Origin of the sequence: Chelatococcus asaccharovorans, assembly GCF_003201475.1 — a bacterium.
Lineage (GTDB): Bacteria > Pseudomonadota > Alphaproteobacteria > Rhizobiales > Beijerinckiaceae > Chelatococcus > Chelatococcus asaccharovorans.
Window position 1 is genome coordinate 57,672 of the sequence record NZ_QJJK01000011.1, and the last position, 56,954, is coordinate 114,625.

Genomic DNA, 56,954 nt, shown 5'->3' on the forward strand with positions numbered 1-56,954 from the left:
GAAGGAGAAATCCCAGTCGGCCTCGGAGCATTCGAGCACGCTGCCGTGGTGCACGAAGCCCGCGGCATTCAGGAGCACATCGATCGGCCCGATCTCCCTGGCAAGTGCCTCGACAGCCTCGGTCGAGCGCACATCGAGTGGCCGGCAGGTCGCCCCGTCGAGGCCCGCCAGCTTGGAGGCATCGAGATCCGTCGCGATGACCGTCGCCCCTTCACGGGCAAACAATTCGGCGCACGAGCGGCCAATCCCCTGGCCCGCCGCCGTTACGAGACATCTTTTCCCCGCCAGCCGTCCTGCCATGATCAGGCCTTCCTCACCCGTTGTCCTTGGTTGATTGGAGCGTCGACAGCGCGATGCGCTGCTGCCCGTCGGCATCGAAATTGGCGGGATCGAGCCAGGCCGCGAAGGTCGCGCGGCGCGCCGGCCATTCGCTGTCCAGCATGGCGAACCACGCGGTATCGCGGTTTTTGCCCTTCACGATCATGTGCTGGCGAAAGATGCCCTCGAAAGTGAAGCCGAAACGCACGGCCGCCCGGCGCGACGCGGCGTTCAGGGCATTGCACTTCCACTCGAAGCGGCGATAGCCCAGTTCATCGAAGACATAAGCCGCCAGAAGGGCGATCGCCTCGGTCGCCATCGGTGTCCGCTGCAGGAGCGGCGAGAACAGCACGTTGCCGACTTCGATGACGCCATGCGCCGGGCGGATTTCCATCAGCGATGCCCAACCCACCGCCTGGCCGTTCGCGGCATCGACCACGATATAGAAAAGTGCCTCTGACCGGTCCTCGCGCTCGGCCAGATAGGCCGTGAAATCTGCCTCGTCGGCGAACGGCCCCTGCATGAGAAAATCCCAGAGGCGATCATGCCCGGCGAGCGCCCGCCACAGATCCGGCGCGTGGCGCGCGGCCTCAAGCGGCTCAAGGCGGCAGTAGCGCCCCGGAAGAACCGTGCGTGCGGGCACGCCACGGGCAGGTGCGACGGATGCCGATGCGGTCGTCACCGGCCCGCTCATAGCTTGCGGCGCCCCTTGGCGAGGTCCTGCCGGAAGAAGCCGTTGATCTCCGGAAACGGAACGGCGGCGTCGTAGATCTCCAGGCTGCCCTGCGACAGCTTGCGTGCGGACTGCATGAAGCTGCCCCAGGCGACGCGGCAGAGGCCGGAACCGCCGCTGATGCACCGCACGCCAAGCTCCTCCAAGGCCTTCATGGTGAAGGGCGCATGGCTCGGCACCAGGATCTGCAGGCTCTTCGGCGCAACCGCCTTGACCAGGGCGGAGATCTGCTCACGCGACAGGAGACCCTGGGCATAGAGGCAATCGGCCCCGGCTTCGGCATAGGCGACGAGGCGGCGCAAGGCGTCGTCGAAAGAGCCTTCGCCAACCTGCAGGCTGTCGGTCGCGGCCGTCAGGACGGCACCCGCCGCGACATCGTCGATCGCCGCACGCGCCGCCGCGATGCGCTCGGCCGCGAGTTCGATGGGATAGAGGCGCCTGTTGGCGTCGTTGGTGAGATCTTCAAGCGTCAAGCCGGCGACACCGGTCGCCATGCACAGGCGCACGTTTGACGCAACGCCTTCCGGCTCGTGAGCATAGCCGGCCTCGAAATCCGCGCTGACAGGCAGATGCGTCGCGTCGACGATCTCGCGGATGTGATCCAGCATCATGTCCCGCGGCACGGCCCATTCCGTGTCGGGAAACCCTTGCGAGAAAGCAATGCCCGCACTGGTCGTCGACAGGGCCTTGAAGCCGAGATGCTGGAGATAGCGCGCCGTGCCAATATCCCATGGATGCGGCATGACGAAAATGCTGCTGGCCTCATGGAGCTTGCGCAAAGCCCGCCGCCGCTGTTGAACGGTTGTGGTCACGGCCCCCTCCCACAGTGTCTGTCGCCTTGACCGATATGTCCGGGACTATCGGCGCTTCACTGAAGAGATATCGACGGCACAAGCCGCACAACATCCCTCTAACGCGACAAGCGCCCCGCCCGACGCTGCCTACCCACGGATGAAGCACAGCTCCAGGCCCGCAGCAACACCCTCAGAACAAGGGCGCCTTGCACTGGGCGCGGAACTCGTTGCGAAACCGACAGGGATGATCTTCGGCCGCCGCGGGCGCATAAGCCCGCGGCAAGCCGATCCGGTCAGTGATTGTCGCGCGGCACGCCGTAGGTCTCGGCAACCCGCTGGTATTTGACCGCGGGCTTCAGCACCATGCCCTCGGACAATTGATCGACCATGCCGCGCTGGATTTCCTGCCATGGCGTCTGGCTCGCGGGGTATTTGTAGCCTCCCGCCTTCTCAAGCGCCGCGCGCCGCTCTGCCAGTTCCGCATCGGAGATGAGGATGTTGGCGCTGCGCTTCCCGAGGTCGATGCGCACCCGGTCGCCGGTCTTGAGAAGGGCGAGGCCACCGCCGGCCGCTGCCTCCGGCGAGGCGTTGAGGATCGAGGGCGAACCCGAGGTGCCCGACTGCCGGCCATCGCCGATGCAGGGCAGAGACGTGATGCCCCTCTTCAGGAGATAGGCCGGCGCCTGCATGTTGACGACCTCGGCCGCGCCGGGATAGCCGATCGGCCCGGCACCACGCATGAACAACACCGAATGCTCGTCAATGCCGAGCGATTCGTCGTCGATGAGCTTGTGATACTGCTCCGGGCCGTCGAACACGAAGGCCTTGCCCTCGAAGGCATTGGGATCTTCGGGATTCGTCAGGTAGCGGTCGCGGAACTCATCCGAGATCACACTCGTCTTCATGATGGCGGAGTCGAACAGGTTGCCCGACAGCACGATGAAGCCGGCGTCCTGCATCAGGGCCGTCTCGAAGCTGCGGATGACGTCGCCATCCGTCGCCGCGCGGTCGCGGCAGTTGTCGCCAATGGTGCGGCCATTGACGGTCAGGGCCTTCTCGCGGATCAGCCCATGCTTCATCAGCTCGCTGACGACGGCCGGCACACCGCCGGCCCGATGATATTCCTCGCCGAGATACTGGCCGGCCGGCTGCAGATTGACCAGGAGCGGGACCTCATGGCCAACCGTCTCCCAGTCCTTCACATTGAGTTCGACGCCGATATGCCGGGCGATGGCATTGATATGGACCGGGGCATTGGTCGAACCGCCGATGGCCGAGTTGACGACGATCACGTTCTCGAACGCCTCGCGCGTCATGATATCGGAGGGCTTCAGGTCCTCCCAGACCATTTCGACGATGCGCTTGCCGGTCTCATAGGCGATCTGGCCGCGCTCACGATAGGGCGCCGGGATCGCCGCGCAGCCCGGCAGGCTCATCCCCAGCGCTTCCGCGAGCGAGTTCATGGTCGATGCCGTGCCCATGGTGTTGCAGTGGCCGACCGATGGGGCCGACGAGGCGACGAGCTCGATGAACTGCTCGTAGTCGAGCTTGCCTTCCGCCAGAAGCTCGCGCGCCTTCCACACGACCGTGCCGGAACCCGTGCGCTCGCCGTGATGCCAGCCGTTCAGCATCGGCCCGCCGGACAGCACGATGGAGGGAATATTCACCGTCGCCGCCGCCATGATGCAGGCCGGGGTCGTCTTGTCGCAGCCCGTCGTCAGCACCACGCCGTCAAGCGGATAGCCATAGAGCACTTCGACAAGGCCGAGATACGCCAGGTTGCGATCCAGCGACGCGGTCGGGCGCTTGCCCGTCTCCTGGATCGGGTGGACCGGGAATTCCATGACCACGCCGCCGGCCGCCAGAATGCCCGCGCGCGTGCGCTTGGCCAGTTCGATGTGATGGCGGTTGCAGGGCGACAGATCCGAGCCGGTCTGCGCGATGCCGATGATCGGCTTGCCCGATTGCAGCTCCTCGCGCGTCAGGCCGTAGTTGAGGTAGCGCTCGAGATAGAGCGCGGTCATTCCCGGATTGTCGGGATTGTCGAACCATTGCCGCGACCGCAGCTTCGCTTTGGCCTGTCCGGAATTGCCCATCGCCGAGACCTCCCATTGATGCAGTGCCTGCGCTCCCGGGCGCCGGGACCGCTGATTTGATTGGCTCTAAAAATCATCAGCAGAAATGGCGCCTAAAATCAATCGTATGACGATTGCGTCCTGCACAAGGCTCGAATGTCGCGGAAGCCGCCCCGCAACCACAAGTCTGGCATGCCTTATGGCGTACGGCCCGGATTGAAACGCAGCCTGTGCCGCGCTACGCCTGAGCCCAGGAGGAAAACGCATGCCCACGATCGTTCCGGCTTTTGCCCGCATTGGTGAAGAAAATGCCTTCGCTGTCCTGGCGCGCGCCACGGCGCTCGCGGCGGAAGGCCGCGACATCATCAACCTGGGGATCGGCCAACCGGATTTTCCGACACCGCCGCATATCGTCGAGGCCGCCGTCAAGGCCCTGCGCGACGGACACCACGGCTACACGCCGGCGACCGGCATCCTGCCGCTGCGCGAAGGCGTCGCCGCCGACATCCACCGCCGCCTCGGCGTGACCGTCTCGCCCGATGCGATCCTCATCGTACCCGGCGGCAAGGTCACCATGTTCGCCGCGATCCTCATGTTCGGCGAACCCGGCGCGGAGATCCTCTATCCCGATCCCGGCTTCCCGATCTATCGGTCGATGATCGAGTTCACCGGCGCCACGCCCGTGCCGGTTCCGATCCGCGAGGAAAACGGCTTTGCCTTCTCGGCAGAGGAAACGCTCGGCCTGATCACCCCGAAGACGCGGCTCCTGATCCTCAATTCACCCGCCAATCCAACGGGCGGCGTCACGCCGAAGGCCGAAATCGACAAGCTGGTGGCCGGTCTTGCCCGCCATCCCGACGTCGCCATCCTGTCCGACGAGATCTACGGCCAGATGCTCTATGACGGCGAAGAGCATGTCTCGCTTCTCACCTATCCCGAGATCCGGGACCGGCTGATCCTTCTCGACGGCTGGTCCAAGACCTATGCCATGACGGGCTGGCGCATGGGCTTTTCGGTCTGGCCGGCGCCGCTGCTCGATGCCGCCCGCAAGCTCGCGGTCAATTCCTATTCCTGCGTCAATGCCGCAGCCCAGTGGGCAGGACTTGCCGCCCTGACAGGGCCGCAGGACTGCGTCGCGGCGATGGTCGCCGAATTCGACAAGCGCCGCCGCATCGTGGTGGAGGGCTTGAACGGCCTCCCCGACATCAGCGCCGCCACGCCCAAGGGAGCCTTCTACGCCTTCCCCAACATCTCCCGCACGGGCTGGAAGGCAAAACCCCTCGCCAATGCCTTGCTGGAACAGGCCGGGGTCGCGGTTATCGGCGGGCCGGATTTCGGCATTCTCGGCGAGGGCTATATCCGCCTGTCCTACGCCAATTCGGCCGAGAACATCCGCAAGGCCCTCGACCGCATGGGCAATTTCCTCAGCGAGAACCGCCCCGGCTGAAAGCTGGGTAGAGCGATAAATCCTGGACTGTCATCCCGGAAGCCGCGCAGCGGCTGTCCGGGATCCATGAACACGTCGCATCTTCATGGGCCACTGACAGTATTCATGGATCCCTGGCGCGTTGCTGCGCAACGCCCCGGGATGACACTATCGGCGGGCAGCGCCCCACAATCGTCTGAGGCTCACACCTTCACGCTCGTCGCCGCCGTATCGAGATGGGCGACAAGCGAGGGATCAAGCGCCAGCGCCTCGCTCAGTTCCTTGAGAAAGCTTGCTTCGGCAGGCGTGTCCGGATCGATGGCGAGGCGGGCCGCCGCATAGATCTGCGTGCCGATCTCCGGCGTCGTCGCCGCCGCGGCAAGGGTCGTGATGCTGGCGGGGTTTGAGAATTCCTTATCCAGGAACTGGGAGGCCTCCATATCGAAGCCCGCCTGCTGGAGCCCGCCGACGATGCGCCCGCGCTCCTCGGGATCGATATGCCCGTCGGAAGCGGCGGCCGCAATCATGGCGCGCACCAGAACAAGTGCCGTATCCTGGGAGGCGACGCTGGCATCGAAGGCCGTGCCCGACGGCACCGGAAGGGCCGGAACCGACGCCGTGGCTTCACTTGAGGCGGGCTGCCCGCTCTGCCAGCCCTGATAGGCCTTATAGGCTAGCGCCGCGATGAGGCCGAGCCCGCCGATCTTGGCGGCGGACGTGGCGACTTTGCGCCCCGACTTGGAGCCAAGAAGAAGGCCGGCAAGGCCGCCCATCACCGCGCTGGCGGCGTTTTGGCCCGCGGGGCTCTGCAGGAAATCGCGTGCCTTGGTGACGAGGTCACCGACATTCGGGGTGCCAGAGGCGCCGGGAAGGCCCGGAATACCGGAACTGGACCCGGCGGGACCGGCCTGTGTGGGCTGACCTGCCCCTCCCAACTGGCTGAGGACAGAGCCGAGGAGACCGCCAAGGCCTGAGGTCGCATCGGGGCCAAGGTCGGCGCTTGAGGGCCCCCCGGTTGCGCTCTGGCCTGCGGCCGGGGCTTTGGCAGAACCCTGAGGGCCCTGTGATGAGGCCGAGGCTACAAGGACGTCGAGAAGCTTCTTGGCGTCGAACATGGTCGTCTCCGGTTCATTGTCCGGAGAAGGTAGGGTGCCGTGCAGCAAAGCGCCAGAGTCTCACGCGCCGTTGCCGGGCGGATAGTCGACCTCAGCCGTCCCTAATGCGGCGCGGACCCGCCAGACATCGCATCCGATCCCAAAGCCTTATCGGATCCGGAGGGCGCGGATCCGCCCGTCAATCCGCCCTTGCGCCGGGCTCGTCTTTTTTCACGCCAGCCCGCCAGATTGGCGATCGTCATCAGCGCAGCCGGCGTAACCACGAGGGTCAGCACCGTCGCAAAGCCGAGACCGAATACGATCGCCGTCGACAGATGCACCCACCACTGCGTCGACGGCGCGCCGATGGACACATCGCGGGTGACGAAGTCGAGGTTGACGCCGAAGGCGATGGCGAGCACGCCGAGCACCGCCGTCACGGCCGTCAGGACGACCGGGCGCGCCCTTTCGCGACAGGTCTCGATGATCGCCTCATAGGCAGCCGTGCCCTCCGCCCGCAGCCTGTCGTATGTGTCGATCAGCACGATGTTGTTGTTCACGATGACGCCGGCGTTGGCGATGATGCCGATGCCGGTCATCACCACGCCGAAGGCCTGCCCCATGACCATGAGCCCGATGAGCACGCCGATCGTCGAGAGCACCACCGCCGACAACACCAGGAAGACGCTCGAGAACTTATTGAACTGTGCCAGCAGGATGGCGAAGATCAGGAACATCGCCGCGGCAAAAGCCTTCATGAGAAAGGCGCCGGCCTTCTCGCGCTCCTCGTCCTCGCCTTTGAGCTTGACGGAGACTCCCTGGCCGAGGTCGGCCTTGGCGAGTTCCTGCATGACGGCCTGCTGCACGGCCGCGCTCTGCACCCCCTCGGCCACATTGGCGGTCACCGTGACGACGCGGCGTGCCGCGACGCGGTTGATGAGGCCGACCTTCTTGTCCGGCTCGCGCACCACGAAATTGCCGATGGGCACCGCGCCGGACGCCGTATTGACGCGCAGGTCGTCGAGCTGATCGAGACTGCGGCGCTCTTCCGGGAAGCGCACCAGGATGTCGACCGACTTGTCGGTGTCGTTCGGCCGGTACTCGGCCACCTTGACGCCATTGGTCACGAGCTGGACGGCCGTGCCGACGACGTTGGGACTAGCCCCGTATTTGGCAGCTTCCGCCTTGTCGACCTCGAGCCTCCAGTCGATACCCGGCAATGGCAGGCCGTCATCGACATCGCGCGTATCGGAGCGCGCCCGCAGGATCTCGGCGGCCTTCCGCGCGGCGGGGAACAGCCGGTCCGGATCGAGCGCGGTGATCTGCAGGGTGATCGGCTTGCCCGTCGGCGGGCCGGCCCGCGGCTGCGTGACCTCGATGATCACGCCCGGAATATCCTTGGTGCGCTCGCGCAGCTCTTCCATGATCAGATGGGCCGGGCGGCGCTGCCGCCAGTCCACGAACTCAAACTGCACCGTGCCGACGGTATCCTCTGTCACTTCGTCGGAGCCGCGCTGCCCTTCGCCCGAGCGCGCGTAGACCGTGCCGAGTTCCGGCAGGCCGAGAAGCCGTGATTCGACCTCCCGCACCAGCTTGTCCTTCTCGGCGATCGAGAGATTGCCCCGCGCGCGCACCTGGACGAGGCCATAATCCGGCTCGACGGACGGGAAGAACTCCACGCCATTGCCGAAGCGCGCATAGGTCGAGATGACACCGACCAGCAGGACGACGGCAAGGCCGAGGGTTACGAGTGGATGGCGAAGCGACAGGCGAACCACCCGCATATAGAGCCCGCGTTCAGCCACGCGCTCGTCATGCACCGCACTCGCCCGCCCGAGCATGGCGCCGAGGGTCGGGGTGAAGAACAGGGCGACGACGAGCGATGCCGACAGGGTCGCGATCAGCGTCAGCGGCATGTATTTCATGAACTCGCCGACGATGCCCGGCCAGAACAGGAGCGGCGAGAACGCCGCCACGCGGGTTGCCGTGGCGGCAATCACCGGTCCTGCCATGCGCTTGGAGGCAAGCGAATAGGCCTCGCGCGCCGGCATGCCGCTTGCCATGCGGCGCTCGGCGAATTCCGAGACGATGATCGCATCGTCGACCAGCATGCCGACCGCCAGGATCAGCGAGAACAGGACGACGATATTGACCGTCAGCCCCGCAAGCTGGAGGCCCAAGATGCCGGCGAGGAAGGACGCCGGGATAGCGATGCCGATGAACAGCGACGCGCGGCCGCCGAGGAAGAGCAGCATGATGATGATGACGAGCAGAACCGCGGTGATGACGCTGTTCTGCAATTCATGCAGCATCGAGCGGATGTCCTTGGACTTGTCCTGCGTGAAGGTCACCTGCACGGTGGTCGGCCAGGTGGCGCGCAGATCCTCGACGACCTTCTTCACCGTATCCACGGTCTCGATGAGGTTGGCCCCCGTACGCTTCACCACCTCGATGGCAATCGCCGATTTGCCATTCACCCGCGTGATCGAGACCGCGTCCTTGAACGTCGGGCGGACTTCCGCCACGTCGCCAAGCGTCACGACGGCCGATCCGGAGGCCGCGATCGGGAATTTCAGCACGTCTCCCGGTTTCTCGATCAAGGCCGGAACCTTCACCGCAAAGCGGCCGGACGCGCCCTCGAGCGCACCTGCGGCCACGAGGCTGTTGCCGGCGGAGAACGAGGCAATGAGATCATTGAGCGAAATGCCGTAGCTCTTCATCAACATCGGCTCGGCGATAATCTCGACCGCTTCGTCGCGCGCGCCGCGCAGGTCGGCCGTCAGGACGCCAGGCACCTGCTCGATGGCGCTCTTGGCATCCCGCGCCAGGCGCAGCAGCGTCCGCTCCGGCACGTCGCCGCCGAGCGCCACCACAAGAACCGGGAAGAGGCTGAGATTGACCTCCTGCACCATGGGCTCGTCGGCATCCCGCGGCAGATCGCGCTTCGCCTGGTCCACCTTCGCCCGCACGTCCGCGAGCGCCACGTCCGAGTTGAAGCCCGCTTCGAACTCCACGAGCACATAGCCGCCACCCTCATAGGCGGCTGCGCGCATCTCCTTGACGTTTGAGACCGATTTGAGCTGGGTTTCCAGCGGCCGCAGGATCAGGCGCTCGGAATCCTCCGGACTGATGCCGCGCTGCGTGACATTGACGTAGATGATCGGAACGCGGACATCAGGCTCGGATTCCTTCGGGATGCTGACATAGGCGGACCACCCCGCCAGCAACAGGAACACGAGGATGGAGAGCGTCAGGCGCGCGTGCGATATCGCGTAGTCAACCGGATTGGCCATGGTTTCCTGGAGGATGCTCAGCCCCGCGCAGGGGCCGCGCCTGTCTCCACCTTCTTAATCAGAAACGGGCGATCCGGATGAGAAAGACCCGGACCATCAGCTCATGCCCGGCCACCCAGGGGACCGGAAACCATCGCTACATCTTGGCGAGCGTGCCCGCCGGCACAGCCTCGACGACCTCGCCTTCCTTGACGAAGTCCTGACCCTGAACGATGACTGCCGCGCCATCCGGCACGCCCTTGAGCCAGACTTGCTCACGGCCGTCCTGGACGATGATCACGTCCGAGAAGGCGACGACCCCGTCCTTGCCGACCGTGCGGACCCCGAGGCGCCCCTCATTCGAGAAGGTCAGCGCCGAACGCGGCACGCGCGTGGCCGGCACCGGGGCGAGATCGAGCATCACCTCGCTCGTCACCCCGTCGGGGATCACACCTTTCGGATTGGCAATTTCCACATCGACACGATAGGTGCGCGTCTGCGGGCTCGCAGTGGTGGAGACGAAGCGCACCTTGCCGTCGACCTCACCGCCGGATACCAGGCGCACCATAGCCCGGTCACCCACGCGAATGCCCGCCAGCTGGCGCTCCGCCACTTCGACGACGGCCAGCATGGGATCCATGGACACCACATCGGCGACCGCCGCGCCCACCTGCAACGCCTGCCCCTTCTCGATCGGGACCGCATTCACGATCCCGTCGATCGGCGCCCGCACCTTGCTCTTGTCGCGCTCCGCCTCGGCTTGCGCCAGGCCCGCCTCGGCGGCGCGCAGTTCAGCTTCCAGCGAGGGCTTCTGCAGTGAGGCCATATTGCCCTGCTCGATGAGCGTGAGGCGCGCCTTCAGCTCGGCGCGGCGCTGCTCAAGCTTGGCGCTGGCCTGGGCGACGATGGCCTCGCGCGCCTCATCGGAGAGCACCGCTATGACATCGCCGGTCTTGACGACCGAGCCTCGCCGGACCTTGAGGTCGATAACCGTCCCATTGGCGCGCGCCGCCACCGTCACACGGCGATCCGCCTCGGTGCGTCCGGAGAGGACGATGCGGCGGGCGTGATCCTCCTTCCGCGTCTCCACGACCGAGACGCGGAAACGCGGCGTGGCCTTTGCATCGGCCGCTTCCGTCTTCTCCGCCTCGGGATGCTCACGCCCGACGACCCCGGATCCAATCCAGGCACCGGCGCCAAGAATCACGACCACGGCTATGATGTGACTTGCTTTCATCGATGTGTCTCGGTGGCCATAACAGTGTCCAGCGGCGAATAATGCGGCACCACGCCACGCAAGGTGTCGCCCCGCAGAACGCCGCGAATGACATTGAGGAGGGTCTCGATCTCGCTTCCCGCGTCGAAATCGGGAAACAGGGCACGGCGCACGAACAGGCCGCTGCTCATGGTCATGATGAGCTGGGCGGTAGCTACAGCGTCAACGCCGGAGGCCACCTCGCCACGCGCCTGGCCGGCGGCGATCAGGCGCTCGATGCCATGCACGAGGTCGTTCTCGAGCGTCATATTGGCCTCGGCAATCGCCGGATTGACGGTCGCTTCAGCCCAGATCTGCAAGCAAAGCACGGCTTTGGCGCGCGGCGCTTCCTCGAAATGCTTGTGCGCCAGCGCCTGCAAGACGAGATCGAGCCGCTCCGCCTGCGCGAAGCTCTCGAAATCCTCGCGCAGCATCATGCGGTCGCGCTCGACCAGCCCCGCGACGATGGCATCTTTCGACGGAAAATAGCGATAGAGGTTGCCGGGACTCATGCCTGCCTCACGCGCCACATCCTGCACGGTGGTGCGGTGAAACCCGGCCTGGGTAAAGGATCGCTCGGCCGCATCAAGGATGCGCCCGTGCCTGTCGCCGGAATCAGCTTGCATGTCGGACAAAGGCGCACCGATGAGAATGAACGTTTATTTTCACGAGATGCGCCACGTCCTGCCCGATGTCAAGGGCAGGCGCTTGCAATGCCAGGTCCTTGCAATGCCAAGTCGTTGCAATGCCAGGCCCTTACAATGCCAGGTCGTTGCAATGCCAGAATCAAACCCGGCGTGGGTTGAATGAGGCGAGACAATCCAGGCGACTGAATTTGCTCATTGAGTATTGAGCGGAGCAAGCCCGCAATGGACGAACTTGCTCTCCGCGCCGCGAAACGCCGAAAGGCGGCGGATGTGACGGGAAAGCCGCGCCGTACCCTGCTTCTGGCTTCGCCATCTGAAGGGTCAACGGCTGGCGCGCGATGAGCCCGTACGATCGAGGATGGCCTGCCACTCCGCCTCAGGTCCGAATTCATGGGCAGACTGGACCGCGAGCGTATGCGCAAGCCGCGTACGCGCGCGGTTCACGCGGCTCTTGATGGTGCCGAGCGCGCAACCGCAGATCTCGGCCGCCTCCTCGTAGGACAGGCCAGCGCCACCAACGAGAATGAGCGCCTCGCGCTGATCGTCGGGCAGTTTATCGAGTGCCTGGCGGAAATCCCGCAGGTTCATATGCCCTTCCTGCGGTGGCGGCGACGCCTGGGTGGCGGCGATGCGCCCTTCCACATCCTCGACCTCGCGGCTGCGCTTCCGGTACTCCGAGTAGAAGACATTGCGAAGGATCGTATAGAGCCACGCCACCATATTCGTGCCTTCGGTGAAGGACGACAGGTTGGCCCACGCCCGGATCAACGTTTCCTGAACAAGATCGTCGGCCCGCTCCGGATTTCCGCAAAGGGATATCGCGAAAGCACGCAGATTGGGGATTGCCTTCAGCAGGTCCTGCTTGACGTTCGCACTCGCCTCCATCACCCCTGCCCTTCCCTGCGATCGAGCTTGTCCAACAGCTCTAGAAAGCGATCCGGCACAGGCTGCTCAAGCGTTGTCTGGTAGAGAGCACTCAGCCGTTCGGCAAAATGGGCGTACGCCCCCTGCGGCACAGGTGAAATCGGACCCCTCATTCTGTCGGGCAGGATAGACGAGTGTTGCAAACGCACGCCGCATTCAATCCCGGGCGCAATATCATCGTGTTGTGGACCACCGTTGAGATGATCCCCGGGATGCAACTCCTGCGCATCTTCATCTGCAGAGCGACGCGCCCCCATATTGCTTGACTCCACTAACGGCCCACCACCAGGCATCATGACAAAGTGGCTGACCCCAAGCCCGGTGCGAGACCCAGGCCAAAGCATCTTCGCTTTTCAGGAACGCGAAGCTTAACCGATGGTTCCACCGCCAAGCCAGCTCCATGGGCGAGAACAGTACACGTTTCTCATCACCGGTGGATTAGAGGGGCACTCGACTTTTCAACCTTTCTCGCATCTGCCGCCAGGCCAAAACCGTGAGCACTCCCCCTCCGGGACCAGTGTGGCGAGGCCATGCGGCGAGGCCGCCTCATCGAGACGCACCCATCATCACCAGCCAAGACAGCGGCGATGAATCGATGCCCGGGAACAGAAACCGGCATCGCAATAGCGCGCGGAGACTTATCAGGGGCACAGCCGGTGCGCGTGATACGAAAAGGCAGGAAATTATTTACTATAACTTGCGGCCTTGAATTGCTGGGGAACTTCATTTGCAGGGATGCGTTTCTCACACAAGGCCCGTTCGACGCGATAAGCGTCTAAAGCATTTTCGAGCAAAGTGGACACCGGTTCGCGTGAAGACGATGCTTGGAAACAAAGACTTCAATCATATCCGGAGAACCGGAATTCACCGGATATGCTCTAGTGGAGCAAATTTGACATTTGAGTCCCGCCTGACATGAGGCACCAGATCAAATGTCAAATTCAAAAGCTCCACTAGAACCAATAACTTGCTAGCGGTTCTCTTGACTCCGACATTGGCTCCAAGGCCCGTATCATGCGGATGCAAATGTCGGAGCAGAACCACTAGCCCTCTGATACGTGCGCCTCCCAGCAGACGCGTTGCATACGTGCCGCGAGGAGAAGGGCGAGACAGACACAAGCTTCATATAGAATAAAGGGACATGCCATGATTAGCTGGGCAATAACGTTTCTCGTTATCGCACTCATCGCTGCGGTACTCGGTTTCGGAGGCATCGCCGGAACAGCAATCTCGATCGCGCAGATCATTTTCTACGTAGCAATCGTCCTGTTTATTATTTCGGCGATTGTCAGCATCGTACGCGGGCGGCAATCGCCCCTGTAGAGCAATTCCGTCTGCTGCGGACCTGCTCATCTTCCAAATCGACGAACACATTCACCGGCTTGGATGGATCAGCGGATGCCATCCAAGCCGGATGTGCTCGTCTTTTCTATGCGGAGCGAGCCCGCAGAAGACCGACTTGCTCCAGGGGTTGCCTGCCGGGCAGAGCCTGTGTCCCAGGGCTCGCCCGGTGGCAGTCACATTTTCGCTCTCACCTGTCAAAACGATTCCGTGGCGGATGCAGCCAGCCTGCCGCCTCAGGCCTGCCGACCGCTGATACGGAAGCCCATTGCCGGCCGCGCCCCAACAGGGCCGCCCTCTCTGTCATCGGCGTCCAGCGGAATGGCGATGGCCCTTTCCGTCATATCGTCGGAAGAAACCTCCCGTGCGGACAACTGCCGGATATAGGCTCGTGTGAGACGGCTGCGCAGGTGCGACAGCTGAACGGCACTTTCCGCAGGCCGGATGGAAACAGCAAGCCGCAAGCTATCCCCTTCGACGACCGCGCCAACCCGCACCTTCATGGGCGACGACGCCGAATGAGCATCCGCCCGCACCATGTCGAGATAAGCCGGCAGCATGGCCGCAAGATAAAGGCCGATGCCGATCGCCCGATCGAGATCGATCCGTGTGCTCACCGGCGGCACTTCCACGACCACATGGGCAGGCGCGAGGTCCGCCGTGCGCCGCAGACCATCGACGATGTCGTGGAGAAGTTCCGCCACCGGGGCGTCGCCCATCTCGCCGTAGCTGTAGCCCACGCGATAGGCCACCGCCATTGCATTCACGTGGTCCTCGATAAAGCGGATGTCGTCGCGCTCCTGGACCGGCAGGCTTTGCTTGTGCAGGCTCAACAGAGACACAATGACCTGGAAATTGTTCTTCACCCGGTGGTGCAGTTCCCGGAGCAGCCGTTCCTTGTCTTCGATCGCTGAACTCAGCTCGGTCGCATGGTGGGCGATATTGTCGGCCATGTGGTTGAAGGCATAGCCGAGTTCGCCGAGTTCCCGCGGCGCCTGGCTGAGGCGCAGGGCGCGGACGGAATAGCGCCCGCTGCCGTAGACCCTCGTCACGCGCTGGAGATAGACGATCCACTGGATGACGAGACGATCCACAGCCAGCAGCGCACCAACCGCTGCGGCACCCAGCATCAGAACAGGCGGCAACAGCGTAACCCAGAGAATGTTCTGCTCGGAGGCGAAGAAGACGTCTTCAGGATAACCCACCAGCAGCACAAGGCCCGTGCGTGCCAAGGGAATTTTGAAATAGCGGAAGCTGTCGCCGGAGATGGATGTGCCCTTGTCGGCGGCACTCCCTAACGGCATGGCCGGCAGCCAGCGCTGGGGCAAGCTGTCCGCCCGCCACTCCGCCAGGATCGTTCCGTCCGGGCCAAACAGGGCCGCTCCGTGAGCAATGTCCATAAAGTGGGTGGCCAAATCGGTCGTGATACGCGCCTTGGTCAGGAGCACGAGAAACAGTTCGTCCGTGCTCCTGCTGCCTGGAAACGCTGCCAGCAGATAGCCATCGCTCGCCACGCTCAGGCCGCTCGCCTCAAGGCTATGCCCGGCCTCGGCATCGGTCAGCAATTCCAGAACGAGTGGCGCACCCGTCGCCAGGCCAGCGTGGATTCGCGCAAGGCGTTCCGGCGACGCAAGCCGCTCAAAGTCTGCCGCTGACGCACCGAGCGCGCAGGATACACGCCCCGCGTCGATAACCGCCCCGCCAACGTAGCTCGCCTGCGCGCCGACGATCGCGCTCAACTCGCGATCACAGGTTGCTGCGGACTGACCGCCCCCCCGATTGGCATCGAGACCGACGCTCGCGAGAACCATGTCCCGCAGCGATTCGTTGACCTGAAGTGCCATCGCGGACGCCGCCCGTTCCGCGTTGGCCACCTTGGCCTCGCGTAAAGCGTTTACATTGGTGAAGATCCAGACGAAGGCGAGGATGACCGCTGGCAGGAGGACAAACCCAAGGGTAATGACGATCCTGCTGCGGAGGCTGTGGCCGAATGTCATGGTATGCCTCGGCGCCTCACAAAGCCGGATGGACAAAGCCCATGGCCCTGTCCGGCTCGGAGTTCGCGGGCCGGCCTTCCGGCCGGGACTGATGGGTGAAGCGGCGGCGGCGCATACGAGCCTGCGTCCCTTATTGTCTGCTGGCTCCCAGCGTCGTCGATGGCGTCGGCCGGACCGGCGCCAAACTCATGCGAATTTCATACCATGACCGCGCAAGCGCGAAGATCCCGAAAGCAATGATCAAGTATGGATATCGACGATGGCTATTACTTCGACTTCGTCTTCTGGTCCAAGTCCTCAAGGAGCTTCAAAAAACGCTCTGGCGTCGCCTCGTTCAATATATCATCATACATCGACCGCAATTGAAGCCCAATCTGGTCTTGCGCAGGGGTCGTCTTGCTATCAGCGCCACGGTCAACCGGTTTGGGGATGCTAGCTGAATGCTCCAGTGCGCTCTTGTCAGTAGGCACAGTCCGCGCACCTCGCGGACGTTCCTCCCGGTTCATCAGCACCTCCACTGCATGTCAACAGCCAACTCTATCACCAAACCGGGGCATTTCCCTTGGTGACGATTTAAACGCAAGGCCACCGCAAAGGTTCCAGATCATCGGAACTTCTCAATGAAAGCAGCGTTCTGAAAACGGACTGCGCGCCATACTTCCCCTCGCGCCCGAATAGGTATTGCCATTAAAGTGACGTTACGTCTCGTGACTCATGATAAGTCTGAACGCAAGGAAAAAGGGTTCGTTCATGTCCCTCTCACAGGCGATTGCACCGCATCTGCCGTATCTGCGCCGTTTCGCACGCGCCTTGGCTGGCACCCAAAGTGGTGGAGACGCCTATGCCGTTGCCACGCTGGAAGCCATCCTGGCCGATCCAGCGGAAGTCGAGGATACACCGGATCTCCGTGTCGCCCTCTTTCGTATTCTGCTGCGCGTCTGGAACTCAGTCCCCCTCAACGAGGCGCCCAATCCCGATAGCGCGATCGGAACGGAAGCCAACGTGCAGCGCAGGCTGGAAGCTTTGCCGCCCCGTCCGCGGCTCGCCTTCCTCCTGCAGGCGGTGGAAGGCCTTTCCCTTCCACGGATCAGCGAAACGCTCAGCTGTAGCCAGGATGAAGTGGCCGACCTTCTGGCAGAGGCCAACAAAGACATATCGGATCAACTGGCGACCGATATCCTGATCATCGAAGACGAGCCGATCATCGCGATGGATCTTGAGGCTCTCGTGGAAGGCTTGGGCCATCGCGTCACGAATATTGCGCGTACGCATCGAGAAGCCGTTATCGCCGTCGGTACCCAGAAGCCGGGCCTCGTCCTTGCCGACATCCAGCTTGCCGACGGCAGTTCCGGAATCGATGCCGTGAACGACATATTGTCGGAGATCGAGATTCCGGTGATTTTCATCACCGCCTACCCTGAACGGCTGCTCACCGGCCTGCGGCCCGAGCCGACCTTTCTCGTGACCAAGCCCTTCAATGCGGATGCGGTAAAGGCCATCATCAGCCAGGCGCTCTTCTTCGACCGCCGTTCCCATCGCGCCGACAGCGCGGCGGTCAACGGATAGGGAGAAAAGGCAACTGTCTCAGCCCCCCCGGCCGGATACCCACCCCGTCAAAGGGGTGGGGCCATCCGCAGTTGATCGCCAGCAGCGCCCCAAGCGTTGGGTGGAGGCCATGTCCCGGTCCGGACTTCAACGTCAGGGCGAGTGGTGATGGCTTCAGTGGTCGTGGCGTCTGGAGCAAGTCCGTCTGTTGCGGACTTGCTCCAGGCAACAATTGACGTGCACATTCAAAAACTTAAATGGTATGCGACGATTCCACGTAAGCCGGATTTGCTCTAAGGTGATGGCGCAGCGGCGAGAATGACCAACCAACTCCCGCGCGATCCCGTCTTCAGGGCGACTTGAATCAGGGCGACTTGGATCACGGCGACTTGGACTTGCTCGTGAAATTCTTGTCGAGAAGCCGCCCCCCGACAAAACCAGCCAGCCCGGCCACCAGGGTCAACTGGAAGGGTGTCAGCGATTTGACGATATCCTGGGTCCCAAGGAGGGCAAGCTCCTCTGGCGTCAGCCCACTCCGTTGCTGGCCCTGGCCCAAAGCTCCGCCAGCAAGGCCACCACGCGCAGCGGCGTCCATCCCTACACCGCCTCCTGCTCCACCACCTCCCGTTGCACCACCCCGGGCGGACGGCCGGCGGTTGACGACGATCCGGACAAGGAGCACGGCAATGGCTGCAGCCAGAAACACGCCGGTCATGATGGCTGTTGCCTGCACGAAGCCGTAGCGCAGGCTTAACCACTGCGTCGCCGAGATCGCACCAAAGACAAGCGCGACGAGAAACAGGACCCCCGCCCCCGCCAGCATCACAATGTCGATGAGGGTGCGGCGAGCTGCCGCCTGCACGGGCGCGATTGCCCCGGCGGCGAACTGCCTGAGAAGCCCGATCATCCCTTGCGGCTCAGAAGACCCAGCACGAGACCGATGCCACCCGCAATCAGCACGGCCGTCAGGGGATTGCGCTCGATGTTCGACTCAAGCTCCGAAGCAGCGTTGCGGACACCATGTTGCGCATCCGATGCCAGCTGGCGCCCCGTACGGGCGACATCGTCGGCAACCGAATTGACCCGCCCAGCCACCGCCTCCGCGGCACGTCCGACCGACGTCCTCAACTGGGCAGCGGCGTTGTCGGCCTCGCGCTGTACCAGTTGCCCAATGCTGTCGGACAGCCGCGTGATGTCCTCACGAAGCTTGGCGATTTCGGCGCCGTAGTCCTCTTCTGTCGGCTTAGTGGCCATAAGCTACTCCTCGGTCAAGCACGCATATTGTTATTCGCGGGACGCACGAGATCAACGCCGAAGCGCAAACGTAGTGAAAATCGCCGGCCTTTGCCCTGCTCCCGTGCAGCGGGCGCCATTCTCCTGGCACCTGCTCCTGCTCTTCGGCGCCGCCGCCCCGGCGCGTTTCACGATCGGGGCAGCAGGATCAATCGTGAGCTCAGTGTCTCTCGCTCACAATGCACCAGGGTGAATAATGATGGAGCATTAATGGGTCTTCTTCAGCCACTCGTCGATCTGCCGCTCGGCCTCGTCTTTCGCAACGCCGTAACGCTCCTGCAACTTGCCGGCAAGCTCAGTCCGTTTGCCTTGCACGACATCAAGATCGTCGTTGGTCAATTTACCCCACTGCTGCTGCAAATTGCCCTTAAACTGCTTCCAGTTTCCTTCAACACGATCCCAGTTCATATCACGCTCCTTTATAGTAAAGTTTCATGAAAGGAACGAGCTCAGCCTCCGGAAGTTCCAGGGTTATGCCCGCAGCCCAACGGAAATGAACGCGTGCTCGGGACCCTGAATCTTTGCCACGTGAAAAACGCGACACCGATCAATCCCCACGACCGAATTGATCGTCGTCCGCCGGCAACCGTCCTGAAAGCGCGCGCGGCAGGCTCGTCCCCCACCGTCGCGGCGGCATCGGCCGCCGCTGCCTATCCGGACACCACCTTCTTGGACGCGGCCTTACCGGAGGCTGGTTTGGCCGCCGCCTTCTTGGTAGCCGCCGTCTTGCTCGCTGGCGACTTGGCTGCGGCCTTCTTCGCCGCGGGCTTTTTGGCGGCAACCTTCCGGCCGCTCTTCTTGCCGCCGCCAGCCTCCCGGCGCGCTTTCAGCAAGGCGAGCGCCTCGTCCAGCGTGACCACGTCGCTCTCCGTGCCCTTCGGCAAGGTCGCATTGGTCTCGCCATCCGTGACGTAAGGCCCGTAGCGGCCGGCCTTCACAACCACGGGCTTGCCGCTCTCCGGATCGTCCCCGAGCGGGCGGCCAGGATCGGCCGCGCCGCGTCGGCCGCCGCCCTGCTCCTTGGCGACGATGAGGTCGATGGCCCGGTTCGCGCCGATCTCCAGCACGTCGTCATCCCGCCCGATATTGGCGTAGGTTTTCTCGTGCTGCACATAGGGGCCGAAGCGCCCGATATTGGCGAGGATCGGCTTGCCCGTCTCCGGATGCGTCGCGACCTGGCGCGGCAGGGACAGGAGCTTCAGCGCCATCTCGAGGCTCACGGCATCCGGCGCCGTTCCCTTCGGCAGGGTCTGGCGCTTCGGCTTCTCGCCCTCTCCCAGCTGCACATAAGGGCCGTAACGACCATCGCGAAGGGTGACCTCCATGTCCGTCGCCGGATCGCGACCGAGCACCTTCGGCCCGCCGCCGGCCTCGCCCACGCCCTCGGCATCGCCGTTGCCGCCTGCTGCGAGCTGGCGCGTATAGCGGCATTCCGGGTAATTCGAGCAGCCGACGAAGGAACCGAACTTGCCAAGCTTGAGCGACAGCCGGCCGGTTCCGCAGGAGGGGCACAGCCGCGGATCGCCGCCATCGGCGCGGGCGGGAAAGATATGCGGCCCGAGCTCCTCGTTGAGAGCATCGAGCACCTGCGTCATGCGCAGGCTCTTGGTTTCGTCGACGGCCACAATGAAATCGCGCCAGAAGTCGCGGAGCACGGCCTTCCAGTCGATCTCGTGGTTGGAGACCTGGTCGAGCTTCTCTTCCAGATCCGCCGTAAAATCATATTCCACGTAGCGGCGGAAGAAGCTCTCGAGAAAGGCCGTGACGATGCGGCCCTTGTCATCGGGGACCAGGCGCTTCTTGTCGAGGCTGACATATTCACGCTCACGCAACACCGCGAGCACGGCCGCATAGGTCGAGGGACGGCCGATGCCGAGCTCTTCCATACGCTTGACGAGGCTCGCCTCGGTGAAGCGCGGCGGTGGCTCGGTGAAATGCTGTGTCGAGCGGATCTCGCGTTTCTCCAGGCTCTCGCCGGCCTTCATGGCCGGGAGACGTCCACCGTCCTCGTCAGCCTCGTCGTCCTTGCCTTCCTGATAGAGCTTCAGGAAGCCGTCGAAGACGACGACCTGCCCGGTCGCGCGCAGATCCAGCACGCGGGCACCGACCTTGGCCGCGATATCGACGGTCGTACGCTCGAAGGTCGCCGATTCCATCTGGCTCGCCACAGTGCGCGTCCAGATGAGATCATAGAGGCGCGCCTGGTCGGCATCGAGATAGCGGTGCACGTCGGCCGGCAGCCGCGACAGATCGGTCGGGCGCACGGCCTCATGCGCCTCCTGGGCATTCTTGGCCTTGACGCTGTATTTGCGCGGCTGCGCCGGCACATAACGCTCGCCGAATTCCTGGCCGATGACGCTGCGCGTCGATGCGATCGCCTCCGGTGCCATGTCGACGCCGTCCGTTCGCATATAGGTGATGAGACCAACCGTCTCGCCGCCGATCGCAACGCCCTCATACAGCTTCTGCGCGATCTGCATCGTGCGCGCCGGGGCAAGGCCCAGCTTGCGCGAGGCCTCCTGCTGCAGCGTCGAGGTGGTGAAGGGCGGCTGCGGATGGCGCCGGGCGGGCTTCGCCTCCACATTGACGACCTGGAACGCGGCCGCTTCGAGATCGCGCTTGAAGGCCGCCGCCTCCTCGCCCTTGCCGATATCGAGCCGGCTTATTTTCTGACCGTCCGCGCCGACGAGCCGGGCCTCGAAGGTTGCCCCCTGGGTGGTTGCGAGCAGGGCGATGAGCGACCAATACTCGCGCGGCACGAAGGTCTCGATCTCGCGTTCACGGTCACAGACCAGCCTGAGCGCCACCGACTGCACGCGTCCCGCGGAGCGGGCGCCCGGCAGTTTGCGCCACAGCACGGGCGACAGGGTGAAGCCGACGAGATAGTCGAGCGCCCGCCGCGCGAGATAGGCGTCGACCAGCGCCTGGTCGATCTGCCGGGGATGCGCCATCGCGTCGAGGACGGCGTCCTTGGTGATCGCGTTGAAGGTCACACGCTCGACCGGAATGCCACGCAGCGCCTTTTTTTCGCTGAGCGCCTCCACCACATGCCAGGAAATCGCTTCCCCTTCGCGGTCGGGGTCGGTGGCGAGGATCAGCTTATCGGCCCCCTTCACCGCCCGGACGATGTCCGACATGCGCTTGGCGCCGCGATCCTCGAGTTCCCAGACCATGGCAAAATCGGCATCGGGATCGACCGAACCGTCCTTGGCCGGCAGATCGCGGATATGCCCAAAGGATGCCAGAACCTCGTAGCCGCTACCCAGATACTTATTGATTGTCTTGGCTTTGGCCGGAGATTCGACGACAACGACCTTCATGAATAAACGTCCTTGGCAACGACAGAGGATGAAACACGCCCCGGCAGGGACTGGATAGTGACGGGTCCTAAGTGGGTGAAACCATGCGCCAAGTCAAATTCGACTGGCGCGTATTCCGAAACGAGCCGCCCTGACAATGTGTGGATGGGCGCGCCTTCCTTCCTTTTGCACGACCTGATCACGATACCCCCCCGCGAAGCGGGACCCGCCGTCGCACGGCGTGGCCGTGCGGTCCATAGGTCCTGCGACGATTTGACGGCCATTCCCCTCTACAGCCTGTCACCATGCTAACGGCGTGGCATTGACGTAACCCAATGGAATGAATTACTCGGACAGGCTCCTAGCGTCCGAACAACACCGACAGGCACAGCAGCGCGATGGCAACCGCGGCGATCCATGCGACCATATTGGCTGCGCGTGTCGGCTGCTTGCCCTCCTCCTCGGCCGTGTCCTTGCCGATCAGCGCTCCGACAAGGGCGCTGATCGCGCCGAACCACCCGATGCCCACCACCAAAGCTCCGGCAAGCGAGACCGTGCTACCGCCGCCAAGCAACCCCTTCGCGACACCGAACAACAGCGCGACGATCGTCCCCATGGCGGCGCCGGCGACCGCCGTGAGCACCACGAGACCAACGCGTTTCAGGATCTCAGTCACTGTCGCTTCCCCCGCTTGAGGTGAGAATTCTGGGCGAACGGTAGCTCGATTGCAACGCATGGCGGCGACCGTTCATGCAGCGTGACATCGAAGACCATGCCGTGCTTCTTCTTCGTTACCTTGGGACCAGCAGCATACTTTTTTCCAAGCCCATCGCGCCCCACGACGAAGCGTGATCAATGGCCGCGCATTGCCATCAAGTCCGGAAATCGTCCGATCCGACTGACAATAGCGGGGATTCCGCGCTCGACATGACGATGTTATCAAAGAAGCATTACACCCGTGATCGACGAACAGACTTAAAGCCTTCGATCAGCGCCTCGCGATGGAAAAACTGCTCAACGGCTCCCATGGAGCAGTAAGTCGCATAGAATTCGACACGAACACCGCATCGCTCGACCGAGCAGGGCAAACGTGAGCTACATTTTGCAACATATTCCTCGATCTCATCCATCGTCGAAAGAAAACCTGTGATCTCAATGGCGCGATCTAGTATTGTCACCCGGAAAAGGGGCCGCCGCTGACGCATCGGTCCACACTCGTCATAGCTGGCGATCTCGAATGTCGGCAAGATGCGCGTTCGCACTTTGAGTGCCAGATTCGCCGCGGAAATGTGCGAACGGATGAAAGCCAATAGATCGAACGACATGCCAGCGGACCCGAGTCACATCTTCAACGTCTTCGGACACGCCAGGGCGGCGCGAACGGATCAATCTTCCCGCGCTCGATCTGGCCGAGGAGAAACGACAGATAGCCGGGATCCGCGGGGTAGGGACAATCCCGCCATAGATCGATGATCGCAGACCTTTGACCGGCATCGAAGGCCATCAAGCGCTTCCTTGCATCTCGCCAGCCCCGCGCGCGTTCATCGCGTTGCCGCTGCTCATACGTCGCAAGCAGATTGGTGCGTCGAAGAAGCCTCTGACCTTTGGCCGATGAATCGATGGCGGCTCTGGCTTGGATCTCGAGCAGGATAGACTGCCATTTTCGTGATCGTTCCTGGAATTGCTGCCGCTTCTGTCGCATGTCCTCGTGCGAGCTGGCATCCATTTCTCGCTTGAAGCGCATCATAGGCTCATATTGATGAGCAGACTGGCACAGGACATGTGCTGACGAGGACAAAAAGGAAAACACGTCTTGTGACCAGCGGCACGGGACTCGTCTCAGGAATCCAGTTTCATCAGTCGAGCCAAACACGAACGATTGTCATCACTCCGCGCACTTCGGAAGCTTGCAGCGTTCTTCGATTTGGATTTGCAGGCCAGGGATCGCGAACCACCAGTTCCTTCAAACCGATGAAGCCGTTACTATCCTTGGTGTAGGTAGCCGCGGTCAGAACGGTTGCGTGCCCGATTGCCGCGCCGGCCACTCCGATGATCAGCGGGTTGCCTGCATCCAGTTCGGCCACGACGCGCTTGGCTCCATCGTTGGAGAACATATTGAGGGCGGCATTGGACGGAATCTTGTCGGCCTGTTGTGGCAGAACGCTCGTGCTGACCGACATCGCCGCATCCGGCAGGCGTTCTGCGCCGGCTCGAAACTTGAAACCGTACTGGTCGATCCATTCGCCGTTGATAGCCTGGATGATCTGGGGCGTGGTCGCGCCGCGACAGGTATTGGATCCGAAAATCTTCTCGACGGCCCATTCCTGAGCCGTCTCGCGGCCCTTCATCGAGAAGACGGCCTGGATGCAGGCTGCCCAGCACCATTCCTCGCAGCGTTGGCGTACCGGATCGAACTTGCTGAGCTCCAATCCGGACGTGCAGGTCTGAATGCCGCCCGACGCACTGCATCGCGTCGCGGCGTGGCCCACAGAGGTGCTGGCGCATAAAGCCGCGATGCCGGTCATGAGTGAACGACGATTCATAAGGTTCATCGCACTATGCCTTTCCTGTTAAATCTTAAGCCACTGCGCTCGATCTCGGGTTGTCTGTGAAAGCTGATCAACCTTGGTGGCCGGACAATTTCCCGTCACTGAAAAATATCTTTGGGATCGATGGCCTTTCCATCGTGCCTGATCTCAATATGCAGCGATGGCCGATTGGTAACGCGTGGCGCGCCAAGCGATCCCAGGTTCTGGCCCGGCTCAAGACATTGCCCCACTCGAACATTGATTCCATCAAGATGCGCATAGACGGTGGACCATCCGCCACCATGATCAATCGTGACGACGCCAGCGGATGGTCCCGCTGTTTGCAGCTCCGCAACGATCCCGGGAGCTACGGCCTTTACCACCCTGTTCGGCGATAATGACAGATCCCACCCGTTATGTTGGCGCGACACTTTGAGGATCGGATCATAGAAGATTCCAAAGCCGCGGAGGAGATGGCCGGCAGGCCTCGGCATGATCGGTCGTCGATCGGAGGCCATTTGCAGAAAGTGACACGCCGAGCCTAACGACATTGACAGATCCGAGAGCAACATGACGCTGGCGATCACCATTGATGCTGTTATTCTCATGATCTGTCTCCATTTGCCGCAACCACGGTCGGCCTGACCTTGTCGCAGCATGTGCCGGTGGCCGGACGTCCGATGGCAACGCATCTCGCCGGGCGCCTTGCGTCCATCTACTCCCTGATCACGCTCGGGATCCTGCGCTTGCCGTCGTGATAGATGCCGGTCTTCATGCAGAAATCCCAGTAGCGTGCACAGCGCGCCGCCTGCACCGCGGGCTTCTCTTCGACGATGAAGCCACGATGATCGCACGCGTTGCGAAGCTGAGTGCAGGTCCTTCCCTTCGCCGATTCCGAGCGCGTCGGGACCACCTCCACGAAGAGGGGTCGGGCCGTGGCGGCGTCCGTGAATGCCGCCCCACCACCAGCACGCTAGAGCATTTTCGCGTTTCTCCGAATCGCGAAAATGATCCATGTCTTTGATTTAGCGCATTTTCTTCACGCGAACCGGTGTCCACTTCGCTCGAAAATGCGCTAGACGCCGCTCCCTCGAGCCGCGGCATGATGCGGGCGCCTCTCATTTCGCACCCATTCCCGCACTGATGAAGAACAACACCAGGGCACCCGCGGTGATCCAGCCGGCAAAGCTACGGCCTCCGGATCGCCACGTGGCGATGATCGCGCCGACCACGGCGCCTATCGTGCCGCCGAAGTTCAGAGCGTAGCGCGCGGCGAATTGTCCCGCGTGGCTTGCGGTGGCGTCATTGACGACGTCCGCATTCATGAGGGCGATCATGCCTGCAAGCAACGCCCAGGCGACGACACCGACAAGCGCCGAGGCGGCCACGACGCCGGCGTGCCCCATTTCCGCCGCGGCGGGCCGATCAGTCCGATTTGCATTCTCTCTGATCATGTCCTGCTCCTGACAACTCCGGTTCCGATGTCCCGAAGCCTAGCGAATGCATGGTCACAATATCAGCAAAGCTTTCCGAATCGGTCCGAAGCCGCCTCGCGCCAAAGCCTTGCACGCGGCTCGCGCGCCAGATTCACGCGGATTCGGAACCCTTTGGTTTTGCCGTACCGGCATCCGTCCTAGGGCACGACACGTGATGCCCCCTTGGAATCAGGAGAGCTTTGATGTGGTGTGATCTCGCTGGCGAAGCCATGGTACTGCGAGTGCGCCGCGATCTTGCAAGCGGCGGCGCGTCCGCCCGCCGCGCGAGGGAGGCCTTGTCTACCGGTATGGTGAAGAATGTCGCTAGGCCGACCATCGTGGCGATCGAGAGATAGCCTGTCTTCAATGTCCCGCGTTACATGTCATCGCGCGTTGCGTGGAATACCGGCTGTGCCGTCACCCGGTGTGATGATCGAAATGGCGTTCGGCCTTCCGCCGAGGACCAGCCGCTTTCCTCATTTTTAACGATGGCCGCCAACCTGGTCGAGCCATGCCCACGCCAGACATCGTTTGTGGGTCGCCACGAGCGGCAGTGTGATGTGTGAGCCGCGGGCGCGTGGGAACACGCAGACGATCCTCGCCGGCAGGCTCCGGAACGCACCCTGATGGGTTCCTTTGCGCGATCCCCGGCTGCTAGAATGGCCATGGCCGGCGCGGCAGGCCGGCGACGCGCGGGCGGAGCAGAGTGCAGAACAACCTGCAGAAGGACCGAGCGGCTGAACTGCTGCGGTCCGGGCGGTTTGACGAGGCAAGGGCTGCTGCGGACGCATTGCTCGCGGCAGGCCAGGCGTCGCCTGCTGCGGCGCGAAGCATCGTCTCGTCGCGGCTCGCGCTGGCTGGCGCTTGCCTCAACCTCGCGCGCTTTGAAGACGCACGTCACTACGCACAAGGCGCGTTCGTGCTCACCGATACTCACTTTGCCGACACCGACGCCACGAAGTTTGCGGCTCTCGAAATCCTTCAGGACGCCTGCATCGCGATGGGTCGCCTCACGGAGGCGCACGACGCTGGCGAGCGTGCTCTTGCAATCGCAATCGCCGCGCACGGGCAGGACAGCGTTGCAGCAGCACGGGCAACGCAGCGCCTCGGCGCCGTACTCGCACGCGTCGGCGACGTCAGCGCGGCTCGCGTCGCGTTTATTCGCGCGAAGGATGCGCTGATGCGCGCCACGACAGCCGACCGCGCCGATGTCGACGATACGCTCGCGACCACGCTCGCCAATCTCGCCAGCACCTACCAGCGGCCGGACGAGATCGAGCTCGCACAAGCGATCCATGATCAGGCGCTGCGGCTGCGCCGACGGTTATCCGGTGATGAGCACGTCGAGATCGCTCAACTCCATTCCAATCTTGGCCTGCTGCTGTCCGAAGCCGGCCAGGACGATGCGGCGTTGCGCTCGTGCGAACGGAGTCTTGCGTTGCGCCGGCGTCTGCTGCCGCAGGGGCATCCCGACGTCGCGCGCAGCCTGATGGAAGTCGGCTGGATGCGGACACGGCTTGGCAACACCGACGGCGCTACGGACGCCCTGCTCGAGGCGCTGCTTCTGCTCTCCGCGCTCGACATGCCAACCGTCGAGGCCAGGGCTCACTTTCTGCTTGGCTCGCTGCTCGCCGAAAGTAATGCACCGGCCGCGGCGATCCTCTTCGAAAAGCTGTGCGTGAACGGCCTGCAGCGCCTTCGACACGCGAGCGCCTCCCACGAGCATGCGTTCCTCGGGGCCCGGCAGGATATCTATCGTCATCTTGCCGAAAGCCTGATTCGCAGCGGCCGCCTGCCGGAGGCACTGCAAGTCATTTCGATGCTGAAAGAATTCGAGCTCGACGACGTGACGAACGGCGTGCTGAGGCCGGTCACGCTCGTGCGACTTACGCCGTTCGAGCAGGCTCAGGCGGATATGGAAGCCGCCGTGCGGCGCGAGATGCGCGACACGCTGAAGCACACCACGCACCTGACGCCGGCAGAGAGCGAAGGAGTAACGGCCGGAGGAGCCGCGGTGCTGAAAAGCTGGTTCGCGCGCTTGCGCGCGGATTTTGCCGAAACGGACAGCGCAACCGCGGCTGCCACTACACAAGTCACGTCGCGACGCGCTTCGGTCCCACAAGACGATCTGGCCGCCGGTAGCATTCAACTCCAGTATCTGCTGGCGCAGGACGGCGTCGAGATCATCGTCTCAACGGCCGGCGGTCAGCGGCACTATCATAACGCGTTCGTACCGGGCGAAGTGCACCGCCTTGTCCTCGCGCTGCGCGCCTCGATCGCCCAACGCTCCGCATCCTGGCGAGGTCACGCGGTTGCCCTGCATGAGCTGCTCATCGGTCCCATCGAGGCCGAACTCGACGATAACAAGACGGATCGGCTGACGATTTCACTCGATGGCGTTCTGCGCTACCTGCCACTCGGCGTTCTTCACGACGGTCGGCGGCACCTTCTGGAGCGTTTCGCACTCACTGTCAGCGCCGGCGGCCACGGTCCCGGGCGCATTACCGAGCCCGCGCCGATCCGACGCGCAGCGGGCTTCGGCGTCACGCGCGCGCTCGCCAATCATCGTGCACTGCGAGGCGTGCGCGACGAACTGTTCGCGATCGTCGGCACGGCGGACAATGCTCACGGCGTGGTCGACGGCGGCATCTTCCTGGACACGGCATTCACCGCCGACGCGCTCCGCAGCGCGCTGAAACGGCGCGACGGCATCGTCCACATTGCGAGCCACTTCGTATTTCGTCCTGCGCGGGAGAATGAGTCCTATCTGCTGCTCGGCGATGGCACGAAACTGACACTTGCCCAGCTGGCGGAATTGCGGTTCGACGGCGTCGATCTGCTGACGCTCTCCGCATGCGAGACGGCGGTAGGCGGCGGCCACCGGCAGAGCGGCAGCGAGTTCGAAGGGCTCGGCGCGCTCGCGCTGAACCGCGGCGCCGCCCATGTCATCGCAACCCTCTGGCCAATTCGCGACTTCACCAGCGCGGCGCTGATGCGCGAGTTTTATCGGCTTCGCTTTCGCGAAGACTTCGCTGTGGCCGACGCGCTGCGTCAGGCGCAGCTTCAGTTGCTCACCGGCCGCTCGGCCCGCGGAGCTGCCGGGGCCCCGAGGGGTCTCCTGGACCCAGACGATGACGATGCCTCGACCAACCGACCCGCCCGCGAGGCGCATCCGTACTACTGGGCGCCCTATGTGCTGATGAGATGATTAGACCCGCGCCGGACCCATTCGGTTCGGTTCGGGCATATTTGGCCCGGCAGGACCAATGTCATACTATCCTGCAGCCAGCGAATTCTGGGGCCGAGGACGAGCAATGGTGGACGAGCGCGGTGGCAAAAAAACGCTTCAGCCGAAGTTCACGAAGGGATATTCGCATATTCCGCAACTGCGCGAAAAATTGCGCTGGCTCTACGGCTATCACCCGATCGTCAAGACTCAGTATCAACTCGCCAAGGAGCTCAATATCTCGGCCGGCACACTGTCCACTTGGCTGACCGGCGTGAACTACAAGGACGCAGTGAGCGTCGCGCCGCAAAACCCCGATTGCATTCCGACCAAGCACTATCGCGCATTCATCGATATCTGGGGCCTGCCGGCTGCCATCCTGGAGATGGAGGACATCAACGAATTCAAGACTGCGCTTGCCACGTTCGAATCCGGACGTGGCCCGTGGGAGAAGTTCGTCCGCACTCTGCCGGATGATGAAGTACTCGAGATCGTAGTGAATGGCGAGAAGGGCTTGATCGACCCGGACGACAAGCCCGACGAGGGCGTGCTTCAGTTGCTTGCGGGTGACGAGATCATGCTGCGAATCCCGAACCCCGGTCTCGAACATGGCGTCCTGCTCATGCAGGACCGGTTCGGCTGGAGCAGCCTTCGACCGAACCCGCGCTGGACGGCGACCGAGGTCGACGCCGAGCTTGTCTTCCCGCGTCAGGTCGAGGGATCGCCCGCGCGCTTCGCCGAGCTCGACGCAGTTGGCGGAATGCATCGGGCGCTCGCGGTCTTCACCCGCGAGGCGCTGCCGGGATCAGCGATGGACGTGCTGCGTGCGCAGCCGATCGAGGCCAGCGGCCTGAACCACCTCGCCGGCTTCCTCCAGGGCCGCGTCGCCGCCGGACCGGACCAGTGCCACGTCGTCAGCCGACGCTTTCTGGTCTCGACGGCGCGGCGGCGAAAGTCGCGCAGCAGCGTAGTCATGCGCACCAGTAGCTAGGGTCAGGACCCATTCATATGATGGAAATGGCGCCTGAAACGGCAAGGAGATGCCGAAAAGAGATTCCTGGAGAGACGCGAAGGTCGATGGGGTTCCATCGGCCGAGTGGCTCGACGCTGCAGGTCGCAGCCGTTTCGGCGTCCTTCGGATGTGGTCCATTTGGCCGGCAACGGCGTCGCGCAGCGCTCGAAAGCCGAATGGCTTCCTTCGCCTCCGCTTCTTCAATCCGGCCAAATGGCCTCACACCATTTCAACCAGATGAATGGGTCCTGACCCTAGATTAAGGGCCGCCGTCGGAAGGCCGCCGACGCTGGACGCGGGTGCGCCGCGTAAACTAGACTGAAGCTGCATTTGGGGCGGGGCCTGCGGATGAGCCTGAGTGTCGAAAGCGTCCTGAGGGACATCCTCGTCAGGCACGGGACGACTTTGCTCGGCGAGCAACGGCGTTTCGAAGCCTGCATCCGCGACACGCACCTGTCGCCAAGAGAGATGAACGGCGTCGTCGCGGCCCTGAAATCGGGCATACCGGCGCATTTTCAGCAATTCCAGAGCTCGGGCCTGACCGAGATCGCAATCGCAAACTATGCGAAGCGATTGGCTGAGGAGACCGGCCTGAATGAAGAACTGGCCCGCACCACTCTAGAAGCCTGGGCCCGCGCGCTCAGGGTCGATCTGCCGGCCAAAGGATCGCCGCAAGCGGACGCCGGGCCGCCCAAGCGGAGTGCAGACGGCACACCCGAAGACGCTCCAAAAACGCCAGAGGCGGCAAAAGAAGACGCGACACCCCCTTCAGCTGCGGTTGTCGTGCCGGCTTCGAGCAGTTCGCACCGAGCCGACTGGCGTGTCTGGTTATTCGTCATCATAGGATTTGTGCTGGTTGCCGGTCAGGGGTACCGGTTCGTTGCGATCTCTATAGCTACCTACATCACGGGCTCGTTCTGCATCATCGCCGCCGCGCTGGTGCTACGCCAAGCAGCCTGGGTCAAATGGCCAGCCGTCGCATTGTGCTCAGTGACGATTTTGCTCGCGATCTCTGGCCTCGCAATTCTTGGCGTGCCGGCTGCGCCACTCATCATCGCCGGATGTCTTGCTGTCGCGGGGGCGATAGGATTGCTGCTGTGGCGAACAGAAGGCCTTCCGCCGGATAATCCCGTCGACCGCGTTAGCGTTGTGGTGCTGCTGGCTGCGCTGTGGCGCATATTCAGTCTCGCCGTGGCGCTTGGCGGGATCGTCTTTGCGTTGACCCTGGGCAATCCGTTCCATCAGCGACTCCTCTGGCTCTGGCTGAACCTTCCGGTCAGCCTCGCACTGGTGTGGCTGGCGTGGTCAGTGCTTTCGGGCCGGCGGATGAACCTGCCTCGCCTTTTCGTGACGCTATTGCTCGCTGCAAGCGTGCTGCTCAGCGTCGCCGACCTCATCGCGCTCGCGGCCGACGATCCGAACGTCAGTCTGCCCTACCATCTTCGCATCATTCCGATGGTCGGTATTCTTGCCGACCTCGTCGTTGCCGCACTCGTCATATTCCAACGCAAGCGGGAGGATGCGCGGCCTAACGAAACAGCCCTTGCGTAGTTGCCGATGAACCAGTCAGCAGCAACAGTCCTCAAGGACATCGTCGGCAGGCACGGCGTCACCTTGCTCGAGGATCACCGCCGCTGCGAAGCATGCCTGCGCGACACGCAGCTGCCCCGGCGTGATATCATCGGCCTGACGGCGGCGCTGAAATCGGGCCTGCCGGCCCGCATCCTCCAGCATCGGGCGTCAGGACTGACCGCGGTTGCGATATCGAACTATGCCCAGCGACTGGCGGAAGACACCGGCCTCGACCTGGACCTGGCCCGGGGTGCACTGCAGGCTTGGGCGCAGGGGCTTGACGTCAAGGTTTCGGGTCCAGTTGGCGTCAGCGAGCGCCATGAAGAACCGAATCCGGATCCACCACCGGCGCCCGCTCCGGCCCGCTCGCCTGCGAGGAGCGGATGGCTTGCATATTTGCTCGTCGTCCAAGCCGCGGTGCTGCTCGTCGTTCAGGGATATCCGGACCCCTTCGTTACGATCGCAACCTATGTCGCCGGTTCCTTGAGCATCCTAGTGGCCGCCATGCTGTTGCGAGGAGTCCAGTGGGTCAGGTGGCCGGCAGCAGCTTTGAGTGTCGTCGTTCTGTTGACGGCCGTCGGCGAGTGGCAGACTCTGGCGACCATCCTTGAACGCTCGGGCGAACAACAGCTGGCGCTTGTCGAGTCGCAGCCGCCGATTATTGCGACCGGAATTTTCGGTATCGCGGGCTTTGTCGGAGCACTGCTATGGCGTCCCGGCGCGCGACGACGTACCGGCCGGTTGGGCCGCACCCATTGGATCGCCGTTGCGGTCATGCTGGCGGCGCTCTGGTGCTTCCTCAAGCTCGGTGTTGAGCTGGGCGGCGCTGTGTCGGCGGTCAGGACCGGCTTCATCTTTCATGAAAAGTTCATCTGGCTTTGGGCCGAGTGTGCGGTCAGCCTCGTCCTGGCCTGGCTGGCTTGGTCGGTGCTGACGGGCCGGCGGGCGGACCTGCCCCATGTTCTTGCAGCGGGCCTGCTCGTCGCCGGCGCGATCCTCGGGGCCGTCTACATGGTCGTCGCGCTCGGCTTCGGCGGACACGACTATTGGCCGTGGGATCCCAACCTGGCGAACATCGTTGGCCTGGTGGCCAGTCTCGGCGTCGCGGGCATCGTCCTGCACGACTGGACGCACGTGCGAAGGACGACACCCACCGCGGAGAAACCGATTGCGTAGGCGGACGAAAGAAGGCTTCCAACGGTGCCGCGCTGGCAAACGATGACCTGCCCCTCTTTGGAGCCCAGTGCACAAACGTTGTTATGCTTTCATCCCGAAGCGGAAGGAAAGATAGCTTCCGATCGACTGACCGCCCTTGACGACCACGATCAGGGCGAAAATCCAGGCCGGCACCTCGAAGCCGAAGACCTTGAACGTGCCGAAAACATAGGCGCCGTAGCAGATCACCGGAATGACGATCGCGGCGACGATCGCCTCACTGAGGCTGGGTACGGATGCCTTCGAGACGGCCGTCTCGTCCTGCTGCATCGCTTTCTTGTCGTCCTTCTTCTCGTATTTCTCCACACGCTGCGGCTGCAACGCGAAGGCCCACGCCGCGACCGAGGTGAGCGCGAGTTGCTCGCTCAGACCGCTGGAGTCCGAAAGCTCAGCGGCAAAATTGGCGATCCCCTTGTCGCCAATCGCTGGCATCGCGCTGAGACGTTTCGGGATTCCTGCCCTCAGCGCCGCCATCACACCTGCGATCTCCTTCGGCGCAAGCGGGGTGTCACGCAAACAACTCTCGCACCGGCGGTGATCGTCGAGCAGCACCTGACCGTGCCGCTCGACGATGCCACGCAGAACCTCGTTGACCGAATCGCTCACTGCAGCAGCCCTCCTGGTCAGCCGGTCGTCACGACGCATTCGATGCCGACGAAGTCAATGATCGTACCTTTCGCAAGCGGAGCGACCTGGCCATACCCGACCTCGACCTTACGGCCTTCCGGCGACGTCACGTGCCATGCCTTCTCACCGAGGTTCTTTAACCCCAGCCCAGTCGCGTCGCCGACCACCTCGGCGATCGGCGCCCGGCCCCGGCCGGCGCCGGCGGCACCGAGCATGCGCGGCTCGATCTTCACGCCCGGCGCGGCCACGCACTCGACCGGGCCGATCTTCAGCACGAACGCGCCAGCCGCACGCGGCGCGACCTTCTCCGGCATGACTTCCCTGCGCGGCGGCGCCACGTTGGCAAGCGGCGCCGCACGCTCAGCCCTTGCGGCCGGCGGTACCGGCGACACGACAGGAGCAATACCCGCCACCGAGAATGCCTTCGTTGCAAAATTCTGGCTGCGGGTCGGCGACATTCGCCGGGCCTTCAGGATCGCCGCAATGAGGAAAGCGATCGAGATGAAGGCGACAACCAGACCCAGCAGCTGCTGCGAGCCTGCTGCTGCGTTCCATGCGCCGTGCAGCATGCTCGCCGTCACGTAGCCCACGACGAGATAGAGCGGCGCCGCCTTCGGCCGCAGCACAGCAAGTCCGATGAAATAGCCCAGATACCCGGACCACGCCATGTGACCGCCAATCTGCGAAATCGCCCGGATCACCAGGACCTCAAGACCGTACAACAAACCCGCAAGCTGCCGAACCGAGTCCGGGTGGTCCTTCAGCGCCGTCATGGTGTTGGTGATCGCCTGCGGATAGTACTGATAGATCGTCTCAAGAAGAGCAAAGGCAGCGCCAGACGCCACACCGAGCGCAATGCCGTCGAGAGGCTCGGTCAGGCTGATTGCCCGAAGGTGCGGAGGGCCGGACCTGCAGACGAGACCGAGGATCGCCAAGGCAAGAAGCGGCAGCGCCTTGTAGAGTTCTTCCAGCGCGCCGGCGCCAACGAAGTGCCCGACGAACCGGGAACCAATGCTGGCGTCATTGATCAGTGCCATCACCCAAGGCGGCCTGAATGTACCCGCCATGGCGCCGAATACATTCGTCATCAGGAAGGCCAGGCAGGAGATCGCAAACACGCCGATCATGCTCGGCCAGAGCTCACGACGACCGCAGAGATAATAGATCACCGCACATTGAACGAAGGTGATGTAGAAAGCGACGATCGTCGCGAACGTCTGGTCAGTCCCGGTCAGGAGCAGCATGGTCACCGTCGCCGCGGTTGCGAGGGCGATGACCAGGTAGATTTTGTCGAACGCGATGCTGTTCGATGCGATCGGCAGCAGCGTGCTCTTCAGCGTCCCCATCTTGTTCGCACGAGACGGTTTGATGTGGTCGGCCACAGCAGGCTCCATTTGATTCAGTGTTTCACCTGCCGAGACTAGGGCGGCCGCTATTCAACCGGTACCAAACCCTTCCAAACTGAAATGAAGCACAGGAGCGCGCGACTGGAAATAGGCCTGTGCCCGACCAGGATGTGCTGTGCCGGTAGCGCGGCCAGACACGTGCTCTTCGGCTTCGCCAGGCGCGGCCTGCCGATCCCCGCTAGCCGCTCCGTTCGGATTCGTTCCGATCTGTTTGCTCCCCTTGCGCATTACGCAGCGCTAGAGAGAGCCACGTTCATCAGCAGGAAAGGGCATTCCCAATGGTTATCCCCGGACTCATCCTCGTCGCAGCGACCTATGGCTTTGGCAAGATTAGCGAACGGCTCTTCGGTCGCCGAATGGTCCCGCTCGACGACGTCACGCTCTTTGGCGCCGCGGCCGGCATCGTCGGCTGCGCCCTTCTGTTCGGCAAGCTCTGAGGCAAGTTAAGGTATTGCCTGTCGCAATGCAGACGACCCGGTCCGGCCGGCTTCGACATCGAAGCGACGGCCGGATCGGCGCTTGTGATATCTTCGCGAACGGCGGCCCATCACGGCAGCGGCGGCAAGTCCTCAGGCGCCGCCTGGACGGCGTCCCCCGCGCCCTGCCTGCCCTGGATTTTTTCGACCAGCGAGGCAAGCACCTGCGGCCACTTCGCAGGCTTCAGGTTGTTCCAGGCGGATGGAAAGTACGCCCATGTCACCAACGGGATCAGTATCGCGAGCAACACCAACGAAAGCCCTGCGCGAGCAAGCAGCCTGCGTTTGCGGCGTCGGTTCTCCCTTGGCGAAGCATCCCAGGCCAACGCCAATGAAATGTCGTCGCCGCTGCCTTCATGCGAGGTCTCGGTGAGCCACTGCGCCAGCTTGTCGGCAACGTGATCGAGACCCCGGCCCTCCAGGAGACCCTTCAGGTCGAGCCCCACTTTCAGGAATGCCGCGTCGTCGGCGAAGGAGTTCGCATAGCCGTCGCTCGACAGCATCACCAGTGCGTCGCCTCCTCTTCGCCCGCGCATGACAAACTCCATCCGGAAGCGATCGACCGCGTCGGCCTGGCACATCGATTCGGTGAGATGACTCGGCAGGTCCGTGCGGCCACGCGCCCGCCGCTTCACCGCACCGTCCGGTGCCACGCTGAGGATGTCGCCGTCGCCGACCTGCAGAAAGACATCGAAGCGGCCACCGATGCCTGCGACAACCAATGTACTGCCGTACAGCAACTCCACGCCCTCGCCTTCGAGGTCGTGGCGATCAGCGGGCGGATCGGCCTTGACGTCGGCTTCGACCTTGGCGCGCCACGCCTTGACGATGCGTGCGGGCAGGCCCTGCGCCGAGCGCCGGAGGTCGGCTTCGGCAAGCGTCGCCGCCTGCTCCATCCAGGCCGCCACGACTTCGATGCCGGCCGCCACGGCAAAGCGCGAGCCCCGGTCGCTTCGTGCGTGGCGATCGTCGCCGTGGCCATCCGCCACCGCCAGCACGACGCCACGCGCTTCCGTCAAGAGCTGAGCACCGACCGCATCCTGGTTCGGCGCGCCGCTTTGCTCATGCGACGCGCCACGCACGCTTTGCGTCGCAATCTGCCAGTTCGCAGCAGCCTTGACGGCCGGCATGATCAGACGACCTCTGCTTTGGCGCTGCCGAAGTCGATCTGCATGCCACGCTGCAGCTCGACGATCTGGTTCGGCGCCACCTCGCGCTCGCGGCCGTCGGCTAGCTTGATCTTCAGCGGCGAAGGCGTGCCGTTTCGCAGTCCGATCAGCTCCGGCCGCTCCGGGTGGCGCACGCAATCGCCGACGGCTGTCGCGAAGTCGAACCGACGGCGCGGATTGACGTGATGCGGATAGAGCGAGACGCGCTCATCGGCCACCACGAGATCATCGCCGACCTGCAGGCAGACCGGCCGGGGCATCGGCCGGCGGCAGGCGGGCGCCCAGCACGTTCCGGCCTCGTCCGCATCGGCGTCGAAGAAGTTCTCCGTCCCGCAATACGGGCACAGGGCGATCGCATCGCGCAGTCGCACCAGTGCCGTGCGCCACTCGGTTTCCAGCACGCGCCCGTGGCGCGGGTCGGCGATCCCGCTCGTGAACGCGCGCACGAACATCTCACGCATGAACGAAGGGTAGATCGGCCAGTAAAAGATCGCCTCGCGATGATAACCGTCCACTGGGCGGTTCGAAGCGTCTTGCGGATCGAAGATGAACACCGGCTCGGTGCCGTAAAGACGTCTCTCGGCGGCCGCATCCATGATCGGGCAAGCATACTCCCGCGCGCCGAGCAGCGGATGGCAGCGAAACAGCGCATAGAAGAGAAGCACCGAAAGGGACCACAAGTCGGTCGCGATGGTCGGCCGCGCCTGCCCCCGCATGATTTCCGGAGCCATGAATTGTGGCGTGCCGAGCGCCACGTCGATCGGCGCATCGTTGACGTCCGCGTTGTCGTTGTCGCAAATCCTCACCTCGCCGGTCGAAGGATCCAGAGCGACATTGCCGAAGTTGATATCCATGTAGCACCAGCCGCCGGAGTGCAGCGCACGATACTCCTGGACCGTCTCCAGCGCGGCGGTGACGACGACGCGCCAGGACGGCGTGACGGCGCCGATGATCACCCCGTCGAAATCGCGAAAGCGCGAATCGCGGAACGGCATAATGTAACCGAAGGTATTGGGATGGTCGGCGCTGGTGACGAGGTCGATCGGCCAGAGAAAGCGTGGACTGGGCGGATCGCGACGCGACAGGCGGCGCAAGCGCTCGCGCAGCCGCCCGTCTTGGCGGACGAACTCGGAGCGGTACCATTTCAGGGCATAGCGCTGGTGGCCCATCGAAACGGCGTAGACGTCGCCCTGCCCGCCGCCCGCGATATGCTGCTCGACGACGATGTCGACGCCCGACGTTTCAGCCGTTAGACGCTGACCGCTTCTGAGCAGGGCGAATTGCCCCTCCGAGCGTTCGCGCAGCATGTCACGACACCTTGCCCTTCGCATCGTCCCAGGTGATCCATTGGTCCAGCGGCGGCGGGGTCGCTGGTCCGCTCGGGCGCGACGAGCGCGCAATCGCAGTGACCGACGCCCAGCGGATCATCTCCGGCAGCTTGTAGGCGTCGGAGGCATGCAGCGGCGGGAATTCGGGGTTGCCGACGAACTTCTCCAGGCAGTGCATGTCGACCTCGTTGCCGACGCCGATGGCGAGGCGGGTTGCGATCTTGCCGAGCGGGTTGCTCATCAGCTTCTCGAGGCCGGCCTCGAAATCGTCGGTCGCATAGCCGTCGGTGACGAGAATGATCACCGGCGGAAAGAACCGGCCGCGGGTCGCCAGTTTCTCGAACTCGTCGGCAAGGCGCGAGAAGGCTTCGCCCATTGCGGTCTCTCCGTCGGCGCGGACGTAGTCGGCCCACTGAAAATCGGTGAGCGGCACCGGCTCCGGCGCCTCCGCCGACAGCGCTCCGTTCGGCAGCACCCACTGTACGTCGGTGCTGAACCGCAGGGCGCGGACGACCACCCGCGCACTGGCGTTCTTTGCCGCGGCCCGCCGCATCTCGGGAATGGCGTCGGCGACGGCGAAATTCAGGCTCTGGACCTTTTCGCCGGTCATCGACGTCGAGCCGTCGAGCAGCAATAGGAAATGGATTTCCCTGTTGGCGATCGCTCCGCCGGGAAGCTCAGGATTTTTCACGGCCTCTCTCCGTTGCAGACCCGCGCGGCGCAGTGAACGGGCGTGATGCAGTCATTCACATCCTATAGAACCGGCGCGACTGGGGTAGTAAAGCTTTCCAAACGGATCTGAACCCCGCGAGAGGATGGGCGGTCGGCGCCCTACTTCGGGGGCTTCGAACCGGTGATCGTCGTCGAAAGCCGGAAGAGCGCCCGCACGGTCGAGACGCCCCGCCCTGATGGGCGGCGGGGATCGTAGGGCGGTTTTCCAGACGGCGGGGCCACTGGGCCGGGTGGCGGCTGCTTCGTGCCGCAGGCAGCGCAACGGCTCACGCCGTCGGGAAGATGTTGCTGGCAGCTCGTGCAAATCATGCGCGCCGAAACCCCCGCGGCTGGACTGCGAAATGTCGCTCGGCAGAGACGCGCAATTATAGGCTCAAGACCCTGAGCCTGAAAAGAATGGAGTGCAAGGCCCGCCCAGCGGCCATCGCGCAAGACGCGATTCCGATCGCTTCGGAAGCGTTTGCTTTCTCCATTTTGCCCCATGGGCGAAAACCTGCGAACGTCGATCCTGGCGGCGGGAGGTATCGGGAAATGCGGTTCATGTTGCGAAAGGGCCTCGTCATTCTGAGACCCGGCGACGGCGACGAGGCCGAATGGTCCGACTGGATTGCCGCGCATGCCGGCCAGGTGTTCAAGCTGCGCGGCGCGGATCGCGGTGCGGCTCTGCACGCCATGGGCAACGAAGCAGAGGCGTGCCGCGAGCCTTTGAACATCACCTCACGCTCGCCCGGCGAGCTGCGCCTGATCTCGAACTTCGCTCACACGCCGTTCGTTCTCGACGGGATGACCTACGCCGGGATCGAAGGCTTCTGGCAGGGTCTGAAATTCCCGGACGAAGCCGACCGCCAGCGGCTCGCCGGGCTTTACGGAAGCGCGGCGAGGGATGCCGGTTACTACGCGCCGCGCAGCGAGGAGCTCCATTACGGCGGAAAGAGGGTGCTGATCGGAACGTGGGACCATTGGCAGCTGATGAAGCGAGCCTGCATCGCTAAGTTCGCGCAGCATGACGGGGCGCGCGCAGCGCTGCACGCGACCGGCAAGAGACCGCTCGTGCATCACGTGAAGCCGGATAGCCGTACGATTCCCGGCGTGATCATGGCTCAGATCTGGATGGCAATCCGGGCCCGCCTCTGATCGGGTCGGGGTTGTCTCGCGGCCAGGGATGAAAACGCCGGCGCGTCATGGTGCGCCGACGCCCGAAGCACCGCCGGGAGACTTTACTGGTCAACAGTGTTCGGAGGAACGATTCCGAGACGCTTGGCGCCTTCCAGGTGCAGGCCTTGCCCGCTGGAGAAGGTAATGCACGGGCGGCTTGCGTGGCCGCGCAATTCCCTTGGGCCAATAGTTTCTGGCCATCCGATATTCCTCCGTCAGCCGGTCGGTGCGCGGCGCAATCACGCTGATGGTCGGATAGACCGAAAGCCTCAGACGTTCGGCCATCCGCCGCGCATATTCGTCGGTCGACGGCGAGCCGTAGGCGAACACCGCAACGCCGGCCAGTTGATTGAGCTGTGGACACGAGGTGACGAACCGGGCAAAGGCCTGCGTGAGCGGAGAGGTCTGGTCGCCAAACTGAGCTACTCCCCGATACCCAGGAGATCAGCAGACGTCACATCGTAGCTTCCGTCACTGTCCGGATTTCGGGGAGTAGCTCACACACCCCCTCAGCCAGCTTGAACTCGGACCAGTAGGCCGCCCTTAGCTCACCGGGACGAGGGAACAGTAGCGCCAAGAGCTTCAACGCAGCTGTCGTCGTGGCCTGCCCCTCGAAGCCGTCGACTGCCCGCAGGAGCGCCCCGAATGCCCTTGGCTCGGTCAAGGCGGTCCAGGATCTCCTCTGCGGTGCGGCCAGGGCACCCCGCAAGGCGAAGGTTGGATCCGTATCGGCACGCGCGGTGGCAACAGCATAGAGGAACACGCCGCCGATGGTGGATCGCAGCCTGCGTGCGGTTTCATACCGCCCGCGCATTGCGACGCGCCGTAAGGTTTCAAGGATCTCGAGAGTCGTGATCACATGAATCGGGCGACAGTACCGTGCAGCGTCCGAGATAATTTCGGCTTTTGGTCAGGAACTCGGCAACAGCCGAGTTCCGGTGATCCCGACCGGAAAGGCGCCTCGATACATCGGGATGGCAACGGAACTCGGCAACAGCCGAGTTCCGCGTTGAACAAGTTGAAGTCGGGCAAGCCCGACTTCAATGACAAGCCCGGCCATGACAGCTGAAAGGGCTGAATGTCGATTGATCCTAGATTATAAACATCCTGGTGGTCGTCTGTTCCCGACATTTGCCCGCGGAGCCGATACAAATGGGATGTACATGTTGGCAACGAACCACGCGCTCGCCACGACCCTGACATGAGACACGCACCCCGAGGGAACCACGGCCCATGGCAGACAGCAAGCAGCCCGCGCCGATCGTCCGGCAACAGTCGCCGCTGAATGTCGAATATCCCTTCTCGAGACTGTCGGACTGGCTGATCCCCAACGATCAGTTTTACATCCGCAACCATTTCCCGACGCCGCGCTTGACGGTGCCGGACTGGCGCCTGACGGTCACAGGGGCCGTCGACAAGCCGCTCTCGCTCGATCTCGATGCGCTCAAGGCCATGCCGAAGACGGAGCTTGCCGCCGTGATGGAATGCGCAGGCAACGGTCGCGTCTTCTATGAACCCGCCAGGGAAGGCCTGCAGTGGCAGGATGGCGCCGTCGGCAATGCCCTTTGGTCAGGCGTCCTGCTGCGGGACGTGCTGGCCGAGGCCGGCATCCGGACGAACGCGGTCGAGGTGGTGCTGGTTGGCGCCGACCGCGGCGTGGTCGATGCCGGCAAGAAAACCGCATCGCCGGGTGAGATTGCCTTCGCGCGCAGCCTGCCCCTGGATAAGGCCTTGTCGGACAGCGCGCTTCTTGCCTACGCCATGAACGACGAGCCCCTCATGCCCGAGCACGGCTTTCCGCTGCGGGCGGCGGTCGGCGGCTGGTATGGGATGGCCTGGATCAAGTGGCTCGTCGAGATCCGTGTCGTCGCGCAGCCCTTCACCGGCTACTGGCAGACGCGGGATTATATCCAGTGGGACCGCACGCTCGGCGAGCCGATGGTCGCACCGCTGACGACCATGAACGTCAAGTCACAGATCGCCCAGCCCGTGAATGGCGCCATCGTGGAAGCCGGCCGGCCCTTCCGAATCCATGGGGCGGCCTGGTCGGGAGAGGCCGGCCTCGGTACCGTCGAAATTGCCACCGGCGACGATGCGCCCTGGCAGCCCGCGACCCTCGTCGGCCCGGCCGCACCGCACGGCTGGCGCCTGTGGGAATTCATCTGGACGCCGCCCGCCCCGGGCCGCTATCGCCTCAAGTCCCGTGCCACGGATGCCCTGGGCAACCGCCAGCCGGAAACGCCCCAGCCGGATCGCGAGAGCTACGCCGCCAACTGGGTCATTCCGGTGACGGTGGACGCCACGGCCGGCCCCGAAGAGCCGGCCGACAACTTCGTGATCTGAAGCAAGTCCGCCTGTTGCGGATTGCCTCCGCTCAAAGATGGACGCCGGACGGCACGCCTACATCGACGGAGCCATCCCGCCCTTGGGCGGCGCAACCAACGAAAACACCACGCCCTGCGGGTCGAGCGCCTGGATGATCCAGGCACCACCCGGCACTTCCATCGGCCCGTTGATGACCCGGCCGCCACCGGCATTCACTTTGGCGACGGCGGCATCGATGTCTGGGACATTGAAATAGAAGGTCCAGAAGGGCGCAGGGACAGCCGGCGGCTTGTCCATCATTCCGCCGACAGCCTGGCTGTCATAGGCGAACAGCTGGTAGATGCCCATGGCGCCCATATCCAGGCTCTCGTCCTTTCGCCAGCCGAATTGGCCAGAGTAGAATGCGAGCGCCGCCTTGTGATCGGTCGTCATGAGCTCATGCCAGCCGACATGGCCATTGGCGCCCGGCGCGGCGTCGGGCTGCTCCTCCCCCTGTCCCTTGAACAGGGTGAACACCGCCCCCTGGGGGTCCGCAACGACGGCAAAGCGCCCGACATTCGGGATATCCTCCGCCGCGCGGTAGATCTTGCCGCCGGCTTTGACGACAGCATCCGCCGCGGCATCAACGTTGTCGGCGCAGATGTAACCCATCCAGCCGGGTTTAGCGCCGGCATCGCAGGCCTCCTGCGGCAAGGTCATGAGACCGCCGATGGGCCGCTCACCCGCGTTGAGGATGGTGTAGGCGAAATCGACCATGCCGGAATCCTGCATCGTCCACCCGACGACATTCTTGTAGAATGTCTCCGCAGCCGCCCTGTCGCTGGTCGCCAACTCATACCAGACGAACTTGCCCGTTGAACCCGCCATCGTTTGTCCTCCAATCTCAGTAGCATCTCATCTCAGAAGCGTCTTTTGGAACCGTCTGGGTCACGCCTTGCGTCGGTAGTGCACCGTCATAACCGGCTTCCACGTGCCATCCTCCGCGAGAAAGCGGGACGACAGTGTGCGGTTATTATCGTCCTCGATTGTGATGATATCCTGATAGCGGGTCGTTTTGGACTGATCCTCGAAGGACGGCCCGACGGTATCGAGGGTCAGAACCTTGCCCGCCGGATCCAGCGTTCCCTCGTAGATCCACATATGGGTCATCATCGACCCGATCCACGAGCCGATAAAACACTGTCTGGCCGGATCGAAGCCCAGGGTCAGAATCGTCGTCGCCGGCCCGCCGCCGGGCTGCTCGCCCTCCCCTTCCGAAACGAGCCAGACGCCATGGAGCATGCGCGTCGTCTCGGACCAGGGCTCTACGGGAACCTCCGAGCCCTCTCCACAGCCCGGCATGGACACGGTCCATTGGCCGACAAGTTGTTCCAGCCAGCGATGCTCTTTCTGCGGTTCAACTTTCATATCTTTGCTTATCCTTATGAATGACAACAGGTGACTTGCGGCGCAGCGTCGTATTCGTCGTGGCGGCGCACGAAATCCAAGGTGGATTTCTCGTTGCGTCCCTTCGGCGCGCGATCCAGCACCATCAGAGCACCGAGGAGATCTTCGCCTCCCCGCGCGTAACCGGAATAGGTATGGAAGATTTCGCCGGCCTCGTTCCTGGCGAAGGCACTCAGACCGGGCAGTTCATCGAGACCCTCGCTCGCCGGCAAAGCAGAATAATTATAGAATATATGACCGCTGGCGATCTCGCTTGGCCGAAACGATACGTGATAGTCAAAGTTGAAATCATTGTCGTGGGAGGACACCCAGGGCAGATGCCAGCCCATGCGCCGCTTGTAGGCTTCCAGTTTCTCGAGCGGCGCGCGCGACACCATCGTCAGCGTCACATCATGATGCTCGAGATGCGGCAAGGCCCCACCGAGATGATCCGCCAGGAAAGAGCAGCCGGGGCAGCCGGCCTCCCAATCCGGCCCGAACATGAAATGGTAGATCACGAGCTGGCTGCGACCATCGAAGAGATCAGCCAAAGTCTTTTTCCCGTGAGGCGTATCGAAGACATAGGTCTTGTCCACCTTCACCCATGGCAATGCCAGCCTTTCGGCATTGACGGCATCGCGTAGCCGCGTCAGTTCCTTTTCCCTGTCCAACAGAGCTTTGCGGGCTGTTATCCACTCGTCGCGAGAGATGACGGGATTGCCTTGCATGGCGATCCTCCCTTGCATCGGTTATCGGCTTATGGCTTGACAATTACGTTGATATCAACATTATTGCGTCATGTCAAAGCCGGTCGAGATCCCTTTTGAAACAACGATTCTGGTACGGGATACCTGCCTGTGCCTGCATGTCCAGCGCGCGGCTCGCGCATTGGCACGGCGTTTCGATGAGGCACTCCGGCCGCTCGGTCTGACCAACGGGCAGTTCTCGCTGCTGATGTCGCTGAACCGGCCGCACCCACCGGCAATCGGTTCCGTGGCTTCGCTTCTGGCCATGGACCGCACAACGCTGACAGCGGCCCTGAAACCGCTCGAACGGCGCGAACTCCTGACGATCGCCCCCGATCCGAAGGACAAGCGCAGCCGACTTCTCTCGCTGACCGCGGACGGCAAGGCCTTGCTCGCCCAAGCCGTCCCGATCTGGAAACGGGAACATGCCATCGTCGACACGCTGCTTGGTCCAGACGGGTCCGAACGTCTTCGCAACGACCTGCGCCAGATCGCCTGAACGGCGTCGCCGTCCATCGGAGCCTGGTTGATCTTGCATGCAGCAGGCTGGGGCCAGCAAGACACCGTTTAACTGTCATTCCAAGACAGACACAGCCAACCACAACCCGAGATGGAAATTTCGAAAGGAAACGCCATGGTTAAAGCTATATTCGTCAATGTCGCCGTGAAAAATCTTGACGCGTCGATTGCGTTCTTCAAATCACTCGGCTTCACGTTCAACGCCCAGTTCACCGATGAGACCGCCTCCTGCATGGTCATGAGTGATACGATCTATGCCATGCTGTTGACGGAGGCGAAGTTCAAGGAATTCACGCCGCGTAACATTTGCGACACATCGAAGGATGCCGAGGTCTTGATCGCACTCTCCCTCGAAAGCCGCGAGGCTGTCGATGACCTGGTGCGCAAAGCTGTCGCTTCAGGCGGGAAAACCTACGGCGCGCCGAAAGACTACGGATTCATGTATCAGCATGCTTTCCATGATCTCGATGGTCATGCCTGGGAGATCTTCCATATGGACCCGAGCTTCGTTCAGCCCACCTGAAGTTCCGTCTTCCCCGACGCGCTCCCCGAGAAACGCCGGGCGTAGGCATCCTCAATTCGACCAGGGTTCGGTACAGCTCGGCATGGCGATGAGCACGGTCACGATCGGCATGGCGACCTTGATCTCGCTGGCCTTTGCCTTGCTCTCGCACCGCCTGAGCCCGCGCCCTCGGCTCAGCGCAGCCGCGCATCGAAGTGATCCCGCATCCAGTCGCCGATGAGGCTCACCGACAACGTCGTCAGGACGATGACAGCGCCGGGGACGGCGGCCATCCACCAGGCGAGCACGATATAGTTGCGGCTTTCGTTGACGAGCAGGCCCAGCGACGTCAGCGGCGGCTGCACGCCGAGGCCGAGGAAGCTGAGGCCCGTCTCCAGCAGGATGACCTCGGGGAAGTTGAGGGTCATCTGCACGATCAGCGCGCCGACGATATTGGGCAGGATATGCCTGACATAGATCCGCGGCGAGCCGGCCCCGAGCGCGCGCAGCGCCCCGGCATAGCCCGTCGTCTCGGCGTCGAGCACGAGCCCGCGGGCAAGCCGCGCGTAACGCTCCCAGCCGGCAAAGCCGACGATAAGAACGAGCAGCCAGAAGCTCTTGCCGAAGAAGGCGACGACCGTGATGGCAAAGATGATGAAGGGGAGCGAGGCCTGGATGTCGACAAGCATCATGATGGCCTCTTCCCACCACCCGCGCAGCCGCGCCGCCAGCATGCCGAGCACGACACCGATCAGCATGCCCAGCACTGTCCCGAACAACGCGATGACGATCGAAAAGCGGATGCCATAAAGCACCCGGCTGAAGACATCGCGGCCGAGATGGTCGCTGCCGAACAGGAAGGGGTTGTCGTAGCCGAGGATCGCCGGGGGCTTCAGGCGCAAGAGCGGCTGCTGCTCCGCATAGCCGAAGGGCGCGATGGCCGGCGCCGCGATCGAGGCGGCGAGGATCACGGCGATCCAGAGGAAGGCGATGGCGATCGCCACCGGCGGCGGCTTGCCCCAGCGCCGACCGATCCGGACGCGACGGCCGATATCGAGCACGCTCATTCAGTGCCGCCTGCGTATTTTCGGGTTGAGGAAGCCATAGGCGAGGTCCACCGACAGATTGGCGAGCGTCATCGTTGTGGCGAAGAGCATGACCAGCGCCTGCACGACGGCGAGGTCACGCAGGCCTACGACATCGACCAGCAGCCGTCCGACGCCCGGCCAGCCGAAGACCTGCTCGACGATGATCGAGCCGCCGACGAGCCCGCCGAGCGAAAAGCCGATGATGGTGACGATGGGGATCGCCGCATTGGGCAGGACATGGTTCAGGATGGCCTGCCCGCGTGTCTCGCCCGCGGCGATCGCCGCCCGCACATAGGGCTGCTCGAGCACCTCGAGCACGGCCGAGCGCGTGAAGCGGGCGATCACGGCAGCGCCTGAGAAGCCCAATGTGATGACCGGCATGACGAGATGGGCAGGCGTCGCGCTGCCGGAACTCGGCAGCCAGCGCAGCCCGACCGCCAGAAGGAAGATGAGCGTGACCCCGAGGACGAAATTCGGCAGGCTGTAGCCGAGCGAGCAGAACAGCATCATGCCCTGGTCGAGCGGCCGGCCGCGATTGAGCGCCGCGATGACGCCGCCGGGAATGCCGATCGCCAGCACCAGCGCAAAGGCCGTCCCGGTCAGCGTCAGCGTGGCCGGCAGGCGCTCCAGCACGACCGTCAGCGCCTCCCGCCCATTGGCCAGCGACTGGCCGAAATCGCCACGCATCAGGTTGGTGATATAGACGACATATTGCGTCCACAGGGTCTGATCGAGCCCCCAGCGGGCGCGAAAGAGCGCGATCACCTCCTCCGTCGCGTTGTCCGGCAGGAGCTCGCGGGCGGGGTCGCCGGTCAGGCGCATGAAAACGAAGGCGAAGGTCATCACCGCCCAGAGGGTGATGATCGCGCGCAGGATCTTGACGGTGGCGAAGCCGAACATGGGATGTCAGTCGCGGAATGTGACCGCGACCGGCTGGTGATCGGACGCATCGGCGTCGCGCAGCACCTCGGCCGAGGCGACCTTGGCCCGGAGGCCGGGCGTGACCATGATGTAGTCGATGCGCTTGCCGGTCTTGCCATCCCAGTCGCGATAGATGGTATCGCCTTCGGTCTCGGCGTGGCCGGCGGCGACCCAGGCGTCGCAGAAGCAGCCGGGCGGATTGAGGCGGCCGTACATGTGACTGGTCGGGCCGACGAGCAGCTCGTAGACGGGGCTGTCCGGCGTCAGGTTGAGGTCACCCATCAGGATCGCCTCGGCGGGCACCGGCGGCGGCGGCTCTTCCAGCCACGAGGTATCGGGGTGCCCGCCGGCCGAGACGGGGCCGTCGCTTTGCGCGCGGCGATGCACGTCGAGGGTCAATTGGGCATGGAGAAGCCGCTCCTCATCGCACAGATGCGAGAAATGGCTGGAATAGACGCGGATCAGGCCAAGCGGCGTCTCGATCGTCGCTTCCGTCACGCCGCGCTGGATGGCATGGGCCGTCAGCGGCGTCAGCTTCGGAAAGAGGAACGTGCGCGTTGTGATGATCGGCCAGCGCGACAGGATGGCGTTGCCGAACTGGCGGCGGACATGGCGCCCGTCGAGGCGCTTGTCGATGTCGACCGTCGCCCCATACACGGCGTGGTATCCGCCCAGCCGCTCCGCGATGCGCTCGACTTGGTGGATATTGCCGGAGCGCTCCCAATAGGCCTCGACCTCCTGCAGGCCGACGATGTCGGCGCCGACGAGCACGTCGGCGACACGATCGATGTCATAGCGGCCATCGCGGCCCTTGCCATATTGGATGTTGTAGGTGACGACGCGCATCGGGGATGCCCTCTCGTGATGATCTCGACTGTGGCTCAGGCGTGAGCCTGCCGCCGCGGCGGGGCCGACGGCACGGTTGTGGTTGCGGTCATGGTTGACGGGGCAGCATCTTCGGCTGCCACAGCCGCGAAATGACAGGCGACGTGATGCCCCGCGCCGACGGCAGTGATGCGCGGCAGCTCCACGCGGCAGACATCCTGCGCGAGGGCGCAGCGAGGATGAAAGGGACATCCCGCGGGTATCGCGGCCGGGCTCGGCGGCTCGCCCGCAAGCCGTACGCGCTGGCGCGCGGTGCCAACCGCGATGCGCGGCACCGCCGAGACCAGCGCGCGGGTGTAGGGATGGGCGGGCGCCGCGAAGACCGTCGCAATCGGCCCCTCCTCCACGACCCGCCCGAGATACATGACGGCGATCCGGTCGGCGATATGGCGCACGACCCGGAGATCGTGGGAAATGAACACCGAGGCAAAGCCGCGCTGGCGCTGCAGGCTGCGGATGAGGGCGATGATCTGCGCCTGGACGGAGACGTCGAGTGCCGAGACCGGCTCATCGAAGACGACGAAGTCCGGCTCCGTCGCCAGCGCCCGGGCCATGACGACCCGCTGGCGCTGGCCGCCGGACAGCTGGTGGGGAAAGCGCGCGGCCAGCGCGGCGCCGAGGCCGACATCGGCGAGCAGTTGTTCAATGGGCGGCGCGACGGTCCCGGTCTCATTGCGATGAATGCGGAACGGCTCCAGCACCTGCTCGCCAATGGTCATGCGCGGATCGAGCGCCGCCAGCGTATTCTGAAAGACGAGCTGCATATGCGCCCTGAGGTGCCGTAGCCTGCCTTCGCTCAAGCCGGCGAGATCCTGTCCGGCGAACAGCACCTGTCCACGCGTCGGGCGTTCCAGGCCGAGCAACAGGCGGCCGAGCGTACTCTTGCCGCAGCCGCTCTCGCCCACGATCGCCAGCGTCTCCCCACGCCTGATCGCAAGGTCGACATGGCCAACGGCGGCGATGGTGCGGCGGGCGCCGATCCATCCACCGACGCTGAAGGACCGCCCGACGCCGTGCGCCGCGACGAGCACCTCGGCCGATGTTCGATCAGCCGACCTTTGATCAACCGGCATATCCAGATCAACCGACATGGCGGCGCTCCGCTGACGATGTGCCGGCTGCGGGCAAGGGATATCCCGACGTCTGCGGTTGGGTTTTGTCCCCGCCGAACCCGTGCGGCAGGCGCGGCTCGCTGCGATGGCAGGCCGCGCGGTGACTGCCGCTGACGACGACCGACGGCGGACGTTGCGCGCAAAGCGCGATCGCATCCCGGCAACGCGGCTGGAACGGGCAACCGGTGCCGGCGGCAAGCCGATCCCCGGGCGAACCGGAGATGGGCCGTGGCGGCGCCGGTTGTGCAAGGTCAGGCATCGAGGCGAGCAGCGCCTGGGTATAGGGATGCCACGGCGCGCCGAGCACGTCGGCCGCCTCCCCCGTCTCCATGACGGTGCCGCCGTACAGCACGGCGACGCGCTGCGCCATTTCCGCGACGACACCGAGGTCATGCGTGATGAGCAGCACGCCGAGACCCGTATCCGCTTGAAGATCTTCCAGAAGGTCGAGAATCTGCGCCTGCGTCGTCACGTCGAGCGCGGTCGTCGGTTCGTCGGCGATCAGGAATTGCGGCCCGGCGGCAAGCGCCCCGGCGATCATCACCCGTTGGGCCATGCCTCCGGACAATTCGTGGGGAAAGGCCCCGAGAATGCGCGCGGGATCACCAAGGCCGACGCGTGCCAGCATATCGACAGCCGCCGCCCGCGCCGCGCGCTGGCTCGTGGCGCCGTAGCGGCGGAACTGGCCGGTGAGATAGCGCCCCACCGTCCAGCGCGGATCAAGCGAGGCCTGCGGGTCCTGAAAAATGGCCGCGATCTGCCGGCCGCGGATGGACGCGTGGGGCCCGGCGAGGCCGGTGACATCGGTGCCGTTGAGGCGCACGCGGCCGCCGCGCCACATGATACCGCGCGGCAGAAGGCCGAGGATGGCAAGCGCCGTCAGGCTCTTGCCGGAGCCGCTCTCCCCGACGAGGGCGACGATCTCGCCGCTTGACACGGCGAGGTCGACGTCATTGACAAGGATGTCTCCGGCCGCCGAAGCGAGGGTGAGCCCCTCGACCTCGATACGCGCCGTCGGACGCCCGGCCATGCCCAGCGTCACCCGGGGAAGGTGAGATTGTAGGGCCGCAGATCCATGAACTCGAAGCTCACCGGCTTCCAGTTGATGCCACGGCGGACGCCATAGATCTCGACCGGTCGATACAGCACCGCACCGGGCGCCTCGTCCTCCCAGATGTCGAGGAGGCGCTGGAAGGCACCGCGGCGGTCGTCGCCGTCGGGCATGCTTGCGACCTGGGCGGCGAGGTCATTGAAGGCCTGCGGCGCTTTCCAGCCATGCACGGTCTGGACCGAGCCCTTCGGACCCCAGTCACTCGGAAGCGGCGTCGCCGCGTCGGGCATCTGGAAGCCATTCGACCAGTTGCGGATCTGCAGCCCCGGCGCCAGCACCTGGCTCCACTGGTCGACGATCTCCATACGCGCGTTGATGCCGACAGCCTTCCACATTTCCAGCATCATCTGGATGGCGGCAACCGAATTCACGTAGTAATCGTTCAACGTGCGGAAGGTGATCGGCTCGCCCTTGTAGCCCGCCGCCTTCACCAGCTCACGCGCCGCGGCCGGATCATGCTTGAACCCCGGGCGCTTCGGATCGTAGACCACGCCATATTGCGGGATCTGGAAGCCGTTGGTGATGCCGGCAAGCCCGCCCCACAGCGTCTTGTTGATCAGGTCGCGGTCGATGCTGAGGTTGAGCGCCTGGCGCATGCGCTTGTCGGAGAGCACCGGTGCATCAGACTGGTACACGACGAGATGCACGTTCTCGATCTGCGACGAACGCGCTTCCACGTGGGACTGCGAGGTGAGCATCGGCAGGTTGTCGGGCGTCAGCGCGCAGGCAATGTCATAATCGCCGCTGATGAGGCCCGCGGCGCGGGTCGCGACTTCCGGCACGACCTGGAAAGTCACGCGTGAGGCCGTCGGCCTCCCGAGATAGTAATCGTCGAACGCCTCCAGGACGACGCGGTCGCCGGGGATGAACTCGACAAGTTTGTAGGGGCCCGTCCCGATCGGCTTCAGGCCGAAGGCCTCCGGTCCCTGCTCGCGATAGAGCTTCTCCGGCACGACCCAGGCGATCCACGACGCCAGGCGCTTCTCCAGGCTGAAGTCATCGGCCTTGGTCTTGAAGCGCACGGTTTTGTCGTCGAGCGCTTCCACGCTCTCGAAATTCGCGGAGAACAGCGGGCCGCGCGGCACCATCGGCTTCGTGCCCCAGGCGCGATCGGCCGAGAAGGTGAAGGCCACGTCCTTGGCCGTGACGGTCTCGCCGTTGTGGAACTTGATGCCGTCGGCGATGGTCACGGTTACCGTGCGCGCATCATCCCGCTTCCAGGACTTGGCGATCGCCGGCACCAGCGCCGTCGCCGTGCCGGAGCCGTCGGCGAAGAAATCCCGGCGGATCAGCGTATCGAAGAGCGCGTTGGTGACGCGATTGCCGACATTGCCGATGGCATTGACCGGCTCGAGCGTGACCGGCAGCCCCTGCACCGCGATGCGCAGCTCCGGGCGCTTGGCCTGCGCCGAGACCCCCGTGGCCGCGAGCGTCGCAGCGGCAGCACTTCCCGCCATGAATGAACGACGTGACAGATCCAGCATATCCATATCCTTCGGATCGATATATATTGGCTATCTTATATACTTGCCGCGCATCAGTTTTATGACGAGAGCAGATTTCAGAAATAAATCAGCAGAAAATCATAATCTATCTAATATTTCAAAGTATATATACGCGCCTTTCATTTGTATTTTTCTATGAACTCCTCAGCCGACATCGCCCTGAAATCGGGCAGCGCCTGATGAAGTCTGTCGTGCGGCCAATCCCACCAGGCGAGGTCCATGAGCGCCTGCGCCACCTCATCCCGGAACCGCTGACGGATGGTCTTCGCCGGCACACCGACGGCAATCGCAAAGTCGGGAACATCGCGCGTGACGACGGCATTGGAACCAACGACGGCACCGGTACCGATCGTCACACCCGGCATGACGACCGCACCATGGCCGATCCAGGTATCATGACCGATCGTGATGCGGCTCCCCGCGCGCCAATCGAAGAAATCCGCGTCGTCGCTCTCGCCATCGAAGTACCAGCCGGACCGGTAGGAAAAGTGATGTAATGAGGCGCGATGCATCGGATGCATGCTGGCGTAGATGCGTACATAAGCGGCAATATTGGAGAACTTTCCAATATCCGCATAGGCAATCTGCGTACCTTCGACGGCATAGGAATAGTCGCCGATACGCGACCGCGCGACATGGCAGCGCGCGCCGATATCGACATAGCGGCCCAATTCGCTGTCCTTGACATCGGCGGTCGGATGGATCAGCGCCGTCTCGGATAATCTGGTCATGCGGCCCTCTGGAACTGTGCGACTTCAAACAGCCGGTCGGCAACGGCCTCGCGTACTTCCGCGTCGTGAAAGATGCCCACGACCGCCGTGCCGCGCGCCTTGGCCTCGCGGATCAGCGCGATCACAATCTGCCTGTTGGCGGCATCGAGCGAGGCCGTCGGCTCGTCGAGCAGAAGAACGGGATAGTCGACGACGAAGCTGCGGGCGATATTGACCCGCTGCTGCTCGCCCCCGGAAAAGGTGGCTGGCGCCAGCGACCAAAGCCGCCGCGGGATATTCAGTCGGCTAAGAAGGTCGCCGGCGCGCGCGTCCGCTTCTTCGCCGGGCAGTCCCCATATCCTCGCCGGCTCGGCGACGATATCGCGTGTCGGGACCCGCGGTATGACGCGCAGAAACTGGCTGACGTAGCCGACCGTGCGACGGCGGACCTCCACCACGCGCCAAGGCTCGGCGCTGGCGAGATCGATGGCTGCGCCGTCATGCATCACCAGAATCTCACCGCTGTCGGGCTTGTAGTTGGCATAGAGCGAGCGCAGGAGCGTCGACTTGCCGGCACCGGATGGCCCGTGCAGGCACACGCATTCGCCCGCGTGCACGCGAAGATCAAGGCCGGCGAATACCGGGATCCGCACGCCACCCTGGGTGTGCAGGGTGAAACTTTTACTCAGACTGCGAACATCTATTCTGGCGACCATCATATCAATCCTTGCGACGTTCACGCCTGCAGCACCGAAGACACCAGAAGCTGCGTATAAGGGTGATGGGGATCGTCGAGCACCTGGTCGGTCAATCCCGCCTCCACCACGTCGCCGCGCCACATCACCATGAGGCGGTCGGCCAAGAGCCGGACCACCGCAAGGTCATGCGTCACCACCACGGCGGCAATGCCGAGATCGCGCACCAGTCCGCGCAGGAGATCGAGCAGGCGCGCCTGCACCGAGACATCAAGGCCGCCGGTCGGCTCATCCATGAAGACGAGGCGCGGCCGCGTCACCAGATTGCGGGCGATCTGCAGGCGCTGCTGCATGCCGCCGGAAAACACACGCGGCTTGTCGTCGATGCGGTCGATATCGATCTCCACGCGAGCGAGCCAATCCTCGGCCTCCCGCCGGATATCGCCATAGTGGCGCGCGCCGATCGCCATGGGCCGCTCGCCGATGTTGCCGCCGGCGCTCACGGCCATGCGCAGCCCGTCGCGCGGGTTCTGGTGAACGAAGCCCCAATCCGTACGCATCAGCATGCGGCGCTCCGGCTCGGACAAGGTGAGAATATCGACGAGCGGTGCGTCCTCCGACCCACGCCGCAGATCATAGGCGATCGAGCCGGCGTCCGGGGCCAGCCTGCCGGAGAGGCAATTGAGCAGGGTCGACTTGCCCGAGCCGGATTCCCCGACGATCCCGATGACCTCGCCCGGATAGAGCGTGAAATCGATATTCCGGCAGGCGACCGTGCGGCCGAAAGACTTGTTGAGGCCTTCCACCTTGAGGAGGGGCTTGCGGACAGCAGCCGATGCGCGCGTCATTCGTTCGGGCCTTGTGGCTGATACCGTGGTCATCATCTCGCCTCCGGCTCGAGCGCATCATCCATATCGGGCTGCTCGCCCACATGGCCCGCGGCGCGGCGCTGGCCGCAATAGTCGGTATCGGAACAGACGAACATCCGTTTGCCCCTGTCGTCGAGCACCACTTCGTCGAGGTAGCTGTCGGTTGCGCCGCACAGCGCGCAGGCGCCGTCCCAGCGCTGGACCGTGAACGGGTGATCGTCGAAATCGAGGCTCTTCACGGTGGTATAGGGCGGGATCGCGTAGATGCGCTTCTCGCGGCCGGCGCCGAAGAGCTGGATCGCGGGATTGTCCTGCATCTTGGGATTGTCGAATTTCGGGATGGGCGACGGCGCGGTGAGATAGCGTCCATTGACGATGACAGGATAATCGTAGGTCGTCGCGATATGGCCGAACTGCGCGATGTCCTCGTAGAGCTTCACCTGCATCAGCCCGTATTCGCCATAGGCGTGCATCTTGCGCGTCTCGGTCTCGCGTGGCTCAAGCCGGCGCAAGGGTTCGGGTTGCGGCACCTGATAGACGAGGATCTGCCCCTCGACCAGATTGGCCTCCGGGACGCGATGGCGCGTCTGGATGATGGTGGCGTCCGTCGTCTTCTCGGTCGTCGCCACGTCGGCAACGCGTTCGAAAAAGCGGCGGATCGACACGGCATTGGTGGTGTCGTCGGCGCCCTGGTCGATGACCTTGAGCACGTCGCGGGGGCCGATGACGCTGGCCGTGACCTGGATGCCGCCCGTGCCCCAGCCATAGGCCAGCGGCATCTCGCGGCCACCGAACGGCACCTGGTAGCCCGGGATGGCGAGCGCTTTCAGGAGCGTCCGGCGGATCATCCGTTTCGTCTGCTCATCGAGATAGGCGAAATTATAGTCGCCGGTCATTCCGCGGCCTCCTGCGGTTCCACCCGTGCCTGCTCGGCGCGCATCTTGCGCACGAGTTCGAGCTCTGCCTGGAAGTCGACATAGTGAGGCAGCTTGAAATGGGTGACGAAGCCGACGGCTTCGACATTATCGGTATGCGAGAGGACGAATTCATCATCCTGCGCGGGGTAAAGCGCATCCTCGCCCAGTTCCTTGCAGCGCAGCGCCCGGTCCACGAGAGACATGGCCATGGCCTTGCGCTCGCAGTGGCCGAAACTCAGCCCATAGCCGCGCGTGAACTGCGGTGGCTTCTCCGCCGAGCCCTTGAACTGGTTGATCATCTGGCACTCGGTGACCGTGATATCGCCGATGTCGATGGGAAAGCCGAGCTCTTCCGGCACGATCTCGACCGAGACCTCACCCATGCGCAATTCACCGACGAAGGGATGACTGCCGCCGTAGCCGCGCGTCGTCGAATAGGCGAGCCCCAGGACAAAGCCTTCGTCGCCGCGCGCGAGGTTCTGCAACCGTTGATCGCGCCCCGCCGGAAAGGACATGGGATCGCGGGTGACGTCGAAGACGGGCTCGCCTTCCCGGTCCGCCACCTCCTCCTCGATCAGGCCCTCGTGGGAGAGAATATCGAGCACCGGCAGCATGGTCTCCGGCAGCGGTGAAGCGGCCTGCTCGGCCTCCGGAACCGTCTCGCCTTCCGCCGCCAGGGCGAAATCGAGCAGCCGATGCGTGTAGTCGTAGGTAGGCCCGAGAACCTGCCCGCCGGGCATATCCTTATAGGCGGCCGAGACGCGCCGGCGCACGGCCATCTCAGCCGTTTCAATGGGGCGGGACACCGCGATGCGCGGCAGGGTGGTGCGATAGGCGCGCAGCAGGAAGATGGCCTCGATGCTGTCCCCCTGCGCCTGTTTCAAGGCGAGCGCCGCAAGCTCCGGATCGTAGACGGAACCTTCGTTCATGACGCGATCGACGGCGAGGCGGAACTGTTCGGTGATCTGCGCGAGACCGAGCTCCGGCACCGCCGGATCGCCACGGCGCTCCTCCGCCACCAGCTTGTGAGAATTCAGGATGGCACGCTCGCCACCCTTTACCGCGACATACATGGCTACTCCTTCACCGTGATGCCCCGAGGAAGGCCCATCACCGCATCGCCGCATGCAAAAAGAACATCCACCCCGAGCGGATAAAGCCCCTGATTGAGCGCCCAATCCGCCCAGAACCAGTCCGGAAGCCCCGCGACCGCGACCGTCCGGCGGCGGAGAATGCCAGGCCCGGACCACTGGCGCTGCGGCCCTTCGGTCAGCGAGGGCACCGTCACGACGAGGGTCGTCGACCGATCGGGATAGCGCTCGTCGCCCATGGCAAACGCGTCAAGGCGCGGCATCGCCGCCGCGTCGCCGATCAGTCCGAAACGCGCATCCGCAGCCGCGGCGACCAGGGGCGCACCGCAATGAAAGCGCAGGTAGGTCGACACAGCCTCGCTCGAAAGCGCGGCATCGCTCCAGATAGGGGTGTCGAGATCGCAGAGCGTGAGAACGACCGAGGCCATTGCCGGATCGAGCCCCTCGGGCGCCCCCGGTCGGTGCGCGAGCCGCTCGATCGCGCCGGGATAGGCGACGGCGTTCAGCACGCTGCGGAAGACGGACTGGCTGTCGAAGACAGGATCGGCGAAGCCCGGCCCAAGTCCGGCCGAATCGAATGCGAGCGTCATTTCGGATTG

56 protein-coding genes (2 of these 56 cut by a window edge) are annotated in these 56,954 nt (G+C 63.8%); 12 read left to right on the plus strand and 44 right to left on the minus strand.

Annotated elements, in window-relative coordinates:
- The 4 genes from C7450_RS23950 to C7450_RS23965 all read right to left on the minus strand — a co-directional run.
- On the minus strand, window positions 1–300 hold the 5' portion of the coding sequence (locus tag C7450_RS23950; protein ID WP_110376990.1) for an SDR family oxidoreductase. The gene continues 447 nt to the left of window position 1, outside the view; only the first 300 of its 747 coding nucleotides appear in the window; the start codon lies at window positions 298–300; the stop codon falls past the left edge of the window.
- A 13-nt stretch (window positions 301–313) separates the two neighbouring features.
- Window positions 314–1,000: a GNAT family N-acetyltransferase gene (locus C7450_RS23955; protein WP_245450084.1), complete on the minus strand. Its 687-nt coding sequence runs from the start codon at window positions 998–1,000 to the stop codon at window positions 314–316.
- 8 nt (window positions 1,001–1,008) lie between these two features.
- Window positions 1,009–1,863 carry an isocitrate lyase/PEP mutase family protein gene (locus tag C7450_RS23960; RefSeq protein ID WP_110376992.1) on the minus strand — a complete coding sequence of 285 codons (855 nt, stop codon included), beginning with the start codon at window positions 1,861–1,863 and terminating at the stop codon, window positions 1,009–1,011.
- 275 nt (window positions 1,864–2,138) lie between these two features.
- Entirely contained in the window at window positions 2,139–3,941 is a 1,803-nt protein-coding gene (locus C7450_RS23965; RefSeq protein WP_110376993.1) for an IlvD/Edd family dehydratase, read from the minus strand.
- Window positions 3,942–4,185: 244 nt separating this feature from the next.
- Between C7450_RS23965 and C7450_RS23970 the strand changes: the two genes are divergently transcribed.
- Entirely contained in the window at window positions 4,186–5,367 is a 1,182-nt protein-coding gene (locus C7450_RS23970; RefSeq protein WP_110376994.1) for a pyridoxal phosphate-dependent aminotransferase, read from the plus strand.
- A 182-nt stretch (window positions 5,368–5,549) separates the two neighbouring features.
- On the opposite strand, the gene C7450_RS23975 is transcribed toward C7450_RS23970, so the two are convergent.
- The 6 genes from C7450_RS23975 to C7450_RS34725 form a co-directional block, all read right to left on the minus strand.
- Window positions 5,550–6,461: a tellurite resistance TerB family protein gene (locus tag C7450_RS23975; protein ID WP_110376995.1), complete on the minus strand. Its 912-nt coding sequence runs from the start codon at window positions 6,459–6,461 to the stop codon at window positions 5,550–5,552.
- Between the two features lie 101 nt (window positions 6,462–6,562).
- Window positions 6,563–9,733: an efflux RND transporter permease subunit gene (locus C7450_RS23980; protein ID WP_110376996.1), complete on the minus strand. Its 3,171-nt coding sequence runs from the start codon at window positions 9,731–9,733 to the stop codon at window positions 6,563–6,565.
- 136 nt (window positions 9,734–9,869) lie between these two features.
- Complete coding sequence (locus tag C7450_RS23985; protein ID WP_110376997.1) at window positions 9,870–10,949, minus strand: efflux RND transporter periplasmic adaptor subunit; 1,080 nt, start codon at window positions 10,947–10,949, stop codon at window positions 9,870–9,872.
- Entirely contained in the window at window positions 10,946–11,593 is a 648-nt protein-coding gene (locus C7450_RS23990; protein WP_110377204.1) for a TetR/AcrR family transcriptional regulator, read from the minus strand. The genes C7450_RS23985 and C7450_RS23990 overlap by 4 nt, the downstream gene beginning before the upstream one ends.
- Window positions 11,594–11,935: 342 nt before the next feature.
- Window positions 11,936–12,499, minus strand: coding sequence for a sigma-70 family RNA polymerase sigma factor (locus tag C7450_RS23995; RefSeq protein WP_110376998.1), 564 nt, complete (start codon window positions 12,497–12,499; stop codon window positions 11,936–11,938).
- Window positions 12,499–12,795 carry a NepR family anti-sigma factor gene (locus tag C7450_RS34725; RefSeq protein WP_146227481.1) on the minus strand — a complete coding sequence of 99 codons (297 nt, stop codon included), beginning with the start codon at window positions 12,793–12,795 and terminating at the stop codon, window positions 12,499–12,501. Before C7450_RS34725 ends, C7450_RS23995 begins: the two co-directional genes overlap by 1 nt.
- 889 nt (window positions 12,796–13,684) lie before the next feature.
- Here C7450_RS34725 and C7450_RS24005 point away from each other — a divergent pair.
- Entirely contained in the window at window positions 13,685–13,861 is a 177-nt protein-coding gene (locus C7450_RS24005; RefSeq protein WP_110377000.1) for a DUF1328 domain-containing protein, read from the plus strand.
- Between the two features lie 254 nt (window positions 13,862–14,115).
- On the opposite strand, the gene C7450_RS24010 is transcribed toward C7450_RS24005, so the two are convergent.
- A complete protein-coding gene (locus C7450_RS24010; RefSeq protein WP_110377001.1) occupies window positions 14,116–15,876 on the minus strand; it encodes a histidine kinase dimerization/phosphoacceptor domain -containing protein in 1,761 nt (586 codons plus the stop codon).
- Between the two features lie 266 nt (window positions 15,877–16,142).
- Entirely contained in the window at window positions 16,143–16,382 is a 240-nt protein-coding gene (locus tag C7450_RS34925) for a NepR family anti-sigma factor (RefSeq protein ID WP_110377002.1), read from the minus strand.
- Between the two features lie 244 nt (window positions 16,383–16,626).
- Here C7450_RS34925 and C7450_RS24020 point away from each other — a divergent pair, with 244 nt between their 5' ends.
- A complete protein-coding gene (locus C7450_RS24020; protein ID WP_110377003.1) occupies window positions 16,627–17,442 on the plus strand; it encodes a response regulator in 816 nt (271 codons plus the stop codon).
- 358 nt (window positions 17,443–17,800) lie between these two features.
- On the opposite strand, the gene C7450_RS24025 is transcribed toward C7450_RS24020, so the two are convergent.
- From C7450_RS24025 to C7450_RS24070, 10 genes are all read right to left on the minus strand, one after another.
- Window positions 17,801–18,328 carry a hypothetical protein gene (locus tag C7450_RS24025; protein ID WP_110377004.1) on the minus strand — a complete coding sequence of 176 codons (528 nt, stop codon included), beginning with the start codon at window positions 18,326–18,328 and terminating at the stop codon, window positions 17,801–17,803.
- Complete coding sequence (locus C7450_RS24030) at window positions 18,325–18,675, minus strand: hypothetical protein (protein WP_110377005.1); 351 nt, start codon at window positions 18,673–18,675, stop codon at window positions 18,325–18,327. Before C7450_RS24030 ends, C7450_RS24025 begins: the two co-directional genes overlap by 4 nt.
- 246 nt (window positions 18,676–18,921) lie before the next feature.
- On the minus strand, window positions 18,922–19,122 hold the full coding sequence (locus C7450_RS24035; RefSeq protein WP_110377006.1) for a CsbD family protein: 201 nt from the start codon (window positions 19,120–19,122) through the stop codon (window positions 18,922–18,924).
- A 242-nt stretch (window positions 19,123–19,364) separates the two neighbouring features.
- Window positions 19,365–22,034, minus strand: a complete 2,670-nt coding sequence (topA, locus tag C7450_RS24040; protein WP_110377007.1) for a type I DNA topoisomerase — start codon at window positions 22,032–22,034, stop codon at window positions 19,365–19,367.
- A 340-nt stretch (window positions 22,035–22,374) separates the two neighbouring features.
- Window positions 22,375–22,689 (minus strand): hypothetical protein, encoded by a 315-nt coding sequence (locus C7450_RS24045; protein ID WP_110377008.1) that lies wholly within the window; start codon window positions 22,687–22,689, stop codon window positions 22,375–22,377.
- A 274-nt stretch (window positions 22,690–22,963) separates the two neighbouring features.
- Entirely contained in the window at window positions 22,964–23,338 is a 375-nt protein-coding gene (locus tag C7450_RS24050) for a hypothetical protein (protein WP_110377009.1), read from the minus strand.
- Between the two features lie 23 nt (window positions 23,339–23,361).
- Window positions 23,362–23,760 (minus strand): hypothetical protein, encoded by a 399-nt coding sequence (locus C7450_RS24055; RefSeq protein WP_110377010.1) that lies wholly within the window; start codon window positions 23,758–23,760, stop codon window positions 23,362–23,364.
- Between the two features lie 109 nt (window positions 23,761–23,869).
- Window positions 23,870–24,556 (minus strand): cysteine peptidase family C39 domain-containing protein, encoded by a 687-nt coding sequence (locus tag C7450_RS24060; RefSeq protein ID WP_170147401.1) that lies wholly within the window; start codon window positions 24,554–24,556, stop codon window positions 23,870–23,872.
- A gap of 104 nt (window positions 24,557–24,660) precedes the next feature.
- A complete protein-coding gene (locus C7450_RS34105) occupies window positions 24,661–25,149 on the minus strand; it encodes a murein hydrolase activator EnvC family protein (protein WP_170147402.1) in 489 nt (162 codons plus the stop codon).
- A gap of 510 nt (window positions 25,150–25,659) precedes the next feature.
- On the minus strand, window positions 25,660–25,995 hold the full coding sequence (locus C7450_RS24070) for a hypothetical protein (protein WP_146227485.1): 336 nt from the start codon (window positions 25,993–25,995) through the stop codon (window positions 25,660–25,662).
- Between the two features lie 727 nt (window positions 25,996–26,722).
- Here C7450_RS24070 and C7450_RS24075 point away from each other — a divergent pair.
- From C7450_RS24075 to C7450_RS24090, 4 genes are all read left to right on the plus strand, one after another.
- Window positions 26,723–29,224 (plus strand): CHAT domain-containing protein, encoded by a 2,502-nt coding sequence (locus tag C7450_RS24075; RefSeq protein WP_110377014.1) that lies wholly within the window; start codon window positions 26,723–26,725, stop codon window positions 29,222–29,224.
- A 106-nt stretch (window positions 29,225–29,330) separates the two neighbouring features.
- Window positions 29,331–30,233: a hypothetical protein gene (locus C7450_RS24080; protein ID WP_110377015.1), complete on the plus strand. Its 903-nt coding sequence runs from the start codon at window positions 29,331–29,333 to the stop codon at window positions 30,231–30,233.
- A 369-nt stretch (window positions 30,234–30,602) separates the two neighbouring features.
- Window positions 30,603–31,805 carry a hypothetical protein gene (locus C7450_RS24085; protein ID WP_110377016.1) on the plus strand — a complete coding sequence of 401 codons (1,203 nt, stop codon included), beginning with the start codon at window positions 30,603–30,605 and terminating at the stop codon, window positions 31,803–31,805.
- Window positions 31,806–31,811: 6 nt separating this feature from the next.
- Window positions 31,812–33,002, plus strand: coding sequence for a hypothetical protein (locus C7450_RS24090; RefSeq protein WP_110377017.1), 1,191 nt, complete (start codon window positions 31,812–31,814; stop codon window positions 33,000–33,002).
- 81 nt (window positions 33,003–33,083) lie between these two features.
- On the opposite strand, the gene C7450_RS24095 is transcribed toward C7450_RS24090, so the two are convergent.
- Window positions 33,084–33,647 carry a hypothetical protein gene (locus C7450_RS24095; protein ID WP_110377018.1) on the minus strand — a complete coding sequence of 188 codons (564 nt, stop codon included), beginning with the start codon at window positions 33,645–33,647 and terminating at the stop codon, window positions 33,084–33,086.
- 17 nt (window positions 33,648–33,664) lie between these two features.
- A complete protein-coding gene (locus C7450_RS24100) occupies window positions 33,665–35,050 on the minus strand; it encodes a PrsW family intramembrane metalloprotease (RefSeq protein ID WP_170147403.1) in 1,386 nt (461 codons plus the stop codon).
- A 302-nt stretch (window positions 35,051–35,352) separates the two neighbouring features.
- On the opposite strand from C7450_RS24100, the gene C7450_RS34110 reads away from it, so the two are divergent.
- Complete coding sequence (locus tag C7450_RS34110; RefSeq protein ID WP_170147404.1) at window positions 35,353–35,511, plus strand: hypothetical protein; 159 nt, start codon at window positions 35,353–35,355, stop codon at window positions 35,509–35,511.
- 110 nt (window positions 35,512–35,621) lie between these two features.
- Here C7450_RS34110 and C7450_RS24105 read toward each other — a convergent pair whose 3' ends face one another.
- The 3 genes from C7450_RS24105 to C7450_RS24115 are packed head-to-tail and all read right to left on the minus strand — an operon-like array spanning window position 35,622 to window position 38,681.
- Window positions 35,622–36,680: a protein phosphatase 2C domain-containing protein gene (locus tag C7450_RS24105; protein ID WP_110377020.1), complete on the minus strand. Its 1,059-nt coding sequence runs from the start codon at window positions 36,678–36,680 to the stop codon at window positions 35,622–35,624.
- 2 nt (window positions 36,681–36,682) lie between these two features.
- Complete coding sequence (locus tag C7450_RS24110) at window positions 36,683–38,026, minus strand: serine/threonine protein kinase (protein WP_170147405.1); 1,344 nt, start codon at window positions 38,024–38,026, stop codon at window positions 36,683–36,685.
- Window position 38,027: 1 nt separating this feature from the next.
- Window positions 38,028–38,681, minus strand: a complete 654-nt coding sequence (locus tag C7450_RS24115; RefSeq protein ID WP_146227486.1) for a vWA domain-containing protein — start codon at window positions 38,679–38,681, stop codon at window positions 38,028–38,030.
- Between the two features lie 494 nt (window positions 38,682–39,175).
- On the opposite strand from C7450_RS24115, the gene C7450_RS24120 reads away from it, so the two are divergent.
- Entirely contained in the window at window positions 39,176–39,913 is a 738-nt protein-coding gene (locus tag C7450_RS24120; protein ID WP_170147406.1) for an NADAR family protein, read from the plus strand.
- 475 nt (window positions 39,914–40,388) lie between these two features.
- Here C7450_RS24120 and C7450_RS24125 read toward each other — a convergent pair whose 3' ends face one another.
- Window positions 40,389–40,793, minus strand: coding sequence for a phage integrase central domain-containing protein (locus C7450_RS24125; RefSeq protein WP_425351257.1), 405 nt, complete (start codon window positions 40,791–40,793; stop codon window positions 40,389–40,391).
- 374 nt (window positions 40,794–41,167) lie between these two features.
- On the opposite strand from C7450_RS24125, the gene C7450_RS24130 reads away from it, so the two are divergent.
- Window positions 41,168–42,277 (plus strand): sulfite oxidase, encoded by a 1,110-nt coding sequence (locus C7450_RS24130; protein WP_110377025.1) that lies wholly within the window; start codon window positions 41,168–41,170, stop codon window positions 42,275–42,277.
- A gap of 57 nt (window positions 42,278–42,334) precedes the next feature.
- Here C7450_RS24130 and C7450_RS24135 read toward each other — a convergent pair whose 3' ends face one another.
- The 3 genes from C7450_RS24135 to C7450_RS24145 are packed head-to-tail and all read right to left on the minus strand — an operon-like array spanning window position 42,335 to window position 44,412.
- Window positions 42,335–43,126, minus strand: coding sequence for a VOC family protein (locus C7450_RS24135; protein ID WP_110377026.1), 792 nt, complete (start codon window positions 43,124–43,126; stop codon window positions 42,335–42,337).
- 60 nt (window positions 43,127–43,186) lie between these two features.
- Window positions 43,187–43,666, minus strand: a complete 480-nt coding sequence (locus C7450_RS24140; protein WP_110377027.1) for a DUF1579 domain-containing protein — start codon at window positions 43,664–43,666, stop codon at window positions 43,187–43,189.
- 14 nt (window positions 43,667–43,680) lie between these two features.
- Entirely contained in the window at window positions 43,681–44,412 is a 732-nt protein-coding gene (locus C7450_RS24145) for a DUF899 domain-containing protein (RefSeq protein WP_110377028.1), read from the minus strand.
- 70 nt (window positions 44,413–44,482) lie between these two features.
- Here C7450_RS24145 and C7450_RS24150 point away from each other — a divergent pair, with 70 nt between their 5' ends.
- Both C7450_RS24150 and C7450_RS24155 read left to right on the plus strand, forming a co-directional pair.
- Window positions 44,483–44,929 carry a MarR family winged helix-turn-helix transcriptional regulator gene (locus C7450_RS24150; protein WP_110377029.1) on the plus strand — a complete coding sequence of 149 codons (447 nt, stop codon included), beginning with the start codon at window positions 44,483–44,485 and terminating at the stop codon, window positions 44,927–44,929.
- Between the two features lie 135 nt (window positions 44,930–45,064).
- Window positions 45,065–45,472: a VOC family protein gene (locus C7450_RS24155; protein WP_110377030.1), complete on the plus strand. Its 408-nt coding sequence runs from the start codon at window positions 45,065–45,067 to the stop codon at window positions 45,470–45,472.
- A 173-nt stretch (window positions 45,473–45,645) separates the two neighbouring features.
- Here C7450_RS24155 and C7450_RS24160 read toward each other — a convergent pair whose 3' ends face one another.
- The 13 genes from C7450_RS24160 to phnG all read right to left on the minus strand — a co-directional run.
- The gene (locus C7450_RS24160; RefSeq protein ID WP_110377031.1) at window positions 45,646–46,518 is read right to left on the minus strand and encodes an ABC transporter permease; all 873 of its coding nucleotides are present in this window, start codon (window positions 46,516–46,518) and stop codon (window positions 45,646–45,648) included.
- On the minus strand, window positions 46,519–47,439 hold the full coding sequence (locus C7450_RS24165) for an ABC transporter permease (RefSeq protein WP_110377032.1): 921 nt from the start codon (window positions 47,437–47,439) through the stop codon (window positions 46,519–46,521).
- 6 nt (window positions 47,440–47,445) lie between these two features.
- Window positions 47,446–48,306, minus strand: coding sequence for an endonuclease/exonuclease/phosphatase family protein (locus C7450_RS24170; RefSeq protein WP_170147407.1), 861 nt, complete (start codon window positions 48,304–48,306; stop codon window positions 47,446–47,448).
- 35 nt (window positions 48,307–48,341) lie between these two features.
- The gene (locus tag C7450_RS24175) at window positions 48,342–49,418 is read right to left on the minus strand and encodes an ABC transporter ATP-binding protein (RefSeq protein ID WP_110377205.1); all 1,077 of its coding nucleotides are present in this window, start codon (window positions 49,416–49,418) and stop codon (window positions 48,342–48,344) included.
- Between the two features lie 7 nt (window positions 49,419–49,425).
- Window positions 49,426–50,487, minus strand: coding sequence for an ABC transporter ATP-binding protein (locus C7450_RS24180; protein WP_146227488.1), 1,062 nt, complete (start codon window positions 50,485–50,487; stop codon window positions 49,426–49,428).
- An 8-nt stretch (window positions 50,488–50,495) separates the two neighbouring features.
- A complete protein-coding gene (locus C7450_RS24185) occupies window positions 50,496–52,052 on the minus strand; it encodes an ABC transporter substrate-binding protein (protein ID WP_170147409.1) in 1,557 nt (518 codons plus the stop codon).
- A 140-nt stretch (window positions 52,053–52,192) separates the two neighbouring features.
- Entirely contained in the window at window positions 52,193–52,804 is a 612-nt protein-coding gene (locus C7450_RS24190; protein WP_110377036.1) for a DapH/DapD/GlmU-related protein, read from the minus strand.
- On the minus strand, window positions 52,801–53,499 hold the full coding sequence (gene phnL, locus C7450_RS24195; protein ID WP_110377037.1) for a phosphonate C-P lyase system protein PhnL: 699 nt from the start codon (window positions 53,497–53,499) through the stop codon (window positions 52,801–52,803). The genes C7450_RS24190 and phnL overlap by 4 nt, the downstream gene beginning before the upstream one ends.
- Window positions 53,500–53,519: 20 nt before the next feature.
- Window positions 53,520–54,326 carry a phosphonate C-P lyase system protein PhnK gene (gene phnK, locus C7450_RS24200; RefSeq protein WP_110377038.1) on the minus strand — a complete coding sequence of 269 codons (807 nt, stop codon included), beginning with the start codon at window positions 54,324–54,326 and terminating at the stop codon, window positions 53,520–53,522.
- A 32-nt stretch (window positions 54,327–54,358) separates the two neighbouring features.
- A complete protein-coding gene (locus tag C7450_RS24205; protein ID WP_110377039.1) occupies window positions 54,359–55,243 on the minus strand; it encodes an alpha-D-ribose 1-methylphosphonate 5-phosphate C-P-lyase PhnJ in 885 nt (294 codons plus the stop codon).
- Window positions 55,240–56,337 carry a carbon-phosphorus lyase complex subunit gene (locus C7450_RS24210; protein ID WP_110377040.1) on the minus strand — a complete coding sequence of 366 codons (1,098 nt, stop codon included), beginning with the start codon at window positions 56,335–56,337 and terminating at the stop codon, window positions 55,240–55,242. The genes C7450_RS24205 and C7450_RS24210 overlap by 4 nt, the downstream gene beginning before the upstream one ends.
- A 2-nt stretch (window positions 56,338–56,339) precedes the next feature.
- Window positions 56,340–56,945: a phosphonate C-P lyase system protein PhnH gene (phnH, locus tag C7450_RS24215; protein WP_110377041.1), complete on the minus strand. Its 606-nt coding sequence runs from the start codon at window positions 56,943–56,945 to the stop codon at window positions 56,340–56,342.
- Window positions 56,942–56,954 carry the 3' portion of a phosphonate C-P lyase system protein PhnG gene (phnG, locus tag C7450_RS24220; RefSeq protein WP_110377042.1) on the minus strand. It continues 497 nt past the right edge of the window, so the window shows 13 of its 510 coding nt (coding positions 498–510); its start codon lies beyond the right edge, outside the window; it ends in the stop codon at window positions 56,942–56,944. Before phnG ends, phnH begins: the two co-directional genes overlap by 4 nt.

Coding starts and splice junctions, on each gene's coding strand:
- C7450_RS23965 (WP_110376993.1), bottom strand. CDS start 3,941: ATGGGCAATTCCGGACAGGCCAAAGCGAAGCTGCGGTCGCGGCAATGG.
- C7450_RS23970 (WP_110376994.1), top strand. CDS start 4,186: ATGCCCACGATCGTTCCGGCTTTTGCCCGCATTGGTGAAGAAAATGCC.
- C7450_RS23975 (WP_110376995.1), bottom strand. CDS start 6,461: ATGTTCGACGCCAAGAAGCTTCTCGACGTCCTTGTAGCCTCGGCCTCA.
- C7450_RS23980 (WP_110376996.1), bottom strand. CDS start 9,733: ATGGCCAATCCGGTTGACTACGCGATATCGCACGCGCGCCTGACGCTC.
- C7450_RS23985 (WP_110376997.1), bottom strand. CDS start 10,949: ATGAAAGCAAGTCACATCATAGCCGTGGTCGTGATTCTTGGCGCCGGT.
- C7450_RS23990 (WP_110377204.1), bottom strand. CDS start 11,593: ATGCAAGCTGATTCCGGCGACAGGCACGGGCGCATCCTTGATGCGGCC.
- C7450_RS23995 (WP_110376998.1), bottom strand. CDS start 12,499: ATGGAGGCGAGTGCGAACGTCAAGCAGGACCTGCTGAAGGCAATCCCC.
- C7450_RS34725 (WP_146227481.1), bottom strand. CDS start 12,795: ATGGGGGCGCGTCGCTCTGCAGATGAAGATGCGCAGGAGTTGCATCCC.
- C7450_RS24005 (WP_110377000.1), top strand. CDS start 13,685: ATGATTAGCTGGGCAATAACGTTTCTCGTTATCGCACTCATCGCTGCG.
- C7450_RS24010 (WP_110377001.1), bottom strand. CDS start 15,876: ATGACATTCGGCCACAGCCTCCGCAGCAGGATCGTCATTACCCTTGGG.
- C7450_RS34925 (WP_110377002.1), bottom strand. CDS start 16,382: ATGAACCGGGAGGAACGTCCGCGAGGTGCGCGGACTGTGCCTACTGAC.
- C7450_RS24020 (WP_110377003.1), top strand. CDS start 16,627: ATGTCCCTCTCACAGGCGATTGCACCGCATCTGCCGTATCTGCGCCGT.
- C7450_RS24025 (WP_110377004.1), bottom strand. CDS start 18,328: ATGATCGGGCTTCTCAGGCAGTTCGCCGCCGGGGCAATCGCGCCCGTG.
- C7450_RS24030 (WP_110377005.1), bottom strand. CDS start 18,675: ATGGCCACTAAGCCGACAGAAGAGGACTACGGCGCCGAAATCGCCAAG.
- C7450_RS24035 (WP_110377006.1), bottom strand. CDS start 19,122: ATGAACTGGGATCGTGTTGAAGGAAACTGGAAGCAGTTTAAGGGCAAT.
- topA (WP_110377007.1), bottom strand. CDS start 22,034: ATGAAGGTCGTTGTCGTCGAATCTCCGGCCAAAGCCAAGACAATCAAT.
- C7450_RS24050 (WP_110377009.1), bottom strand. CDS start 23,338: ATGTCGTTCGATCTATTGGCTTTCATCCGTTCGCACATTTCCGCGGCG.
- C7450_RS24055 (WP_110377010.1), bottom strand. CDS start 23,760: ATGATGCGCTTCAAGCGAGAAATGGATGCCAGCTCGCACGAGGACATG.
- C7450_RS24060 (WP_170147401.1), bottom strand. CDS start 24,556: ATGAATCGTCGTTCACTCATGACCGGCATCGCGGCTTTATGCGCCAGC.
- C7450_RS34105 (WP_170147402.1), bottom strand. CDS start 25,149: ATGAGAATAACAGCATCAATGGTGATCGCCAGCGTCATGTTGCTCTCG.
- C7450_RS24070 (WP_146227485.1), bottom strand. CDS start 25,995: ATGATCAGAGAGAATGCAAATCGGACTGATCGGCCCGCCGCGGCGGAA.
- C7450_RS24080 (WP_110377015.1), top strand. CDS start 29,331: ATGGTGGACGAGCGCGGTGGCAAAAAAACGCTTCAGCCGAAGTTCACG.
- C7450_RS24085 (WP_110377016.1), top strand. CDS start 30,603: ATGAGCCTGAGTGTCGAAAGCGTCCTGAGGGACATCCTCGTCAGGCAC.
- C7450_RS24090 (WP_110377017.1), top strand. CDS start 31,812: ATGAACCAGTCAGCAGCAACAGTCCTCAAGGACATCGTCGGCAGGCAC.
- C7450_RS34110 (WP_170147404.1), top strand. CDS start 35,353: ATGGTTATCCCCGGACTCATCCTCGTCGCAGCGACCTATGGCTTTGGC.
- C7450_RS24105 (WP_110377020.1), bottom strand. CDS start 36,680: ATGCCGGCCGTCAAGGCTGCTGCGAACTGGCAGATTGCGACGCAAAGC.
- C7450_RS24110 (WP_170147405.1), bottom strand. CDS start 38,026: ATGCTGCGCGAACGCTCGGAGGGGCAATTCGCCCTGCTCAGAAGCGGT.
- C7450_RS24120 (WP_170147406.1), top strand. CDS start 39,176: ATGGAGTGCAAGGCCCGCCCAGCGGCCATCGCGCAAGACGCGATTCCG.
- C7450_RS24130 (WP_110377025.1), top strand. CDS start 41,168: ATGGCAGACAGCAAGCAGCCCGCGCCGATCGTCCGGCAACAGTCGCCG.
- C7450_RS24135 (WP_110377026.1), bottom strand. CDS start 43,126: ATGGCGGGTTCAACGGGCAAGTTCGTCTGGTATGAGTTGGCGACCAGC.
- C7450_RS24140 (WP_110377027.1), bottom strand. CDS start 43,666: ATGAAAGTTGAACCGCAGAAAGAGCATCGCTGGCTGGAACAACTTGTC.
- C7450_RS24145 (WP_110377028.1), bottom strand. CDS start 44,412: ATGCAAGGCAATCCCGTCATCTCTCGCGACGAGTGGATAACAGCCCGC.
- C7450_RS24150 (WP_110377029.1), top strand. CDS start 44,483: ATGTCAAAGCCGGTCGAGATCCCTTTTGAAACAACGATTCTGGTACGG.
- C7450_RS24155 (WP_110377030.1), top strand. CDS start 45,065: ATGGTTAAAGCTATATTCGTCAATGTCGCCGTGAAAAATCTTGACGCG.
- C7450_RS24160 (WP_110377031.1), bottom strand. CDS start 46,518: ATGAGCGTGCTCGATATCGGCCGTCGCGTCCGGATCGGTCGGCGCTGG.
- C7450_RS24165 (WP_110377032.1), bottom strand. CDS start 47,439: ATGTTCGGCTTCGCCACCGTCAAGATCCTGCGCGCGATCATCACCCTC.
- C7450_RS24170 (WP_170147407.1), bottom strand. CDS start 48,306: ATGCGCGTCGTCACCTACAACATCCAATATGGCAAGGGCCGCGATGGC.
- C7450_RS24175 (WP_110377205.1), bottom strand. CDS start 49,418: ATGCCGGTTGATCAAAGGTCGGCTGATCGAACATCGGCCGAGGTGCTC.
- C7450_RS24180 (WP_146227488.1), bottom strand. CDS start 50,487: ATGGCCGGGCGTCCGACGGCGCGTATCGAGGTCGAGGGGCTCACCCTC.
- C7450_RS24185 (WP_170147409.1), bottom strand. CDS start 52,052: ATGCTGGATCTGTCACGTCGTTCATTCATGGCGGGAAGTGCTGCCGCT.
- C7450_RS24190 (WP_110377036.1), bottom strand. CDS start 52,804: ATGACCAGATTATCCGAGACGGCGCTGATCCATCCGACCGCCGATGTC.
- phnL (WP_110377037.1), bottom strand. CDS start 53,499: ATGGTCGCCAGAATAGATGTTCGCAGTCTGAGTAAAAGTTTCACCCTG.
- phnK (WP_110377038.1), bottom strand. CDS start 54,326: ATGACGCGCGCATCGGCTGCTGTCCGCAAGCCCCTCCTCAAGGTGGAA.
- C7450_RS24205 (WP_110377039.1), bottom strand. CDS start 55,243: ATGACCGGCGACTATAATTTCGCCTATCTCGATGAGCAGACGAAACGG.
- C7450_RS24210 (WP_110377040.1), bottom strand. CDS start 56,337: ATGTATGTCGCGGTAAAGGGTGGCGAGCGTGCCATCCTGAATTCTCAC.
- phnH (WP_110377041.1), bottom strand. CDS start 56,945: ATGACGCTCGCATTCGATTCGGCCGGACTTGGGCCGGGCTTCGCCGAT.